Below are 57261 nucleotides of genomic sequence, written 5' to 3'. Positions count from 1 at the left end.
GTTACGGAACGCAATCGGATCGCGTTGTTGCTCATATGTTCCCCCACCAGCACCTGCTCCTTCGCCCGTTGGCTCGTTGGTGCCTCCACGAAACCGCGGATGCCCCTGGTGACGCAGTACGGCCGGAACGAGACCTGGGGTAGGGCCAGGCCTACCCCCGTTACGGACACTGGACCGATGGCACCGACCGATGCGGCCCCTTACGGTCATGCACATGCACCCTCGGAACGTGTGGCAGGCCATGTCCCGGCCGGGCTTCCTGCTGTCGCCCTGGCCCTGGCGCTCCGCCGGGTATCTGCTCACCGGCGCGGCGACCGGCGTCGCCAGCCTGGTGGGGATCGTGACGGTGGCAGCGGTCTGCGGTGCGCTTGCCATCGCCCTGGTGGGACTGCCCCTGCTCGTCCTGGTCGCCCTCAGCGGGATCCCGGTGGCCGGGGTGGAGCGGCGCCGGCTGCGCCTGATCGACCGCGATCCGGTGTCCGGCCCGCACCAGGTGCCGACCGCGCCGGGTCTGTGGGCCTGGCTGACCACCCGGCTGCGCGAGCAGGCGACCTGGCGGGAGCTCGGGTACGCGCTGCTGTTCGCCGGGCTGCTGTGGCCGGTCGACGCCCTGGCGATCACGGTCGCCCTGCTCTTCCCGCTGTCCATGGTCGCCACCCCGCTGCTGATGACCACCGTCGGCGACGGCCACGAGGCGAAGGTGCTCAAGCAGTGGACGGTCACCACTTGGCCGACCGCATTCGGAGTCGCCGTACTGGGCCTGCTCCTGATGTGCCTAGGCGCTTATGCGCTCGGTGCCACGGCGGGCGCCCGCGCCGAGCTGGCCCGGCTGCTGATCGCCTCCCGCGAGCGCGAGCTCGGCGCCAAGGTGGTCGAACTGGCCCACTCCCGTGCCCGGCTGGTGGATGCCTTCGAGGCCGAGCGGCGCCGTATCGAGCGCGATCTGCACGACGGCGCCCAACAGCGCCTTGTGGCACTGACGATGGCCCTCGGGTTGGCCCGCCTCGATGCCCCGCCCGGCCCGCTCGCCGACCAGCTCACCAAGGCCCAGGAGGAGGCGGGCAAGGCGCTCGTGGAGCTGCGCGAGCTCATTCACGGCATCTACCCCAAGGTACTCACGGACTACGGCCTTCAAGCCGCGGTCGCCGACGCCGCCGACCGCTGCGTGGTCCCCGTCGACGTCGACCTCGAACTGCCTGGCCGGCCGACCCAGGCGGTCGAGTCCGCAGCGTACTTCGTGGTCTGCGAGGCGCTGGCCAACGTTGCCAGACACAGCGGGGCCGACCGCGCGCAGGTGAGCGGCGGTCATCGCGACGGACGCCTGTTCCTCGAGGTGCGCGACGACGGCTGCGGCGGCGCGGACCCCTCGGCGGGCAGCGGCCTCACCGGTCTCGCGGACCGGGTGTCGGTCCTGGATGGCAGACTTTCCCTGACCAGTCCGCCGAGTGGACCGACTCTGTTGCGTGTGGAGTTTCCTTGCGAGTTGACCAAGGCGGCCGATCGCTCCGCGTAGTGCTGGCCGAAGACAGCGTGCTGCTGCGGGAAGGGCTCATCGGCCTGCTCAGCCGCTGCGGCCACGAGGTGGTGTCGGCCGTCGGAGACGCACAGGCACTGATCGCCGCGGTCGAGGAGCATGCCCCCGACATCGTGGTGACGGACGTACGCATGCCGCCCGGTTTCCAGGACGAGGGCCTGCACGCGGCAGTGCGGCTGCGCGAGAAGCGCCCCGCACTCCCGGTCCTGGTCCTCAGTCAGTACGTGCAACGGACGTACGCCGCCGAACTCCTGGACTCCGGCGACGGATCGGGCGTCGGTTATCTGCTCAAGGACCGGGTCGGCCAGGTCGAGGGTTTCGTGGAAGCCCTGCACAAGGTGACGGACGGCGGGACGGTGGTCGACCCCGAGGTGGTGCGCCAGTTGCTGCGCCGCCGCCGCGATCCGCTGGAGCGGCTCACCCCGCGCGAACGCGAGGTGCTGGCACTGATCGCCGAGGGAAGGTCCAACGGCGCGATCGCCAAGGAACTGGTGGTGTCCGAAGCCGCGATCGGCAAGCACATCGGTAACATCCTCACCAAACTGGACCTGCCTCCGACGGACAAGACCCACCGCAGGGTCCTGGCCGTCCTCACTTACCTGCGGGCCTGACCCCGACCGGCGCACCGGGCCGCGGTGCGGCGTTCATGTCCCTGCGTGCCGCGTCCGCTCATAGACGGCGCGGAATGGCCGGCTGGGCGACGATGCCGGACGTCCCGGTGTTCCGCGAATCCGACGTCCCGGTGCGCCGCGAATCCGACGCGCGGTGCTGCGTGAAGCCGACGTGACCGTTGTGCCGTGAAGCCGACGTCCCGGTGTGCCGCGAACGTGGCGGACAGTGTGCGCTGACAGCGGAACACACCCCCCTGTGCCGTCCCAGGGCCATCGGGCAGCATGGCTCCCATGTCCGTACTGACGCGCGACGAAGCGCAGACCCGAGCCCGGCTGATCGACGTACACCGCTACAGCATCGACCTCGATCTGACCACCGGCGAAGAGACCTTCGACTCCCGGACCGTGATCCGGTTCACGGCACGCGCGGCCGGGGACACCTTCGTCGAACTCAAGCCCGCCGAACTGCGTTGCCTCACCCTGGACGGACAGTCACTCGACCCCGCCGCGCTCGACGGCAACCGCTACCCGCTGACCGGCCTCACCGCCGGTGAACACGAGCTGCGCATCGACGCGAGCATGCGCTACTCCCGGACCGGCGAAGGCATGCACCGTTTCACCGATCCGACCGACGGCGAGGAGTACGTCTACACCCAGCTGTTCCTGGAGGACGTCCAGCGGGTCTTCGCCGCCTTCGACCAGCCCGATCTCAAGGCCGTCTTCGGCCTCACCGTCACCGCGCCGCAGGGCTGGACCGTCCTCGGCAACAGCATCGCGACCCACGACGGCAACGGCCGCTGGACCTGCGCCCCCACCCCGCTGCTGTCCACCTACCTCGTGGCCGTCGCCGCCGGCCCCTGGCACTCGGTCCGCACCGAGCACGCCGGGCTGCCCTTCGGCCTCCATGTGCGCCGCTCGCTCGGTGCCCACCTCGACGCCGACGCGGACGAACTGTTCGAGATCACCCGCCAGTGCTACGACCGGTACCACGAGAAGTTCGAGGAGCCGTACCCCTTCGACTCCTACGACCAGGCCTTCGTGCCCGAGTTCAACGCCGGCGCCATGGAGAACCCCGGACTCGTCACCTTCCGTGACGAATTCGTCTACCGCTCCGCCGTCACCGACACCCAGCGCCAGACCCGCGCCATGGTCATCGCCCACGAGATGGCCCACATGTGGTTCGGCGACCTCGTCACCCTCAAGTGGTGGGACGACATCTGGCTCAACGAGTCGTTCGCCGAGTACATGGGCTACCAGACGCTCACCGAGGCCACTCGCTTCACCGACACCTGGGTCGACTTCGGCATCACTCGCAAGGCGTGGGGCTACGACGCCGACCAGCGGCCCTCCACCCACCCCGTCGCCCCCGACCCGGACGCCGTGCCCGACACCGCGTCCGCGATGCTCAACTTCGACGGCATCTCCTACGCCAAGGGCGCATCCGCCCTGCGCCAGCTCGTGACCTGGCTGGGGGAGAAGGACTTCCTCGCCGGCATCAACATCCACTTCGCCCGGCACAAGTTCTCCAACGCCACCCTCGCCGACTTCATCGACTCCCTCGCCGAGGCCACCGACCGGGACGTGCACACCTGGGCGGCCCAATGGCTGCGCACCACCGGCGTCGACACCCTCACCCCGAACGTCACCGAGACCGCCGGCGGCTGGACGCTCGGCATCGAGCACGACGGCAGCCGCCCCCACCGCATCGCCGTCGGCGCCTTCGACACCGACCCGATCGAACCGGGCCGGCTGGTCCTGCGCGACCGCATCGACGTGGACGTGCCGCGCACCGAGCACGACATCCACCCCGGCCGCCGCCCCGCGCTCATCGTCCTCAACGACGGCGACACCACCTACGCCAAGGTCCGCCTCGACACCGAGTCCTGGGCCACCGCACTCGGCTCCCTCTCCGGCATCCCCGACCCGCTCACCCGCGCCGTGGTGTGGAACGCGGCCCGCGACATGGTCCGCGACGGCGAACTGGCCCCCACCGCCTACCTCCAGGCCGCCCGCGCGCACGTGCCCCGGGAGACCGACCTCGCCGTCGTCCAGGGAGTCCTCGCCTTCGCGTCCGGACAGATCGCCGACTGCTACCTGCCCGCGGAGCAGCGCCCCGCCGCGCTCGCCACACTCACCGACACCTGCCGCGCCGTGCTGCGCCACACGGAGGACGGCAGCGACCCCGGCCTGCGGCTGACGGCGGTCCGCCACTTCATCGACGCGGCGTCCCAGCCCGCGTCCATCCAGGAGTGGCTCGCCGACGACAGCGTCCCCGGCGGGCCCGAACTCGACCCCGAGCTGCGCTGGCGCATCCTCACGCGCCTCGCCGTCCTCGGCGCGGTCGGCGAGAAGGAGATCGCGGCCGAACTCGACCGCGACCCGAGCGCGACCGGCCAGGAGGGCGCGGCCCGCTGCCGCGCCGCCCTGCCGACACCGGAGGCCAAGGCGGCGGCCTGGTCCCGGCTCTTCGAGACGGACGACCTGTCCAACTACCTCTTCACGGCGACGGCCCAGGGCTTCTGGCAGCCCGAACAGGCAGCGCTGGTATGGGAGTACGTCCCCCGCTACTACCCCGACGCGGTCGCGGTCGCCGCCCGCCGCGGCCCGGCGATCGCCGAGGCCGCGGGCAGGTACGCCTTCCCGCTCCACGCGGTCGACGCGGAGTCGCTGCGCCTGGGTGAGGACTGCCTGCGCGAGTCCTCACCGATCCCGGCCCTGCGCCGCAAGCTGGTGGACCAGCTGGACGACCTCCGAAGGGCCCTGCACATCCGCGGCGCCTGACACACCCGAGGCGGGTGTGCCCACGCCCCCGCCGGGGCCCGCCCTGAGCCCCCGCGCCCGGAGGTGCCGGGCGGGTCCGGCTGGGCGCCGGCGGGGCCGGAATGCCGGCGTGCCTGGAGGTGCGGGCCTGGCTGTGCGCCGGCGGGCCGGTACCCGGCGGGATGGCTGTGGCCTGTGAGGCTGATGGCCCCGGCGGGGCTGACGTGTCCCGGTTGGGCGCCGGCGGGGACCGTGTGCCGACGTCTCCGTCGGTCTCCGCGCCGAGCCCCCTGCGCCTCAGTCGCCGGCGGGTGGGGAGGTGCCGGCCGGGCTGGATGGGGTTCCGGAGCGGGCTGGCTGTGCGCCGGCGGGCGGGTACGGGGCGGGGTCGGGTGTGGCCCGCAGGGCTGTTGGCCCCCGGCGGGCGGTGGATGTACTCCTGTTGGGGGCCGGCGGGGCTCGTGTGCCGACGTCTCCGTCGGTCTCCGCGCCGAGCCCCCGACGGGCTGACTGGCTCCCGGCCGGTCAGCCTGTGCCCCGGCGGGGCCGGGTGTGGCCCGCAGGGCTGGCCCCGCCGGGGCTGATGTTTCCCAGTCGGACGCTAGGGCCCGGTGCGCCCACGCCCCCGGTGCGCCCACGCCCCCGTCGGGGCTCCGCCACGAGCCGGCGTTCCGCGCAGCGGCGAACCAGCCCGTCCGGCGCTTGAGGACACTCCTGCCACGCGAGGCAACCCCGGCCTCCCGCCCGTACCGGGGTCCGGGCTTGCCCCGGTTTCGGGAAGGGGCGGGCAGAGGAAAACACCTCGCCCCACAGCCCGCCCCCCACCCAATACCCCTTCCCGTCCGGATCGTTGAGCCTGCCGGGCGCACCCCGCCCACCGCCGCGATCCGTCACGAAGGACTCCGCATGCCCACGCCGCCGCCACCGCCCCTCGCCGGCGGCCTCGCCGGCCCCGACGACCTGCGGCCGCTGCTGCGCGTCGTGCTCGGCGCTCTCCGGGAAGGCGCCGAGGCGCGCGGCGGCCCTCTGCCCGGCGGCGGACCCGACGCCGTCACCACGCGGCTGCGCGACGCCCTCGGCGACGCCCTCCCCGACGAGGGCCGCGGCCCCGAAGAGGCCCTCCACACCCTCGTCCGCGCCGTCGCCCACGGCTCGGCCGACCCCGCCGACCCCCTGTGCGCGGCCCACCTCCACACCCCGCCCCTCGCACTTGCCGTCGCCGCCGACCTCGCCGCCTCCGCGCTCAACCCGTCGATGGACTCCTGGGACCAGGCCCCGGCCGCCTCCGCGCTCGAAGCAGCCCTCACCCGGGCCGTGGCCGCCGAGGTCTACCCGCGCGCTCCCGCCCCCGCCGCCCTCGTCACCACCGGCGGCACCGAGTCCAACCAGCTCGCCCTCCTCCTCGCCCGCGAACGCCACAGCACCGCGGTGAAGGTCGTCTGCGCCGACTCCGCACACCACTCCGTACGCCGCGCCGCCTGGCTGTTGGGGCTGCCCGGCCCCGTCACCGTCCCGGTCCACGACATCGCCGCCCTGAACGACGCCCTCACCAAGCTGCCCGGCCCCGTGCTCGTCGTCGCCACCGCGGGCACCACCGACACCGGCCGCATCGACCCGCTCGCGGCGATCGCCGAGGTCGCCGGGCACCACGGCGCCGAGCTCCACATCGACGCCGCGTACGGCGGCCCGCTGCTCTTCAGCCGCTCACGAAGAAGCCTCCTCGCGGGCCTGGACCGCGCCCACTCCGTCACCCTCGACCTGCACAAACTCGGCTGGCAGCCCGTCGCGGCCGGACTCCTCGCCGTAGCCGACACGGCCCGCCTCACGCCCCTCGCACACACCGCCGAGTACCTCAACGCCGAGGACGACACCGACGCCGGACTGCCCGACCTCCTCGGCCGCTCCCTGCGCACCACCCGCCGCCCCGACGTCCTCAAGATCGCCACCACCCTCAGGGCCCTCGGGCGCACCGGACTCGGCGCACTCGTGGACCAGGTCTGCGCCGCCGCACAGGACCTCGCCGACCTCATCGACAAGCACCCCGGCCTGGAGCTGTACGAACGGCCCACCCTGTCGACCGTCCTGTTCCGCCCCACCGGCGCCACCGACGAGCAGACCGCCGGCATCCGCCGCACCCTCCTCACCGGCGGCCGCGCCGTCCTCGGCCGGGCCCGCGCCGACGGCCGCATCTGGCTCAAGGCGACCCTGCTCAACCCGCACACCACCCCCGCCCATCTGCACGCCCTGATCGCACTCGTGGAAGGCAGCACCCCCCGATGACCGCCACGCCCGCTACCGAGGCCGCCCCGGCGGCGGCCACCCTCGACCGCCCCCACGACCTGGTGGGCATCGGTATCGGCCCGTTCAACCTCTCCCTCGCCGCGCTCGCCCACGGCGTACCCGGCGGCCTCACGACCGCGTTCTACGAGCAGCGGTCCGCCTTCCACTGGCACCCCGGTCTGCTCATCGAGGGCACCACCCTCCAGGTCCCGTTCCTCGCCGACCTCGTCACCCTCACCGACCCCGCGAGCCCCTGGTCGTTCCTCAACTACCTGCGCTCACGGGAGCGGCTCTACCCCTTCTACTTCGCCGAGAGGTTCCACATCCAGCGCGCCGAGTACGACGCGTACTGCCGCTGGGTCGGCGAGAACCTCCCCGGACTCCACTTCGGCCACCAGGTCGACGCCGTCCGCTGGAACCCCGAACGCGACCTGTTCGAAGTCGACTTCACCCAACTCGACACCGACGGCGAGGCCGAAGCCCTCGGCCGCGCATACACCCGCAGCATCGCCCTCGGCATCGGCACCGAACCGTACGTCCCCGAACCGCTGCGCCCCCTCGCCGACGCGCCGGGCGTACCCGTCATCCACTCCGCCGACTACCTCGACCACCGCGACGCCCTGCTCGCCGCCGAGCACGTCACCGTCATCGGCTCCGGCCAGTCCGGCGCCGAGGTCTTCCTCGACCTGCTGCGCGCCAGACCGGCCGGAGCCGAGAGGATCCACTGGCTGGCCCGGACCGGGTCATTCGCGCCGATGGAGTACTCCAAGCTCGGCCTCGAACACTTCACGCCCGACTACACACGCTACTTCCACGCCCTGCCCGAACCGGTGCGCAACGACCTCCTGCCCCGGCAGTGGCAGCTCCACAAAGGCATCGACGCCGACACCATCGCCGCCATCCACCAGGAGCTCTACCGCCGCACCCTCCACGGCGGCTGGCCCGACGCCGTCCTCACCCCCGGCGTCACCGTCCGCACCGCCGGACGCGTCGCCACCACCAAGGTCGAACTGCACCTGGAACACAGCCAGCAGGGCACCCGCTCCCGGCTCACGACCGAAGCCGTCATCCTCGCCACCGGCTACCGCGAACGCCCCCTCGGCCACCTGCTCGCCGGCATCGACCCGTACATGCGCCGCGACAGCCAAGGCCGACCCGTCGTCGACGAACAGTTCCGGCTGAAGCTCGACCCCAGCGTCACCGGCACCGTCTACGTACAGAACGCCGAACGCCACACCCACGGCGTCGGCGCTCCCGACCTCGGCCTCGCCGCCTGGCGCAGCGCCTCCATCCTCAACTCGCTCACCGGCAAGGAGCCCTACCCCCTGCCCCGCCGCACCGCCTTCACCAGCTTCGGCCTCGAACGGCGCGAGGCACCCGCCATCCCCGGGCAGCAGCCGAAGCCGACCCCCCTGACCCAGCAACGCTGAGCGCCTCGCGCACCCCGCCTCTAGAAGACCGGCGTGCCCTCACGCGTCAGCTTCCAGCTCACCGAGGCGAACGACGCCGGGTCGACCGTGCCCTTCGCCTGCACCCAGGAGATGATCGTGTTCCTGATCTCCTCCGAATTCGCCCACAGCTGCTGGGCACGCGCGATGTGCGGGAAGTTGCCGCCACCGCTCGCCCGGTAGTTGTTCACGGCCAGCACGAACCGCGCCGCCGGATCGATCGCCCTGCCCTCGAAGGACAGGTTCACGATCCGCGAACCGGCCGGCCTCGCGATGTCGATCTCGTACGACACGCCCGACACGGCGTCATAGTTGTAGTCGGGAATGCCGTCCGCGTTCGTCAGCCTCGACGTGTCCACCGGAGCCCCCACGGGCGTCTGCACGTAGTAGCGCGCCGAGAACTCCAGATACTCCTTCAGCTGCATACCCGTCACCAGCCGAGCCTCCAGCGTGTTCTCGAACGGATACAGCCCCGCGGCGTCCCTGATCGTCACCTCGCCGGCCGGAATCGCGGCCGTACGGGAGAAACACGAGGCCTGCGAGAGCACCGGCAGCGCCGCCCACTGGCCCCCCGCCAGTGCCGCCTTCACCGTCTCCGCCTGCACCACGTTGATCAGGTCGATGATCGGCTCGTCCTTCCACGGCGCGTCGGCCGTGGACATCGTGGCCGTGGACGTGCCGATGACCTGGTTGACGTACGCGACCACCTTCTTGTGCTCGTCACCGAGCAGCCGGGTGATCTCCTCGTCCTCGGCAACCGTGTTCGAATTCAGGACCTGCGCCGCGACCTTCTCGACACTCCAACGGCCCCTCTCCCACACCAGGTCGAAGTCGAACAGAGTCAGCCGCTGACCCCACTTCAGCGGCTCCGACAGCACAACCCGCTGCCCGGTCTCCTTGTTCGTGACGAAATACTCCGCGATCTCCGTATGCGCATGACCGACCAGGATCGCGTCGATGCCCGGCACCTGCTCGGCGACCAGACCCGCGGCGTTCTCGATGTACGGCAGCTGATCCCCGTACGAAGAAGTGCCGCTGGACCCCGAGTGCGCCGACACGACAACGACATCCGCACCCATCGACCGCAGCCTCGGCACCCACTTGGCCGCCTGCTCCTCCAGGCCCGGGAACACCATCCTCCCGCTGACGTTCTGCCTGTCCCAGATGGCGATGCCCGGGTTCGTCAGACCGAGCACCGCGACACGCACATCGCGGCCGTACGGCGTGCGCAGCCGGTGCATGCTGTACGGGGCGAACGCCGGACACAGCGTCCGCGCATCCAGCGCGTTCGCACCCAGCAGCGGGAAGTCGCACTGCTCCTCGAACTTCCGCAGTACCGGAATGCCGTAGTTGAACTCGTGATTGCCCAGCGCCGCCGCGTCGTAGCCGATGGCGTTCATCGCCTGCGCCATCGGGTGGACCGGACCGCGCTCGGCGGTGATCGGGTCGACCTTCGCGTAGTAGTACGACAGCTGGGTGCCCTGGATCGTGTCACCCGCGTCTATCAGGAGCGTGTTGCGGCGCCCCTTCTCCTCGCGGACGCGGTTCACCAGCGTCGAGATCTTCGCCAGGCCCACATCGTTGTGCGCCCTGTCGTCGAACTCCCTGTCGGTGAAGTAGTCCCAGTTGAAGACATTGCCGTGCAGATCGGTCGTCCCCATGACGGTGAACGCATACCGCTTCGGCGGACGTCCATGGCCGTGTCCCCCCTCCGGCTCCGCGGCCGCGGCGGGCGCCACCGCGCCGCCGGCGATCGCCACACCGGCCCCGGCGGCGGCCGACCGCTCCAGGAACGTCCTACGGTTCAGCGGCATTTCGTCTCCCTCGATCATGTGCACAACGCGCGTAGATTCTGGCGTAGGACAGCCCCGTGCGAAAGGCTTCGACCACAACAGTGAGGGAGAGCGCATGACCGGCGACACCGCAGTCCCGTACGGAACACCCGAGGCACCCAGAGTCGCCGTGCGCGGCCAGGCCCAACTCGAATTCGACCCCGAGATCGCCAGGATCGGCATCCAGGTCAGCGCACGCGGCAAGGACCGGCGCACAGCCCTCGAAGACCTCACCCGGCGCAACAACGCCGTACTGGACCTCATCAAGTCCTACGGAGACGCCGTGGAGAAACTCGCCACCGGCGCCTTCTCCATCAGCCCCGAACTCACCCAGCACAGCCGCGGCGAACGCGTCCGCGCCTACCACGGCGGCGTGTACATCACCGCCGAACTCACCGACTTCACCGCCCTCGGCGAACTCACCACCCGCCTCGCCGACCTCGAACTCACCCGCGTCAGCGGCCCCTGGTGGTCACTGCGCCCCGACTCACCCGCCCACGGCGAAGCCCGCCGCGAAGCAGTACGGGACGCCGTACGGCGCGCCCGCGAATACGCCGAGGCACTCGGCAGCCGGCTCACGGCACTCCTGGAACTCGCCGACATCGGCGCGGAGAACACCGCACCCTACGGAATACCGACCGCGCCCGGCGGAATGCGGGCCGCCGCATTCGGCACCGAACAGACCGAAATGGCACCCCCGCTGGACCTGGAACCACAACGCCAGACGGTGACCGCACAGGTGAACGCACGTTTCACGATGACGCCGCCCGAGCTCCAGCCGCACACGCCTTCATGAAATGACGAGCGCTCATCAGAGCACCCCTGCGCACAATTCAACACTTGTCAATAACCCTTCACGCAAAGGTTGTTGAGTAGACATGCCCAGCCAATTCTCTACCGATCGGTAAGCCCTAGGCTCGAACCATGCGCCGAGCAAAGATCGTCTGCACCCTGGGACCCGCCACCGACACATACGACCAGATCAAAGCCCTGGTCCAAGCCGGAATGGACGTCGCCCGCTTCAACCTCAGCCACGGCACCTACACCGACCACGAAGAGCGCTACCGACACGTACGCAAGGCCGCCGACGAAACCGGACGCAGCGTCGGCGTCCTCGCCGACCTTCAAGGCCCGAAGATCCGCCTCGGACGCTTCCACGAAGGACCCGTACTGCTCGAACGCGGCGACGAATTCACCATCACCGTCGACGACATCGAAGGCGACCGCCACATCTGCGGCACCACCTACAAAGGACTGACCGCAGATGTCAGCCGAGGCGAGCGCATCCTCGTCGACGACGGCAAAGTCGCCCTCGAAGTCACCGAAGTCGAAGGCACCCGGGTACACACCATCGTCGCCGAAGGCGGCATGGTCTCCGACCACAAAGGCCTCAACCTGCCTGGCGTCGCAGTCTCCGTCCCCGCACTCTCCGAGAAGGACATCGAAGACCTCCGCTGGGCCCTGCGCATCGGCGCGGACGTCATCGCCCTCTCCTTCGTCCGCACCGGCCGCGACATCGAAGACGTCCACCGCGTCATGGCGGGAGAGGGCCGACGCCTGCCCGTCATCGCCAAGGTCGAAAAACCCCAGGCCGTCGAGAACATCGACGACATCGTCGCCGCCTTCGACGGCATCATGGTCGCCCGCGGCGACCTCGGCGTCGAAATGCCACTGGAGCAGGTGCCCATCGTCCAGAAGCGGGCCGTCAAGCTCGCCAAACGCAACGCCAAGCCGGTCATCGTCGCCACCCAGATGCTCGACTCCATGATCGACAACAGCCGCCCCACCCGCGCCGAGGCGTCCGACGTCGCCAACGCCGTCATCGACGGCACCGACGCCGTGATGCTCTCCGGCGAGACCAGCGTCGGCAAATACCCCGTCGAGACCGTCAAGACCATGAGCCGCATCGTCGAAGCGGCCGAGGAAGACGTCCTCGCCAAGGGCCTGCCACCCCTGACCGACCGCAACAAGCCCCGCACCCAGGGCGGCGCGGTCGCCCGCGCGGCCGCCGAAATGGGCGACTTCCTCGGCGCCAAGTTCCTCGTCGCCTTCACCCAGTCCGGCGACACCGTCCGCCGCCTCTCCCGCTACCGCTCCCCGATCCCCCTCCTCGCCTTCACCCCGGACGCGGCCACCCGCTCCCAGCTCAGTCTCACCTGGGGCGTGGAGACCTTCCTCGGCCCGCACGTGGAGTCCACGGACGCGATGGTGGCCCAGGTGGACGAGGAACTGCTGAAGATCGGCCGCTGCGAAAGGGGCGACATCGTGGTGATCACGGCTGGCTCCCCGCCGGGAGTAGCCGGCTCGACGAACCTGGTCCGGGCACACCGCATCGGCGAGAGCCTCGCGTAAGGCATCAGTGCTTCGGCCCGACGTGCGCGTCCATGAGCGCGACGGAGGCGCGCCGGGCGACGGAGATGTTCTGCGCGCCGCCGGGGCGCCTGGCGGACTTCCACTCGACACCGACTTGATCGAGCGTGCCCGTGAAGAGCTGAATAATGTCGGGAGACTTGTTGGTGAAGAAATATCGGGGGTAGTCGTACCGTTTGACTACTCCACTGACAAGCCGTGTCGTCCAGTTGGTGATTCGGCAACCGTCCGAGTGGATCAGTCCGCGTATGAACTCCCACGGGTGGGCATTTACGATCTCCTGCTGCCAGGACTCCAAGGCGATCTTGCGCTCGTGCTTCCTGCCAGGGCCGTGCTGAGGAAACAGGCATGGCCAGTGCTTGCTGTGGGCCGTCACGTACTGGCAGCCCACGCTGCGGACACGGAACACCTTGTTATCAGGTCTGGAAGCCCGGATGGCCGCGGCACAGGCGTCGATGAGGCCGGGCCAGGCGTCGGCGCAGGCGATGCGGAGGAAGTAGACGCCTCGACGTAGAGGGCTGATGCAGCCATCGCCGAGGTAGAGCCCGAGGAGGTAGGAGTACGCGGGCATGTCGGCGGGCAATCTCGGGACGTCGCAGCAGCGAGGGCAGGGCGTGCTGCTGTTGAGCGGCATGAGGCGTAGCTGCCAGGAGCGGATGGATGCGCGGGAAATTCCGGTCTCTTTGCTGACCGAGTTGAGACTGCGCCCCTCAGCTACGAGGGCGAGCACTTGTTTGCGCGTACCAATGTCGTACATGCCGCCAACATTGCCTGGCGATCAACAGCGCTCATGGAAAGTCGAACCTAGATGGCACAATCGAGTGAATTTCCGAGAGGCGGATCTGCCTCGAATCGCAGGGAGAGTGCCCCAGGTGGGATTCGAACCCACACTGTCCGCTGTTTGAGAGCGGCCTCTCTAACCAATTGGAGTACTGGGGCCTTGCATTGTTCGGACCGACCGGTCCCGATGGCCATCACCTTACCGCAGCTAGGTAGGCTCATGGGGAGCACCCTGCCTTGGAACGAGGAGTCCCGTGACCGCCCCCGAGTCGCCCCAGCCCATCTCCGCCGACGACGACAAGTCACACGTGCCACCGCTGACGACCCGTGTCGTCATCGCCGAGGACGAGGCCCTCATCCGGCTCGACCTCAAAGAGATGCTCGAGGAAGAGGGCTACGCGGTCGTCGGCGAGGCCGGCGACGGACAGCGGGCCGTCGAGCTGGCCCGGGAGCACCGGCCCGACCTGGTCATCCTCGATGTGAAGATGCCCGTCCTGGACGGGATCTCCGCTGCCGAGAAGATCGCCGAGGAGTCCATCGCCCCGGTCCTGATGCTCACCGCGTTCTCGCAGCGTGATCTCGTCGAGCGGGCGCGTGACGCCGGTGCGATGGCGTATCTGGTGAAGCCGTTCAGCAAGAGCGACGTCGTGCCTGCGATCGAGATGGCCGTCTCCCGTTTCACCGAGCTGAAGGCCCTGGAGAAGGAGGTCGCCGACCTCTCTCAGCGGCTGGAGACGCGCAAGCTGGTCGACCGGGCCAAGAGCATCCTGCAGACGCAGTACGGGCTCACGGAGCCGGCCGCGTTCCGGTGGATCCAGAAGACGTCGATGGACCGGCGGCTGTCGATGCAGCAGGTCGCCGAGGCGGTCATCGAGGATGCCGAGGAGAAGAAGGCGGCGAAGGGGGAGTAGTCCCCGCCGGGATCGAGGAAGGACATGTGGGAAGGGCCCGCACCCCGAAGGCCGAAGGGTGCGGGCCCTTGTCACGTCTGCCGGGGTCAGTCCTCGCCGAGGTAGGCCTTGCGGACGGACTCGTCGTGGAGCAGGTCCTGGCCGGTGCCGGAGAGGACGATGTTGCCGACCTCCATGACATATGCACGGTCGGCCAGGGAGAGGGCGGCTTGGGCGTTCTGTTCGACGAGGAGGATCGTCGTGCCCTGGGCCTTCAGCTCCGAGATGGTCGCCATGATCTTCTGCATCATGATCGGCGAGAGTCCCATGGAGGGTTCGTCGAGCATGAGCAGTTTCGGCTGCGACATCAGTGCGCGTCCCATGGCGAGCATCTGCTGTTCGCCGCCGGAGAGGGTTCCGGCTGCCTGCTTGCGGCGCTCACCGAGGATGGGGAAGAGGTCGTAGGCACGTTGGATGTCCCTTTCGATCCCTTCCTTGTCGCTGCGCAGGAACGCTCCGAGGTGGAGGTTCTCGGCGATGGTGAGGCGCGGGAAGATGTGCCGGCCTTCGGGGGAGTGGGCCAGGCCCAGCGACACGATCTTGTGCGCGGGGATGCCGCTGAGCGGCTTGCCCTCGAACGTGATCTTTCCTCCGGACGGCTTGAGCAGTCCGGACAGGGTGCGCAGGGTGGTGGTCTTGCCGGCGCCGTTGGTGCCGATGAGGGTGACGACCTGGCCGGCCTCGACGGAGAAGGAGATGCCCTTGACGGCCTCGATCTTGCCGTAGGCGACCCTGAGGTCCTCGACTTCGAGGAGTGCGGTCACTTCGCGTCTCCTTCCGTGCCGGTGGTGCGTGTGTCGTCGTTCGCGTCCGCTTCTGCGGCCGCTACTTCTGCGGCTTCTGCTTCGCCCGGCTCGCCCTCGAAGGGCGTACCGAGATACGCCGCGACGACGCGCTCGTCGCCCTGGACGACCGCTGGTGTGCCTTCGATGAGCTTTTCGCCCTGGACGAGGCAGGCGACGCGGTCGCAGAGGTTGAAGATGAAGCGCATGTCGTGCTCGATGACGAGTACGGCGATGCCCATGTCCCGGATGGCGAAGATGAGTTCTTCGGCGGCCCGGGTTTCCTGCGGGTTCATTCCGGCGGTGGGCTCGTCGAGGAGCAGCAGGCCGGGGTCGCTCGCGAGTGCTCGGGCGATTTCGAGCTTGCGCTGTTCGCCGTAGGGCAGGTTGCGGGAGAGGTGGTCGGCCTTGTGGTCCAGGCCGATGAACTCGAGGAGTTCCATGGCCCGTGCGTGGGATGCGGCTTCGGCCTTCTTGAAGCCGGGTCCGCGCAGCAGGGCCGACCAGAGGCCTTCCTTGGTGCGGGTGTGCCGGCCGACGAGGACGTTTTCCAGGACGGTCATGTTGGCGAAGAGCCGGATGTTCTGGAAGGTGCGGGCGATGCCGGCTTTGGTCACGAGGTGCGGCTTGGGCGGCAGCACGGTGCCCTTGTAGGAGACGGTGCCTTCGGTGGGGATGTACAGCCCGGTGAGGCAGTTGAAGAAGGTCGTCTTGCCGGCGCCGTTGGGGCCGATGAGGCCGACGATTTCGCCGGAGTGGACGGTGAGGTCCACGGCCTTGACGGCGGTGAGGCCGCCGAAGCGCATGGTGACGCCGCTGGCTTCGAGGACGGTCTGGGTCTGGGTGTCGGTTGTGGTCGTCATGTCTTTCACGCCCCAGCCTTCGCGACGCCGACGCCGGAGTCGGGGAGTCCGTTTTCGGGGACGTCGAGTTGATCGGTCTCGTGGTACTCGAGCTGGGCGCGCCGGTTGGCGATGAGGCCTTCGGGGCGGAAGCGCATGAGCAGGATGAGGGCGATGCCGAAGCCGAGGAGCTGGTAGTCCTGAAGGAACTGCAGCTTGGCGGGGATCATGTAGAGGAGCGTGGCGCCGATCAGCGGTCCGCTGATGGTGCCCATGCCGCCGAGGATGACGGCCGCTAGGAGGAAGGCGGAGTTGGGCGGTACGGGACCGGCGAACTGGTACATCTCGGGGACCACGGTGTGCTGGACGTGTGCCTGCACGGTGCCGGCGAGGCCGGCGAGTGTGGCGCCGAGGGCGAAGGCGATGAGCTTGACGCGGAAGCCGTTGATGCCCATGGCGGTGGCGGCGGTCTCGTCCTCGCGGATGGCGACCCAGGCGCGGCCGATGCGTGAGTTGCCGGCGCGGCTGAAGACGAGGACGACGAGGACCGTCACGAGGAGCATGAGCATGTAGTAGTTGGCGTAGGCGCCGAGCTCGATGCCGAATACGGTGTGGGCCTGCCCGAAGTTGAACCCGAGGAACTCGAGGTCGGGGATGTTCGGGATGCCGTTGGGGCCGTTGGTGATCTGCGGTCCGGAGACGCCGTCGAGGTTGCCCATGGCGATGCGGAAGATCTCTCCGAAGCCGAGGGTGACGATGGCGAGGTAGTCGCCGCGCAGTCGCAGGGTGGGGGCGCCGATGATGACGCCGAAGAGCAGCGACACGAGGGCGCCGGTGAGGACCGCGGCCCAGAAGGGGAAGTGCACGTCGAAGGCGGAGGCCGTCGATCCGGAGACGAGGGCGGCGGTGTAGGCGCCGACGCCGAGGAAGGCGACGTATCCGAGGTCGAGGAGGCCGGCGAGGCCGACGACGACGTTCAGGCCCAGCGCGACGGTCGCGAAGATGAGGATGTTGACCGCGACGAGGGTGTACTGGTCGGTGCTCTGGGTGAAGGGGAAGGCCGCGGCGGCGACGAAGGCGGCGATGACCGTGACCTGGCGGTTCTTGGCCGTGACGGCGGAGAGCCGTGCGATGAGGCCGGCTTTGAAGAGCGCGGCGACGGCGAAGCCGACGGTGATCATGTAGCCGGTGAAGAGTTCGGCGTACTCGGTGCCGATGCCGTAGGTGATCACGAAGAGACCGACGGCGAACGCGGCGACGATGATGAGGATCTCGGCCCAGGAGGGGAGTTCCTTGGGGCGGGTGGCCTTGCGGGTGTCGTCGGGCAGCAGGAATGCGGTGACGACGGGGATAACGGAGGCCACTGCGGCCACGTAGCCGCCGGGTTCGAGGTTCCTGAGGCCGCCGAGTTCGATGGCGATGGCGATGACGGTGAACCACGTGGTGGCGGCGGTTCCGATCGCGAGGAGCTTCAGGGCTTTGGTGCTGCCGGTGGGTACCAGCCAGCCGAGTCCCTTGATGCCGAGCGACGCGAGTGCGAAGAGGACGATGAGGATGCCGGCGGTGAGGGTGAGGACCTGGAGGCCGCCGGGGTATCCGGTGACGGTGAGGTTGCCGGGGAACGCGTCGGTCCATGTCCAGGCCAGGAAGGTGCTGGCGATGGTGGCGGCGCCGCCGGCAGCGGTGAGCCAGCGGAGGGCGGCGGCACGGGAGGCGTCCGGTGCGGCACCGGCCGTCTTGGTGGTGTCGGTGGTCATCGTTCTCACGCCCGATCCGCGACGCGCTCACCGAGCAGGCCCTGGGGCCTGACGAGGAGCACGACGATGAGGAGTACGAAAGCCCAGACGTTGGACCAGGCGCCACCGCCGAGCTGCTGCATGCCGGGGATTTCCTCGATGTAGGCGATCGACAGGGCCTCGGCGAGGCCGAGGACGACGCCGCCGACCATGGCGCCGTAGATGTTGCCGATGCCGCCGAGCACTGCGGCGGTGAACGCCTTGAGGCCGAGGATGAAGCCCATCTCGAAGTTGATCTGGCCCTTGTCGAGGCCGTAGGCGACCGCGGCGACCGCGGCGAACGCGGCGCCGATGGCGAAGGCCATCACGATGATGCGGTCGGTGTTGATGCCCATCAGCTTCGCCGTGTCGGGGTCCTGGGCGGTTGCCTGCATGGCGCGGCCGCTGCGGCTCTTGGAGACGAAGAGGCCGAGGGCGAGCATGCAGAGCGGGGCGAGGACGAGCACGAAGGCGTCGGCGCGCTGGATGGCGAGGTTGTCGAAGATCTTGAAGGATTCTCCGGTGAACTCGGGGAAGCTGCGCGCTGCCTTGGCTTCGGGGTAGAAGCCCCAGATGAGCTGCTGGAGGGCGATGGACAGGCCGATCGCCGTGATGAGCGGGGCGAGCCGTGGCGCGGAGCGCAGTGGCCGGTAGGCGAAGCGCTCCGCGGCCGTGGCGACGGCGACGGAGGCAATTGCGCCGCCGATGATCATGAGGGGAATCGCCACCAGGAGACTGGTTCCGCTGGGGAGCCAGATGTAGGTGGTGAGGGCGCCGAAGCCCCCGATCATGAAGATCTCGCCATGGGCGAAGTTGATGAGCTGGACGATGCCGTAGACCATGGTGTACCCGATGGCGATGAGACCATAAAGGGCGCCGAGGGCAAGGCCGTTGGCCAGCTGTTGCGGCAGTTCGTTCACCGCAGGGCCTCCGATGAGCGTGTCGGATTATGAGTCCGCGCGAGGGCGCTGTTTGCGCCCTCGCGCGGCGGTGTTCATTTCGGTGGGTGCCGGCGGAGTGGACCGGTGGCCGGTCCGTCCGCGATCAGTCCTCGAAGGTCGCGGACTTGACGTCCTTCCAGTCGGCGCCCTTCACCGCGTAGACGGTGAGCTGCTTGTTGGTGGTGTCGCCGAACTCGTCGAAGGAGACCTTGCCGGTCACACCGTCGAACGAGACCTTGGACATGGCGTCGACGACCTTCTTGCGGGCGTCGGCGGGAACCTTGCCGTCGTTGGCCGCGACGACCGCCTTGACGGCCTGGATGATGCTCCAGGCGGCGTCGTAGGAGTAGCCACCGTAGGCCGCGTACGCGTCCTTGTAGCCGCCGGCCTTGTAGTCGTCGATGAACTTCTTGGCGGTCGGCAGCTTCTCGACCGGGTAGCCGACGGAGGTGGCGAGGTCGCCGTCGTTGGCCACACCGGAGGCCTTGATGAACGCGGGGTCGTAGATGCCGTCGCCACCCATGGTGGGGATCTTCGCTCCGGCCTTCTTGACCTGGTCGGAGAGCAGGCCGCCCTCGGGGTACTGGCCGCCGAAGTAGACGGAGTCCGCGCCGGAGGCCTTGACCTTGTCGGCGGTGGAGGAGAAGTCGGTCTCCTTCACGGTGACGTGGTCGGTGCCGACGATCTTGCCACCGAGGCGCTTGAACTCGTCGGAGAAGATCGCGGCGAGGCCGGCGCCGTAGGTCTGCTTGTCGTCGACGACGAAGACCTTCCGCTTCTTGGCGTCGTTGTAGAGGTACTGGGCGGCGAACTTGCCCTGGATGACGTCCGTGGTGGCGGTACGGAAGTAGGTGGCGAACGTCCGCTTCTTGTCACCCTTGCCCCAGTTGTCGCCCTGGGTGAGCGCCGGGTTGGTGTTGGCCGGGGAGACCTGGGTGAGGTTGGCGGTGTTGAAGACACCCTGCATCGACTGGGCCACGCCGGAGTTCAGCGGGCCGACAACGCCGAGAACGTCCTTGTTACCCACCAGTTTGGTGGCATTGGCCTGGCCGGAGGCGGGCACGGCCTGGTCGTCGAGAGCTTCGATCTTGAACTCGACGCCGGGGACCTCGTTGTTTTTGTTGGCGGTCTTTACCGCCAGGTCCACCGAGTTCTTGATGCCCTGACCGAGAGCGGAGAGGGAACCGGTCAGCGGCGCGTCGACACCGATGACAACGGTGGTCTTGCCGCCACTCGCGCTGCCGCTCTGGTTGTCGTCGCGCGAGCCGCAGGCGGAGAGGGTGAGCGCTCCTGTGGTGACCATGGTGGTGAGGATGAGCAAGGAACGGTGGCGCACGATTAATCCTTTCCTGGCGCGGCCCCCTCTGCTGAGGTGCCGTTTCTTCGCCGGGCCGTACTGGGGAGATACACGGCCTGCTGAAGGTGCGCCCTTCGGCGCGGTGACTGGCGGTGACTCTAGGCGGAGGTGGCGGGCCTAGGGAGTCGGGCAGTCAGGATGTGACGCTCTTGTTATGCCGAGGCCAAAGATGTGTGGGGGGAGTATGGACAGATCGGGCTTTTGCCTACGGTACAGAATGCCCACATGTTGAGAATCTGCAGTTCCGCTAAGGGGCTTGGGTAGATCTTGGTACTGACACCCGATCGGAGTTTGCTCGGGTTACGAGGGGATCGGAGCCGCGGGCAACCGTGAGCGGGAAACCGCATTCCGGACACGATCTTCGTCACTCAGAGTGACGAATTTGGGGATGTTGATCGTGTTGCGGCGTCGTGACGGCGAGGTGAATCGGCCGCGGATGGAAGCGCTGCGTAATCGGCCACCGTCCGATTTTCGGACTCCTCGTCAGGGAATGCGGCGCGTCGGGTCAGCTCGGCGGTCGCCAGTTCTCGGAGCTGCCGGTCGCACCCTTGCGCTGCGTGCACTTCTGTTCCGCCTGGCGGTCGATCAACTCAAGTGCTTTTCGACGGCCTTGGCGCCTCTCCTCGGTATGTGCTGCGGCGACGATTTCCTCGTGCAGCGCGTACTGATCATTGGAGAGGCCCTTCTGTTCCCAGTCGATCCCCGACCATTTGCTGCCCTTGAGTGTCTCTTTGGCCCAGTACGACACGATACTTGTGCATATCTGTGCGAGGGAGGTGTTCTGTGGCACCGGAGTTGACGGCCCTGAGGAGCCGGGGGAGGGGGCGGTCGCACAGGCGGGCGCGGCGAGCGAGAACAGGAGTACCCCGGCGGCGTACGTGGCCGGACCATGCGGCTTCATACCCATGGGGGAAACGCTAGGCCGTCACCATCGGTGACACAACGGTCCGGAACGGCGATGCTCCCGCGAAGCATGCCCCGGCCCCGCAAAGCGGCGCAGGCGGGAAATGGGGCCAGGTCCGGCGTGGTGCGGCGGGTGACCTGGGCTGGGCACCGGGGTGGGTGTCTTGAGTGGGGTGCCGGCGGTGGGGCGCGGGGCCTGGCCCGCGTGGCGCGGAAGGTGACGGAGGCCTGGGGCCGTGCGAGGCGGGCGGCGTACGCGGTGCCCAGAGCTGGGATGCCGGCCGGGGCGCGGGGGCGGAGACGGGGTGCCCGGCGGTTGCGCGGCGCCGTAGGGGGTGGGGCCGGTGCGAGGCGGGCGGCGGACGCAGGGCTGGGCGACCGGGCCGGTCTCGAGTCAGGTGGCACCGGGCCAGAGGCCCGGTCCGGCGGGGTGCCGGAGGGAACGTGGGGGCCTGGGTGCCGCGACGCGGGCCGGTGGCGGGCCCGGGGCGGGTTGCCCGGGTCCCGAGAAGGTGGCCGGCGGGGCGCGGGGCAGGAGCCCCGAGTGAGGCGCGGCGGCCCGGTGGGCGGCCGCCGCGCCGGTGGCTCAGCCCTGGGCGTCACGCAGGAGGCAGGTCAGCCGTGCCGTGCAGACCCGCCTGTCCTGCTCATCGCTGATCACGATCTCGTACGTGGCAGTGGAGCGCCCACGGTGCACCGGAGTCGCCACGCCGGTGACCTGACCCGAACGCACACCGCGGTGGTGCGTGCAGTTGAGGTCCACGCCGACGGCGATCTTGGAGGAGCCGCCGTGCAGCATCGAGCCCACCGACCCCAGGGTCTCTGCCAGCACCGCGGAGGCGCCGCCGTGCAGCAGCCCGTAGGGCTGGGTGTTGCCCTCCACGGGCATCGTGCCCACGACCCGCTCCGCCGAGGCCTCGACGATCTGCACGCCCATGCGGTCGCCCAGGGTCCCGGCGGAGAAGAGTGCGGGCAGGTCTATGCCGAGCTCCGCGTACTCGTCGATGACCTCTTGCGGGAACTTCACGGTGGTCTGCTCGCCCATGGGGCCGGCTCCGATCGTCGTACGGCGTTTCCCTGACTGCCTGAGCAAACGCTTAGGTGGTCGGAGATTGTTCCAGACGCACGATCACGGACTTGCTGGCGGGGGTGTTGCTCGTGTCCGCCGTGGAGTCCAGCGGCACCAGCACGTTCGTCTCCGGGTAGTACGCCGCGGCGCAGCCACGCGCCGTGGGGTAGTGGACGACCCGGAAGCCCGGGGCGCGGCGCTCCACGCCGTCCTTCCACTCGCTGACCAGGTCGGTGTACGCACCGTCCGCCAGGCCCAGCGCCCGCGCGTCCTCGGGGTGTACGAGCACCACGCGCCGGCCGCCCTTGATGCCGCGGTAGCGGTCGTCGAGACCGTAGATCGTGGTGTTGTACTGGTCGTGCGAGCGCAGGGTCTGCAGGAGCAGCCGGCCCTCGGGCACCTCGGGGTACTCGACCGGGGCCGCGGTGAAGTTGGCCTTGCCCGTCGCCGTCGGGAAGCGCCGCTCGTCGCGCGGGCCATGCGGCAGGGTGAAACCGCCGGGCCGGGCGATCTTCTCGTTGAAGCCCTCGAAGCCGGGAACGACTCGGGCGATCCGCTCGCGGATCCTCCCGTAGTCCTTCTCGAACTCCTCCCACGGTGTCGTCGACGCCGGCCCCAGCACAGCACGCGCCATGCGGGCGACGATGGCCGGCTCGGAGAGCAGATGCGGGCTCGCGGGCGGCAGGTTTCCACGGGAGGCGTGGACCATGCCCATCGAATCCTCGACGGTGACCACCTGACGACCGCCCGCCTGGACGTCCTTGTCGGTGCGCCCCAGGGTCGGCAGGATCAGCGCACGCCGGCCTGTGACGGCGTGCGAGCGGTTCAGCTTGGTCGACACGTGCACCGTCAGCCGGGCCTTGCGCACCGCCGCCTCGGTGACCTCCGTGTCCGGGGTGGCCCCCACGAAGTTGCCGCCCATCGCGAAGAACACCTTGGCCCGGCCGTCGCGCAGCGCCTCGATCGAACGGACGACGTCGAAGCCGTGGTGGCGCGGCGGCGCGAAGCCGAACTCCCGCTCCAGCGCGTCCAGGAACGCCTGCGAGGGACGCTCGAAGATGCCCATCGTGCGGTCGCCCTGCACGTTGGAATGGCCGCGCACCGGGCAGACCCCCGCCCCGGGACGGCCGATGTTGCCGCGCAGCAGCAGGAAGTTGACCACCTCGCGGATGGTCGCCACGGAGTGCTTGTGCTGGGTCAGGCCCATCGCCCAGCACACGATGATGCGCTGGGACTCCAGCACCATGGTGAGCGCGCGCTCGATCTCCTTGCGCCCCAGCCCGGTCGCGGCGAGTGTGTCGTCCCAGTCGGCCGCCCGCGCGGCGGCGGCGAACTCCTCGAACCCATGGGTGTGTTCCCGCACGAAGTCCGAGTCGACCGCACCGTCGGTCTCCAGGACCAGCTTGTTCAGCAGGCGGAAGAGTGCCTGGTCGCCGCCGATGCGGATCTGGAGGAAGAGATCGGTCAGCGGGACGCCCTTGATCATGCCGCGCGGCGTCTGCGGATTCTTGAACCGCTCCAGGCCCGCCTCGGGCAGCGGATTCACCGAGACGATCCGCGCGCCCGAGGCCTTGGCCTTCTCCAGGGCGGAGAGCATGCGGGGGTGGTTGGTGCCGGGATTCTGCCCCGCCACGATGATCAGATCGGCCTGGTGCAGGTCCTCCAGCGAGACGCTGCCCTTGCCGATGCCGATCGTCTCGGTCAGCGCGGAGCCGGAGGACTCGTGGCACATGTTGGAACAGTCGGGCAGATTGTTCGTCCCGAACTCGCGGGCGAACAGCTGCAGCAGGAACGCCGCCTCGTTGCTCGTGCGCCCCGACGTGTAGAACAGGGCCTCGTCCGGGGAGGAGAGTGCGCCCAGCTCCTCGGCGATGATCGCGAACGCTCGCTCCCAGGTCACCGCCTCGTACCTCTCGGCGCCCTCGGCGAGATACATGGGCTGGGTGATACGGCCCTGCTGGCCCAGCCAGTAATCACTGCGGCGCGCCAGGTCGGCGAGCGTGTGCGCGGCGAAGAAGTCCGGCGTGACACGGCGCAGCGTCGCCTCCTCGGCGACGGCCTTCGCCCCGTTCTCGCAGAACTCCGCGACATGGCGCTTGTCGCCCTCGGGCCAGGCGCAGCCGGGACAGTCGAAGCCGTCCTTCTGATTGACCTGCAGCAGCGTCTGCGCCGTGCGGCGCACGCCCATCTGCTGGCGGGCCGTGCGCAGCGTGTGCCCGATCGCGGCCAGGCCGGCTGCCGCATGCTGCGGCTCCGCGACCTGGGGCGCGTCCTGGACCGGATCACCTGCGGGCGGCTTGCTGGCCATCGCGCTCTCCTTCGAGCGTCGTTTCCTGCTATAACGGCTCCGATCCTTTCACGTACCACCGACAGTGGCCCAGGCTCCGAGGAACCGGGCAGCCTGCGGAGGTGATCGGGCCGGGGCCGCCCCGGGCACAGCTCACCCATCACCGGCAGTGGCCGGGCTGCGGCCGTACCGGGCGCTGGCCGCGTGCCCCCGGCGTACGGCCCGGGTCCGGGCCCTACGGGGAACCGCTCACGCGCCCCCGGCGGCGGCCGGGCTCAGGCCGGACCGGGTGCCGCAGACCGTGGGTCGGGAATGTCAGTGGTCCGTGGCAGGATCGGGTCCGTGGCTGAGACGGCATCGAAGAAGACGGCAGACAACCGACCGCGCCTGCTCCTCATGGACGGGCACTCCCTGGCGTACCGGGCGTTCTTCGCGCTGCCCGCGGAGAATTTCACGACCGCGAGCGGTCAGACGACGAATGCGATCTACGGCTTCGCGTCGATGCTGGCGAACACGCTGCGCGACGAGGCGCCCACGCATTTCGCCGTGGCGTTCGACGTGTCCCGCAAGACCTGGCGCTCGGCGGACTTCCCCGAGTACAAGGCGAACCGCTCGACGACCCCGGACGAGTTCAAGGGGCAGGTCGAGCTGATCGGCGAGCTGCTGGACACGATGAACGCGGTGCGGTTCGCCGTCGAGGGCTTCGAGGCCGACGACGTCATCGCCACCCTGGCCACGCAGGCCGAGGCCGCCGGGTTCGAGGTGCTGATCGTCACCGGTGACCGGGACTCGTTCCAACTGGTCAGCGAGCACACGACCGTGCTGTACCCGACCAAGGGCGTCTCCGAGCTGACCCGGTTCACCCCGGCCAAGGTCGAGGAGAAGTACGGCCTCACCCCCCAGCAGTACCCGGACTTCGCCGCCCTGCGCGGCGATCCGTCGGACAACCTGCCGGGCATCCCCGGCGTCGGCGAGAAGACCGCCACGAAGTGGATCAACCAGTTCGGCTCGTTCTCCGAGCTGGTCGAGCGCGCCGACGAGGTCAAGGGCAAGGTCGGTCAGGCGCTGCGCGACCACCTGGAGTCGGTCAAGCTCAACCGCCACCTCACCGAGCTGGTGCGCGACGTGGAGCTGCCCAAGTCGGTCACCGACCTCGAGCGCGCTCCCTACGACCGCACCGCGCTCAAGGGCTTTCTGGAGGTCCTGGAGATCCGTAACCCGAGCCTGCGCGAGCGGCTCCTGTCGGTCGACCCGGGCGCCGAGGCGGAGGAGGCTCCGGCGCCCGCCGCCGGCGTCGAGCTCGACGGCAGCGTGCTGGGCTCCGGCGAGCTGGCGTACTGGCTGGAGCAGCACGGCAAGCAGCCGCTCGGCGTGGCCACCGTCCACAGCTGGGCGCTCGGCGTCGGCAATGTCAGCGAAGTCGCGCTGGCCGCCGCTGGGGGCAAGGCGGCCTGGTTCGACACGACGCAGCTCGACGAGTCCGACGAGAAGGCGTTCGCCGCCTGGCTCGCCGACCCGTCCCACCCCAAGATCATGCACAACGCGAAGGAGGCCCTGCGGGTCTTTCCCGAGCACGGCTGGGAGATCGCCGGCGTCACGATGGACACCGCGCTGGCCGCGTATCTCGTGAAGCCCGGACGGCGGTCATTCGCGCTGGACGCCCTCTCGGTCGAGTACCTGCACCGCGAGCTCGCGCCGGCCGCGGCCGACGGTCAGCTGGCCTTCGGAGCCGACGAGCAGGCCGAGGCCGACGCGCTCATGTCACAGGCCCGGGCGGTCCTCGATCTGGGTGAGGCATTCACCGGGAAGTTGACGGAGGTCGGCGCGACCGACCTGCTCCACGACGTGGAGCTGCCCACCTCCCTGCTCCTCGCACGGATGGAGCGGCACGGCATCGCCGCCGACCGAGCCCATCTGGAGGCCATGGAGCAGCAGTTCGCGGTCGCCGTGCAGCAGGCGGTGAAAGAAGCGCACGCGGCCGTCGGCCACGAGTTCAACCTCGGCTCGCCCAAGCAGCTGCAGGAGGTGTTCTTCGGCGAGCTGAATCTGCCCAAGACGAAGAAGACCAAGACCGGCTACACCACGGACGCGGACGCGCTGGCCTGGCTCGCGGCCCAGACCGACCATGAACTGCCGGTCATCATGCTGCGCCACCGCGAGCAGGCCCGGCTGAGGTCGACGGTCGAGGGCCTGATCAAGACCATCGCGGCCGACGGCCGCATCCACACCACCTTCAGCCAGACCGTCGCCGCGACGGGTCGCCTGTCCTCGACCGACCCGAACCTGCAGAACGTGCCGGTGCGGACGGACGAGGGCCGCGCGATCCGCCGCGGGTTCGTGGTCGGCGAGGGCTTCGAGTCCCTGATGACCGCCGACTACAGCCAGATCGAGCTGCGCGTGATGGCGCACCTGTCGGAGGACGAGGGCCTCATCGAGGCGTTCACCTCCGGCGAGGACCTGCACACCACGGTCGCCTCCCAGGTGTTCGCCGTGGAGCGGTCCGCCGTGGACGCCGAGATGCGCCGGAAGATCAAGGCCATGTCGTACGGGCTCGCCTACGGACTCTCGGCGTTCGGCCTCTCCCAGCAGCTGAACATCGAGCCGGCCGAGGCGCGTGTCCTGATGGACACCTACTTCGAGCGCTTCGGCGATGTCCGCGACTATCTGCGCCGCGTCGTGGACGAGGCGCGGGCGACGGGCTACACGGCGACGATGCTGGGGCGCCGCCGCTATCTGCCCGACCTGAACAGCGACAACAGGCAGCGCCGGGAGGCGGCCGAGCGGATGGCTCTGAACGCGCCGATCCAGGGCACCGCGGCGGACATCGTCAAGGTGGCCATGCTCAATGTGGACCGCGCACTGACGGAGGCGAAGCTCTCCTCCCGTCTGCTGCTCCAGGTCCACGACGAAATCGTGCTGGAGGTGTCTCCGGGCGAGCGCGAGCAGGTCGAGACGCTGGTCCGCCGGGAGATGTCCTCGGCAGTGTCCCTGCGGGCGCCGCTGGACGTCTCGGTGGGCGTGGGCCCGGACTGGGAGTCAGCGGCCCACTGAGCTCGCCCCGCGTGTGACGCCCCGGGGCCCTGTGCTCCGGGGCGTCACACGCGGGTGCGGACGCGTACCGCCGCCCCACACAGCAGCAGGCCTGTGACCAGCCCCGCCCCCGCGCCGAAGCACGCCGTCGGGATCAGGTCGAGCGGGGTGTCGACGCGGCCCCAGTACAGGTACCAGCGCACACAGCGGTGTACGACGCCCGCGGCCACGCACACCGCCAACACCGCACCGGCCGCGAGGCGCTCACGCCGGCCGAGCGCCGGCAGACCGGCACCGGACGGAGCTTCCGGCTCCGCGCGGCGCAGGGCCGACACCCAGAACCACGTCAGCGCGACAAACGCGAGCGCCGAACTCCCGTACTGCGTATACGTGTAGAGCGGCAGTCCCGCGACCGCCTCGCTCAGCACGGGCATCATCCGCACACCCCACCGGTCGAAGTGGGTGAACGCGTCCCACACCACATGCGTCGTCGCCCCGATCACCGCCGAGGCGTAGAACCAGAACGCGGCGGTCAGCGGCGGGCGCTCATGCCACGCGCGGCCCCGCAGTACCGCGTGCACCCTGGCCTGCCATCCGTCCGGAAGCAGTGCGACCAGCGGGTCCCGCACCAGCAACCACAGCGCGAGCAGCACCACGGTGATGGCGACGTCCACCGTGAGCACACCCGCGGGGCCGTGTGTCACCTCACCCAATTCCATCGCACCCGGCACGAAACTCGCCGCGAAGTACGTCATGTCCGGCGCGAACGAGCCCAGGACGAGCCCCGACGCGAACAACGGCCCGCGTGCCGTCCCGTTCGTCCGGATGCCCGGCAGCACCGCCGCGGCGTGGCTCAAGGTGAACGGCATGGTGTCAGTCCCCTGTGACGACGCTGATCAATGCTGCCCAGTATGCGTGACCGCTCTGTGCGCAGCAGGTCGGGAATGCGTTAGTGCCGTCAGGTGGCGAACCGGTGAATACCGGTCAGGGACCGGTTCTGCGAGGCCCGCAGGTGCACTAGGGTCACGAGAGACTTCGCGCGGGGGAGCGCGAGGAGCCGCCGACGGGGAGGGGACCAGACGTATGGCAGCGCAATTCGGCCGCCGACTGCGCAGGGGAGCTACGACGACCGCCGTTGCCGCGGCCGCTGTGGCCGCACTCTCCGCCTCCCAGGCGCCGGGCATCGCGCCCGCCACGTCGGGGGGAAGCCAGGGGGCCACCGACGTCACCCCTCCGCCCGGCACGCCCGTCACCGGCAACTCCCCGTACTACACCGACCTTCCTCCGCTCAACACCCCGGATGACCCTGGCACTTCGGGCGATGTGCCGGTGACCGGTCCAGGAGAGGCGGGCATACCCGCGACCGTCCTCGCGGCCTACAAGCGGGCCGAGCAGAGCCTCGCCGAGACGGATGCGGCGTGCCGTCTGCCGTGGCAGCTGCTCGCGGCCATCGGCAAGGTGGAGTCCGGTCAGGCGCGCGGTGGCCGGGTGAACGCGAACGGTACGACGCTGACCCCGATCCTGGGTCCGGTGCTCAACGGCGTCGGCTTCGCGAACATCTCCGACACCGACAACGGTGCCTACGACGGCGACACCGTCCACGACCGGGCCGTCGGCCCTATGCAGTTCATCCCCTCCACCTGGGCCACCTGGGGGCAGGACGGCAACGGCGACGGCCGCAAGGACCCCAACAACATCTACGACGCCGCGCTCGCCGCCGGCCGCTACCTGTGCGCGGGCGGCCGGGACCTGACGGTCCAGGACGACCTGGACAAGGCGATCCTCGGCTACAACCACTCGCGGGAGTACCTGCGCACGGTGATGTCGTGGTTCGAGTACTACAAGCGCGGCACCCACGAGGTCCCCGACGGCACCGGTGTGCTGCCCGTGGACGATGCCCCCGACAGCGCCGGTCCCCAGCCGACTCCGGATCCCAAGCCGAAGCCCAAGCCCAAGCCCAAGCCCAAGCCGAAGCCGAAGCCGAGCCCGTCCCAGCCGGGGACGCCTCCAAGCCCCGCACCTTCCCAGCCCGGTGAGGGCCCCGGCGCAACGCCGGCGCCCACCCCGGTGCCCGTCTCGCGGATCGAGGATGCGGGTACCGGGCGGATGACCGCGACGGCCGGGCAGGACTTCACCGTCCGCGCCAAGGCCCGGGTGGAGAACTCCCGGGGCGAAGCCGTGCCGCGGCAGGCCGTGCGGTTCACCGTCATCGGCGACACCGACACCCGCTTCCCGGACGGCGCGACCAGCGTGCTCCTCCTCACCGGAGCGGACGGCACGGCCACGGCCCCCGCCCTCCGCGCGGGCGAGAGGACGGGCACCTTCACCGTGCGCGCCACCGTCGAAGGGCGCACCCTCGCCCCCGTCGACTTCATCGCCACCGTGACCCAGCGGGTCGCGGACACGATCGTGCGGATCGGCAGCGACGCCCAGACGGCCGAGCCCGGTGGCGAGTTCGCCGACGCCATCCAGGTCAAGGCGACCTGCCGCGGTGCAGCGGCCCCCGGTGTCGAGATGACCGCCACCATGATCACATCCGACGAGAGCGCGGCCGTGAACAGCAAGGGCCCCTACTTCGGGAAGGACGCCGACGGCAACCCCATCCGCACCCTCACCGGCCTCAAGACCGACGCCAACGGCCTGGTGACGCTCCCGAAGATCTACGCGGACGACAATCAGGGCACCTTCCGCCTGCGTCTGACCACCCCCGGCGGGGGGAGCCTGGACATCGACCTGCAGGTCGTCGTCCCGGCCGAGCCTTCGCCCGACCCGTCCCCGTCGTCCACCGGCTGACCGCACGGACGGACCTCACCGCACTCCACCGCACCGCCCCTCCGCCCCCCGGGCCGAGGGGCGGTCGCGTACGTTCCTCCCGTTCGGCTCGCACCGGCTGTTCTCATCTCACCGTCGCATTGCTACGGTGCCCTCTACCTGACGCTGCATCAGATGTGAGTCCCGGGAGGCCAGCATGCGTGCCCTCGCCGCCGCCGTCATCGGACTGGCCGCCGCGTTCGCCCTGGTCCTCACCGCGACGGCGATCGGCGCACCTGTCGGCGAGACCTCGCCGAAGCCGCTGCTGACCACCGTCCCCGGTCCCAAGAAGTAGGGAGACGGCTATGCACCGCAGCGCCGGCCTCGTACTCCTCGCCCTCGCCGTCTTCTTCGCCGCCCTCGCCCCCCTGCTGCGCTGGTACGCCTTCCCCCGGCTTGCCAAGATCCCCGCCGGGCAGTACCAGGAGATGGTGCTCGAGGCGAAGCCCGCGACGCTCCTCGACTACGGCACCCTCACGGCCCGGGAGGTCGGCAAGGTCACCATCGTCCAGACCTTGAGGGGCAACGTCGAGGAGTCCGATCGCATCGAGCGCAGCGCCGGCCGTGACGTGGTCGTCTGGGACACGCTCTCCTACGTCCAGGGCCCCGACGGCAAGATGGTCTCCCAGATCCCCGAGCGCTACATCTTCGACGCCCACAGTCAGGAACCCGTCCATGCCACCGGCGAGTCGGTCGACGGCGACGCCGTGCGGCGTGAAGGCATCGAGTTCAAGTGGCCCTTCCTCACCGAGAAGCGGGACTACGCCTACTTCGACGCCCAGACCCGCACCTCCGCCCCCATCCACTACAAGGGCACTCGTACCTTCCGCGGCCTTCAGGTCTACTACTTCGAGCAGACCGTCCCGTGGACCAAGGTGCCCTACCCGAAGAAGATGCCCGTCCCCGGCGTGGACGCCACCACCCTGGAGAAGCAGACGGGGACCACCCGCTGGTACACCACCAAGCGCATGTTCTGGGTGGAGCCGGTGACGGGCGCCCCCGTCAACGGTGAGGAGATCCACAGGGAAGAACTGCGCGGCGGAACCCTTCTCGGCGGCCGGGACAAGGTCACGGCGTTCGCCGGTCATGTGAAGATGCGCGAGGACTACATCGACTACACGGTCGGTCTCGTGAGCTCCCAGCGACGGCTCGTGCTCCTGATGACCTCCTTCCTTCCGTGGGGATTTCTGACCCTGGGCGGCGGCCTGCTGACACTTGCGCTCATCCTCGAAGCACGGGGCCGCCGACCGCAGGGCCCCGCCCCGGCGCACATGGCACCCGGCCCCGAACCTGCCCGGACCTCCTGACCGCTTCCGCCTCAGCGCGACCGCGTCAGGGTCGCCCCCGCCTGTACCCTCTGACCGGCTCGGCCGACCATCGCCAAGACCGGTCCCCCGCCCCCGTTCGGTCTCGCCCCGGATCCGCCTTCCGCCCCTAGGGCGAGGACCGCGCGGCTCTGGCCTTCGTGTGGCGGGTGGGCTCGGCTGTCGCCGGGTCCTGCGGCCAGGGGTGCTTGGGATAGCGCCCGCGCAGCTCAGCCCGCACGGAGCGGTAGCCCTCCCGCCAGAACGAGGCCAGATCCGCCGTGACCGCGGCAGGCCGCCCTGCCGGGGAGAGCAGATGCACCACCACGGGCACTCCCGCGATCGTCGGCGTCTCCCGCAGGCCGAACATCTCCTGGAGTTTCACCGACAGCACCGGCTGCTCCCCGCCGTACTCCACCCGTATCCGTGATCCGCTCGGCACCTCGATCCGCTCCGGTGCCAACTCCGCCAGCCGCGCCGCGTCCCCCGTCGCCCATGGCAGGAGACGCTGCAGTGCCTCGCCGGCCCGGATACGGCCGAGATCGGCCCGCCGCGCCGCCCGGGACAGCTCGGGCTCCAGCCAGTCCCCGGCCCGCTCCAGCAGCGCGGCATCCGACACGTCCGGCCACGGCGCCCCCAGCACCCGGTGCAGGAAAGCGAGCCGCTCCCGCAGCCCGTGCGCCTCACGTGTCCAGTGCAGCAGCCCGAGACCTTCCCGGCTCAGCCCGTCCAGTAGCGCCTGCCGCACCAGACCCGGCTCGGCACTCCCCAGCGGTCGCACCGACAGCTCCACCGCGCCGAGACGCTCCACCCACCGGGCGACCACGTCCCCGTCCTCCCAGTGCACCTCCTCCTGCTCGGACAGCAGATGCGACGCGGCGGCGCGCGCCGCCTCCTCGTCGACGACGGCCGCCAGTCGCACCCGTGCGGAGGCCGCATGAGCGGGCCGGTCGGCCACCGCGACGGCGAGCCATGGAGCCTGCCGCAGGCGGGAGCCCTCACCGACCTCGGCCCCGGTGCCGGACACCATCAGGAACGACTGCTCCCCGCGCCCCCGCGCCACCCGCTCGGGGAAGGCGAGGGCCGCCACGAGCCCTGCGGCGGCGTCCTGTCCCATGGCGGCGGTCCGGGGACCGCCTCCGGCCGTGTCGAGGCCGGCGAACCCCCGCCCGGACGCCGCCGTGCCCGCCTTGCTGCCGGCGCCGCTCGTCGCCTGCCCGGCCTGCCCGGCCTGCCCGGCCTGCCTGGCGTCCCCGGCCTCCGTCCGGTCCGCAGCGGACAACGACGACAGCAGACGGCCCGCCTCCGCCCGCCACCGCGCGCCGTATGCGTCGCCGCCGCGCCGTGCCGTGCGCCATGCCCCCGCCAGGTCGTCGCCGTACTCGCGCGGCGATTCCTCGCTCAGCAGCGCCACGATCTCCGCCGCGCGCCGGGCACCCACCTCCGGTGCACCGTCGAGCAGAGCGCGGGCCAGCCTCGGGTGCACGCCGAGCCGCGCCATCCGTATCCCGCGGTCGGTTGCCCGGCCGCTGTCGTCGACGGCGCCGATGGCACTCAGCACGGAACGTGCGGCAGCCATCGCGCCTGTGGAAGGTGCGTCCAGGAGGGCCAGGCCCCCCGCGTCCGGATCTCCCCAGCAGGCCGTCCGCAGCGCGAAGGAGGCAAGGTCGGCGATCCTGATCTCCGGGGAGGGGTGGCGCGGCCGCCGGACGTCGTCCGCTTCCGACCAGCAGCGGTACACCGTGCCGAACGCCTCCCGGCCCGCCCGGCCCAGCCGCTGCGTCGCGCCCGCCGCGGACACGGGCACCGTCGCCAGTGAGCCCAGCCCCCGGGCATGGTCGACTCGTGGCTCCCGGGCCAGGCCCGAGTCGACGACGACCCGCACCCCAGGCACCGTCAGGCTGGACTCGGCGACGGATGTCGCCAGCACGACCCGACGCCGGTCACCTCCACGCAGCACCGCCTCCTGCACTGCCGCCGGCGCCCGCCCATGCAACTGCAACACTTCGGCGGCCACCCCGTCGAGCATCCCTGCAGTGCGCGCGATCTCGCCCGTGCCCGGCAGGAAGCAGAGGACGTCCCCTTCGTGACGGTCGAGTGCCAGGCGCACGGTCGCCGCCACATGCCGCAGGAGCTGCGGATCGACCCAGGTGCCGTGCGCCGGGCGGATGCCGGCGGGCGGCGGCGCGAAGTGGACCTCCGCTCCGTACCCCTGGCCCTCGCTGCGGACGACGGGTGCGGGGCCCGAGCCGTCGAGCCGGGTCAGCAGATCGGACCACGCTTCGGCGTCGCTGGTAGCCGATGCCGCGATCAGCCGCAGCTCCGGACGCAGCGTCGCCCGCACGTCCACCAGGAAGGCGAGGGCGGTGTCGGCATCGAGATGCCGTTCGTGGCACTCGTCGAGCAGGACCACGTCCACGCCGGGCAGCTCGGGGTCGCGCTGCAACCTCTGGAGCAGCACGCCCGTCGTGACCACCTCGACGCGTGTGCGGGGGCCGGACCTCCTCTCACCGCGCACGGAGAACCCGACACCGTCGCCCACGTCCTGGCCCAGCAGCCAGGCCATCCGGCGCGCGGCGGCCCGCACGGCCATCCTGCGTGGCTCGGCGACCAGCACCCGCCGCCGCGGGCCGTCCCCTATGAGCCCGGCGAGCGCCAGCGGCACCAGCGTCGTCTTGCCGGTGCCGGGCGGGGCGTGCAGGACGGCCGTGCCGCGCTCGTCGAGCGCGGCCAGCAGCTCGGGCACTGAGTGGCGGACGGGAAGGCGGTCGATTGCGTCGGTTCGGATCACGTCATCAGTTTCGTACGGACCGCCGATGCGTCGTTCAGGGTTGTCCACAGAGGACCAGCACTCATGAGGTCATATGACTTACTGGTGGTGTCGGGCCCTGACCGCAGGAGCCGGTTCACGCCCTGATCCGTGACAGCCGGCCGCGGTACCCGCCGGACCTCGGCGACGCTCGGACCCGTCGGTCGTGGGGACGCCGGTGACCGCTCAGTCCCGTCGGTCCCACTGGACCTCGGCGACGGTTGCAGGCCCGCTGGACCTCGGCGGCCGTTCGGTCCGCCGGCCGCGCCGCACGCCGGCGACGCTCGGTCCCGTCCGTCCTTCAGTCCCGTTCGCAGACGAAGATCGCCGTTCCCGGAATCAGATGCCCCCGCAGCGGCGACCAGCCGCCCCACTCCTGGCCGTTCCACGCCGGCCACTCCGGCTCGACCAGGTCCACCAGCCGGAAGCCGCCCGCCACCACGTCCCGCACCCGGTCGCCCAGGGTGCGGTGGTGCTCGACGTAGACGGCGCGCCCCTGCTCGTCCTGCTCGACATACGGCGTGCGATCGAAGTACGAGGACGCCACGGACAGCCCCTCCGGCCCGGGCTCGTCCGGGAAGGCCCACCGGATCGGGTGCGTGACCGAGAAGACCCACCGCCCGCCCGATCGCAGCACCCGCCTGACCTCGCGGAACACCCGTACCGGATCCCCCACGAACGGCACCGCGCCATAGGCGGAACAGGCCAGGTCGAAAGAGCCGTCCCGAAAGGGGAGCGTCGCCGCGTCCGCCTCTACGAGCGGCACGTCCCCGCCGATGCGCAGCGCGTGCTGCAGCTGGCGGTGGGAGAGGTCGAGGGCCACGGGCCGCGCGCCCTGTGCCGCCAGCCAGCGCGAGCACTGCGCCGCCCCGGCACCGATCTCCAGGACATTCAGGCCCTTGAGGGAGCCGGCCGGGCCGAGCAGTCCGGCCTCGGCCTCGTCGAGCCCCTCCGGGCCCCAGATGAAGCGGTCGTCGCCGAGAAACGCGCCGTGGTCCTGCTGGTACTCGTCGGCGTTCCGGTCCCACCAGCCACGGTTTGCCCGGGTGCTCTCCGCGTCCCCGGCGTCACGGCGGGTCGCTTCCGGTTCGAATTCTTGGCTCATCGTCACCGTCGTTGTAGTTTGCGTATCGCGCCATTGGTGGGCGACAACGAGGCCATTGTGGCCTCGGCAAACATTAGTTGTGCCGGGAATGCGGTCTTCTGCCCCGGGTGTGCGGCTTCGCGCATTGACCGTGTCCGGCTGCCCCCGTATGCTACAAGTTGCGCTGCGGGCCTGCGCGCCTCAGACGGAGCAGGCCGCGCTCGCATCTGTATGTATGTCCCCTCGGTTCACGAGGCGCCCCCCAGAATCCTGGATCGGCGCTTCCTAAGCTGTCCGGTCTTCTGCAGCTGCGATACGGGCTCTCGGCGTAGCAGTACCTACGACTTCAATGTCCGTACCGGAGCCCTTTCCCACATGACGAGCAGCACCGAGACCACCGCCACCACCCCGCAGGTTGCGGTCAACGACATCGGTAACGAGGAAGCCTTCCTCGCCGCGATCGACGAGACGATCAAGTACTTCAACGACGGCGACATCGTCGACGGCGTCATCGTGAAGGTCGACCGGGACGAGGTCCTGCTCGACATCGGTTACAAGACCGAAGGTGTCATCCCGAGCCGCGAGCTCTCGATCAAGCACGACGTCGACCCGAACGAGGTCGTCAAGGTCGGCGACGAGATCGAGGCCCTTGTCCTTCAGAAGGAGGACAAGGAAGGCCGCCTGATCCTCTCGAAGAAGCGCGCCCAGTACGAGCGTGCCTGGGGCACCATCGAGAAGATCAAGGAAGAGGACGGCATCGTCACCGGTACCGTCATCGAGGTCGTCAAGGGTGGTCTCATCCTCGACATCGGCCTCCGTGGCTTCCTGCCGGCCTCCCTCGTCGAGATGCGCCGTGTCCGCGACCTCCAGCCCTACGTGGGCAAGGAGCTCGAGGCCAAGATCATCGAGCTGGACAAGAACCGCAACAACGTGGTCCTGTCCCGCCGCGCCTGGCTCGAGCAGACCCAGTCCGAGGTCCGCCAGACGTTCCTCACCACCCTGCAGAAGGGTCAGGTCCGCTCCGGCGTCGTTTCCTCGATCGTCAACTTCGGTGCCTTCGTGGACCTGGGTGGCGTCGACGGTCTCGTCCACGTCTCCGAGCTGTCCTGGAAGCACATCGACCACCCGTCCGAGGTTGTCGAGGTCGGCCAGGAGGTCACCGTCGAGGTTCTCGACGTGGACATGGACCGCGAGCGTGTCTCCCTGTCGCTGAAGGCGACGCAGGAGGACCCGTGGCAGCAGTTCGCCCGGACCCACCAGATCGGTCAGGTCGTCCCGGGTAAGGTCACCAAGCTCGTTCCCTTCGGTGCGTTCGTCCGCGTCGACGAGGGCATCGAGGGTCTGGTCCACATCTCCGAGCTGGCCGAGCGCCACGTGGAGATCCCGGAGCAGGTCGTCCAGGTCAACGACGAGATCTTCGTCAAGGTCATCGACATCGACCTCGAGCGCCGTCGCATCAGCCTCTCGCTGAAGCAGGCCAACGAGTCCTTCGGTGCCGACCCGGCCTCGGTCGAGTTCGACCCGACCCTGTACGGCATGGCCGCGTCCTACGACGACCAGGGCAACTACATCTACCCCGAGGGCTTCGACCCGGAGACCAACGACTGGCTGCCGGGCTACGAGGCCCAGCGCGAGGCGTGGGAGACCCAGTACGCCGAGGCGCAGCAGCGCTTCGAGCAGCACCAGGCTCAGGTCATCAAGTCCCGCGAGGCCGACGAGGCCGCTGCTGCCGAGGGTGGCGCCGCCGCTCCGGCTGGCGCCCCGGCGGGTGCCTCCGGCGGCTCGTACTCCTCGGAGTCGGACGACAACTCCGGCGCCCTGGCGTCGGACGAGGCGCTGGCCGCCCTGCGCGAGAAGCTGGCCGGCGGCCAGAGCTGAGGCTCTGACCCCGGGCTGGTGAACAGCTGACGTGAGGCCCGCTCCCTTTGGGGAGCGGGCCTCACCGCGTTTCCGGACCGTCGCGGCCCTCCGGGGCCGACCGGGCGGTGCGGTATCAGGGGTGACGGCGATGTCCGTCGGTCCCCTGCCGCCGGTGACGGTGATGCCCCTGATCGTCCAGTAGGAGGCGCCGTTGAGGTGCAGTCCGTAGCCGCCGCCGGCCTTCTGTGGCACTGGACGAGCCGGTCAGGGTGGTCCGGGCGCCGGCGGAGCCGTCCACAGTGGTCTTGAAGTCACCCGTGTAGGTGCCGTCCGCCGGCTGGATCGTGTCGCCGAGGTGAGCGGGCCTCGGGGCGGCAATTGAGTTCGGACGTCGTGTCCACATCGATGACCGTGGCCGCCCCGGCAGGCTCGGCGAGCAGGGGCAGGCCCTGGTGGCGGAGGCGGAGGCCACCAGGACGGAGAGCAGTTTTCGGGCGCGTATGGGGGTGCCGTCCCGTAGGGTTCGAGGTCCCGGGTGTTCTCATAGATGGACAATGGATGCATGTATGAACAGGCATGCCCGCAGGCGCTAGAGACGGCCCCAACGGATGTCAGGGTCTGTCTGTACCAGAAGCGGGCGAACCCGTACCGGCCTGCGAACTGACGGCCGGCCGCAGCTCGTTCACCGGCGGAACGGGAATGACCGCGCGTCATCAGGCGTTCTTCCCGACGGACACGAGGAGGAGCGGTAATCGTGCTTGATCCGCAGGGTTTGTACGAATGGGAGCCGAAGGGCCTGGCGGTCGTCGACATGGCGCTCGCGCAGGAGTCGGCGGGCCTGGTCATGCTGTATCACTTCGACGGCTACATCGACGCGGGTGAGACCGGCGAGCAGATCGTCGACAGCCTGCTGGACTCGCTTCCCCACCAGGTGGTGGCGCGTTTCGACCACGACCGGCTGGTGGACTACCGTGCCCGCCGCCCGCTGCTGACGTTCCGCCGCGACCGCTGGAGCGCCTATGAGACCCCGTCGCTGGAGGTACGGCTCGTCCAGGACGCCACGGGCACCCCGTTCCTGCTGCTGTCCGGCCCGGAGCCGGATGTCGAGTGGGAGCGCTTCGCGGCAGCCGTGGGCCAGATCGTCGAACGGCTCGGCGTACGCCTGGCGGTCAATTTCCACGGCATCCCCATGGGCGTGCCGCACACCCGCCCGGTCGGCCTCACCCCCCACGGCAACCGCACCGACCTCATGCCCGGCCACCGCAGCCCCTTCGACGAGGCCCAGGTGCCCGGCAGTGCCGAGTCGCTCGTCGAGTACCGCCTGATGGAGGCGGGCCATGATGTGCTCGGTGTCGCGGCCCACGTTCCGCACTACGTCGCACGCTCCGTCTACCCGGACGCGGCGCTCACCGCTCTGGAGGCGATCACCGCCGCCACGGGGCTGGTCCTTCCAGGAGTCGCGCACACGCTGCGCACGGAGGCCCACCGCACACAGACGGAGATCGAGCGGCAGATCCGCGAAGGCGATGAGGAACTCGTGGCACTCGTTCAGGGTCTTGAGCACCAGTACGACGCGATGGCCGGCGCCGAGACCAGGGGCAGCCTGGTCGCCGAGCCCGTCGACCTGCCATCCGCGGACGAGATCGGCCGCGACTTCGAGCGCTTCCTCGCGGAGCGGGAAGGCGACGCGTAGCCGGCCGGGGGCAGGGCAGGGACACACGGCGCTCACGTAGGCTGCGCGCATGCTGAAAGTGGGCCTCACCGGTGGAATCGGCGCCGGGAAGAGCGAAGTGTCCCGGCTTCTCGCTTCGTACGGCGCGGTGCTCATCGACGCCGACCGGATCGCGCGTGAGGTGGTCGAGCCCGGCACCGAGGGACTCGCAGCTGTCGTCGACGCCTTCGGACCGGACATCCTGACGTCCGAGGGCACGCTGGACCGGCCAAGGCTCGGGGCGATCGTCTTCAACGACCCCGACCGGCTCGCCACGCTCAATGCGATCGTGCACCCGCTGGTGGGCGCGCGCTCACGTGAGCTTGAGGCGGCCGCGGGTCCGGATGCCGTGGTGATCCACGACGTACCGCTGCTCACCGAGAACGGCCTGGCGTCGCTGTACGACCTGGTGGTCGTCGTGGACGCCACGCCCGAGACACAGCTCGACCGGCTGGTACGGCTGCGGGGCATGAGCGAGGCCGACGCCCGGGCGCGGATGGCGGCGCAGGCCACACGTGAGCAGCGGCTGGAGATCGCCGACCTCGTCATCGACAACGACGGGCCGCTCGCGGAGCTGGAACCGCAGGTCCGCAAGGTGTGGGACGAACTGACCCGCAGGGCCTCCGCCGGGCGGTAGCCACGCCTCCGGCCCGTCGGTGTGTACGCGCCTGGCGGGAACGGTCCGTCGCGGGTCCGTTTGGCCGGAATACCGCTGCGGCAGGCGGTGTTGAAACAGCGACGTGAGGGGAAGGATCGCAGCGTGCCCAACAGCAACCCGGAGACGCACGTCATCGACTACCGCGCGGCCGAGCAGTTGCTCGCCGCGCGTGATCCGCGTGGCGCCGTGAAGCTGCTCGACTCAGTGATCGCCGCCCACCCGGAGAACACCGCCGCGCGGCTGCTGCGTGCGCGGGCCTTTTTCGCCGCGGCGCAACTGCGCCCTGCCGAGCTCGAATTCGAGCTGGTCCTGGAGCGGGAGCCGGACAACGCCTTCGCCCACTTCGCGCTGGCCCGCACCTTCGAGCGCTCCGGTCGGCCCGAGCAGGCGAAGCGGCACTTCCGTCTGGCGGCAGCGCTGGATCCCAATCCGGAGTACCTGCGGGCAGCCCGCTTCGACGGCGAGTCCTGAGGTCGCCTGACCCGAGGCTGGTCTCGTCCCCGATACGCGGCGGGCACCGCTGACGGTTCGGGCCCAGCGCGTCAGCCGTGATCCGGCTCGTAGGGAGGGACGTCCCGGCCGGGCTGATAGTGCGGTCCCTGGCGCATGTGCCGGATGACCATGACCACGTCCACGGCGACGACCAGGAACAACGCGCCGAAGGCGGCTGCCCAGCCCGGGCGTCCGACCCACGCGAACGCAGCCGTGCCCGCCGTGGTCCAGATCAGACCCCAGACACCGAGCCAAAGCCGCAGCCGCAGGGGACTGCGGGCGGTGATCGGTTCGTTTCCGGTACGCATAGCCGTCACATCTCCATCTTTCTCCCCCTGTGTACCCGCGCGGCGAAGACCTACGTGTCCCTGGCTCTGGGTAGAGCGGCAGAAATAGGCGGACCGCCGGGAACGACGGATCCCTACGGTCCGCAAGAGCGGAGAGGACGGCCCGACGAGCGATGAGTCCGGGGCGTGGCCACGGTCAGAACCGGTGACGGAGATGCACCGCTCACCGAGGAGAACACGATGTCCGCGACGACCACCGCCACGACGACCACTGCCCTCCCCCCGACAACCGGACGCCGGACGGACATCGCGGTACGCCTACTCCAGATCGTCCTCGCTCTGTTCTTCGCCCTCGCGAGCGCGGCCCCGAAGCTCGTCGCCCACTCCTCCGCCACCGAAGGCTTCGACAGGATCGGGTACGGCGACTGGTACATGTACCTGGTCGGTGATCTGGAACTCGCCGGTGCCGTCGCTCTCGTGATCCCGATCCTCGCCGGTGCCTCCGCAATCGCCCTGATGGGGCTGATGATCGGCGCGTTCGTCACCCAGATCACCGTCTTCGACGGCGAGTACGCGATCACCCCCGTGATCTTCTTCGTCCTCCTGGCGATCGTGGCACGCGTCCGCCGCGGCCGGACCGCGTCTCTCGTCGCCATGGTGCTGCGCGGGCCGACGACCAGCACTCGTGGATGAGGGCTCGTCCTTGGGGCATAACGGTCATACCGTGGTAGTGCAATCTGCGGCCCGACAACAGGGGGTGCCCCCATGGTCGAGGAGCTGGTGGTGGCCGGCGTCGCCGCCCTGACGGGAGGCATCGCCTATGCGATGGCGGCCGCCCGCGTGGTCAGGCAGTACGAGCGGGGCGTTGTCCTCCGACTCGGCCGCCTGCGCCGTGAGGTCCGTGCGCCCGGATTCACCATGATCATTCCGATCGTCGACCGGATGCACAAGGTGAACATGCAGATCGTCACCATGCCGGTGCCGGCCCAGGAAGGCATCACCCGTGACAACGTGACGGTGCGCGTCGACGCGGTCGTGTACTTCCGGGTCGTCGACGCCGCAAACGCCATTGTCGAGGTCGAGGACTACCGCTTCGCGGTGTCGCAGATGGCACAGACGTCGCTGCGTTCGATCATCGGCAAGAGCGACCTGGACGACCTGCTCTCCAACCGCGAGAAGCTCAACCAAGGCCTTGAGTTGATGATCGACAGCCCCGCCGTCGGCTGGGGGGTCCAGATCGACCGCGTGGAGATCAAGGACGTCTCGCTGCCCGAGGCCATGAAGCGCTCGATGGCGCGGCAGGCCGAGGCGGACCGCGAGCGCCGGGCGCGAGTCATCAACGCCGACGCCGAACTGCAGGCATCGAAGAAGCTGGCGGAGGCCGCCGGGGAGATGTCGAAGCAGCCCGCCGCCCTGCAGCTGCGACTGCTCCAGACCGTGGTCGCCGTCGCCGCCGAGAAGAACTCCACACTGGTCCTGCCCTTCCCCGTCGAGCTGCTGCGCTTCCTGGAGCGTGCTCAGCAGCCCGGTGCCCAGCCCGGTGCCGTGGGCCAGCCCGCCCCGCAGCAGCAGGTGGCGGGCGGCGGGACCGCACACGAGCCGGCACCGATCGCGCCCGGGGCCCCTGATGCCGGCCAGGCGCCGATCGCGCCCGGGGCCCCCGATGCCGGCCAGGCACCGCTTGCGCCGGAAGTCCCCGATGCGGGCCAGGCACCGATCACTCCGGAGGGGGAGGTTCAGGAGCAGCGGGGCGCTCCGTCGGCCGACGGGCCGTCCGGCCACCCAGCCGCACCGTCCACGACATCCACTCCTGCCGCGTGAGCGTGCGCCACTGGTCCGATCGCCAGGGTCCTGGGGCTCGCCAGAGTACTGGGCAGACATCGTCGTCCTGAGCCGGTGGTGTGCACCGGCTGCCCGAGTCCGCGCTCCGCCGCGCCTGGCGAACGGCGGCCGGGCCATCGACCGCAGACGCGGGACCGGTCCGGCAAGGCTCGCGTCCGGGCCTCCCGGCGTCGTAGGCGAACGTGCAGGTCAACAGGGTGCCGGGGGCGATTGTCAGACCCCGCCCGTAAGGTCGTGGATCCAGTGACTCGTACGTCGCCGGCGACCTGCGGGAGGAGGTGACCTCATGGCCCCGGATCTTGCGTTCTCCACCGAGACGCGTGCTGACCAGGCGCGTCCGCTGCGGCAGTGTGCGGCCGTCTTCCTGCCCGGAGCCCTGCCCCGTCAGGGGCGGATCGCTTTCTGGGGCCCGGACGGGGACGAGGTGACGGGTGCAGACGGCGAACTCACCGTCGTCGGGGCGCACGGCGCGGGCGTGCGGAGCCGTACCGTTCCCGCCCGGATCCTGTCCGTTGCCGATGCGGCCCCGCTGCTCATGCAGGCCCGCCACGACCCCTTCGCCCACCCTGCGGCCGCCTGCTGGGGCGCCGCCGTGCTGCATGCTCTGCACCTTGTCGCACGGGGCCGTCTGATGCCGGGCCTGACCGCGACCGATCACGACGCCTGGCGGGCCGGTCCGCTCGACGCGGACGACATCGCCCAGCTGCGCGCCATCGCGGCCGCCATGCCGTACGAGGCGTACGCCGCTCCAGTTCCGGGCCTCCGGCCGCTGTCCCTGCCCGAGCCCGATGCCCTCGTGCGGCAGTTCTTCGACGCGGTCGCCGACACCCTGCCGCGCACACCGGCGGCCGCACACGCCGCGGGCGCGCCGTTCGCGGCTTCCGCTGCGCAGCATCTGCCCGGAGCGCGCGAGTGGGCCGCCGAGGCCGCCGCAGGGATGGACGCGGGTGTACGGGTCTCCCTGCGTCTGGACCTCTCCGCGTTCGAGCTCTTCGACCAGGCCGAGGAGGACGGGGCGCAGCGCAGCGCCGGAGCCGCTCTCGTGCAGGTGCACAGCCTCGCCGACCCGACACTGGTCATGGACGCGGCCCCGCTGTGGGCCGGAGCCGGTGACGAGCAGTTCGGGCCGCGGGCGCGGATCGACGCGTTGCTGGCACTGCGCCGCGCGGCACGCGTCTGGTCACCGCTCACCCGGTTGCTGGAGATGGACGTGCCGGACGTCCTGCCGCTGACCGAGGCAGAGCTGTACGAGCTGTTGGGGCCCGGGGCCGCCCGACTGGACACGGCGGGCGTGGCGGTGCACTGGCCGAAGGAGCTCGCGCGGTCGCTCACCGCGGCCGCCGTCGTGCGGCCCGCGCCGGGCTCGGCCACCGACGGCACACCCTTCTTCGACAGCGAGGAACTGCTCAGGTTCAACTGGCAGCTGGCATTGGACGGCGACCCGCTGACCGAGGGCGAGATGGACGCGCTCGCCGAGTCCCACCGGCCTGTCGTGCGGCTGCGCGACCGGTGGGTGGTGGTCGACCCCGACCTCGTACGCAAGGCGCGCAAGCGCGAGTTGGGCCTGCTGGAGCCTGTGGACGCGCTGGCCGTGGCGCTGACCGGCACGGTAGAGGTGGACGGGGAGACGGTCGAAGCGGTGCCGACGGGGGCTCTCGCCGCACTGCGCGACCGGCTCACCGCGGCGTCGGAGCCCGTGAGCCCGCCCGAGGGACTCGTCGCCACCCTGCGCGACTACCAGTTGCGCGGTCTGGCCTGGCTGGACCTGATGACCTCGCTCGGCCTCGGCGGCTGCCTCGCCGACGACATGGGTCTCGGCAAGACGGTCACCGTCATCGCCCTGCACCTGCGAAGGGCGCGCCGCGAGCCCACCCTGGTCGTCTGCCCGGCCTCCCTCCTCGGCAACTGGCAGCGGGAGATCGCGCGCTTTGCGCCCGGCGTCCCCGTGCGCCGCTTCCACGGAGCCGACCGCACACTGCCGGCTTCCGACGGCGGCTTCGTCCTGACCACGTACGGCACGATGCGCACCAGCGCGGAGCTGCTGGCGGGCCACCGCTGGGGCATGGTCGTCGCCGACGAGGCCCAGCACGTGAAGAACCCCTTCTCCGCCACCGCCAAAGCCTTGCGGACGATCCCCGCACCCGCGCGCGTGGCCCTCACCGGCACCCCCGTGGAGAACAACCTCTCCGAGCTGTGGGCGCTGCTGGACTGGACGACGCCCGGCCTGCTCGGGCCGATGAAGGCGTTCCGCGCCCGGCACGCCCGCATCGTGGAGAGCGGCGAGGACGACGAGGCTGCCGAGCGCCTCGCCCGCCTGGTGCGGCCGTTCCTGCTGCGCCGCCGCAAGTCCGACCCGGGCATCGTGCCGGAGCTGCCGCCGAAGACCGAGACCGACCATCCGGTCCCGCTCACCCGCGAACAGGCGGCGCTGTACGAGGCGGTCGTGCGCGAGACCATGGCGGCGATCGAGGGCGCGGAGGGCATCGCACGCCGCGGCCTGGTGATGAAGCTGCTCACCGCGCTGAAGCAGATCTGCAACCACCCCGCTCAGTTCCTCAAGGAACACGGCTCGGGATACGGGCGGGCTGCGGGCCCTGCCGGGCTGTCGGGCCGCGGCTCGGGGTACGGACGGGGCGCCGGCCCGGCCAGGCTGTCGGGTCGCTCCGGCAAGCTGGCGCTCCTCGACGAACTGCTCGAGACCATCCTGTCCGAGGACGGCTCCGTCCTGGTGTTCACCCAGTACGTGGCCATGGCCCGGCTGCTCTCGGACCACCTCGCGTCCAGGGCGATCCCGAGCCAGATGCTGCACGGCGGCACCCCGGTGGCGGAGCGGGAGCGCATGGTCGACCGCTTCCAGTCGGGCGAGGTCCCGGTGTTCGTCCTCTCCCTGAAGGCCGCGGGCACGGGGCTCAACCTCACGAGGGCCGGCCATGTCGTCCACTTCGACCGCTGGTGGAACCCGGCGGTCGAGGAACAGGCCACCGACCGGGCCTACCGCATCGGCCAGACACAGCCCGTGCAGGTCCACCGGCTCATCGCCGAGGGCACGGTCGAGGACCGGATCGCCGAGATGCTCGCCGCCAAGCGGGCGTTGGCCGACGCGGTGCTCGGTTCCGGCGAAGCCGCGCTCACCGAGCTGACCGACCGCGAGCTCGCCGATCTCGTCTCGCTCAGGAGGCCGTCATGAGCCCGTCCATGCGGCCGCGTCACGGCAACAGGCCGACTGCGCGCACCGACCCCCGTCACGACGACCTGCGCCGCACCTTCCCTGCCCTCGACCCCTGCGAGGGCGAGGAGATCGCCTCGACCTGGTGGGGAAACGCCTGGGTGGAGGCGCTGGAGGCCGCCGCCCTCGACCGGGCCCGCCTCGAGCGCGGCCGCGTCTACGCCGGCCGGGGCAGTGTCGCGTCGATCACCGTCACACCCGGCCGGGTCACCGCGTACGTCCACGGCAGCAGACCCCGCCCCTACCGCACCGAGATCCGCCTGCGCACCCTCGGCGAAGACGACTGGGACGAATTCCTCGCCGCCGCATCGGCCCGCCCCGACCACATCGCCGCGCTGCTCGACAAGGACGTCCCGCATGCTCTGGCGGACGCCGCCGACCTGCTGCCGACGCCTGGTGACCTGATCCCGGACTGCTCCTGCCCCGACGACGGTTACCCCTGCAAGCACGCGGCCGCGCTGTGCTACCAGACGGCCAGGCTGCTCGATGAAGACCCGTTCGTGCTGTTCCTCATGCGGGGTCGGGGCGAACGGGGCATCCTATCCGCCCTGTCCCGGCGCAACGCGACCCGATCCGCCGCCGAGCGTGCCGCGGCAGCGGCCGAGGCACCCGTGGCGACCGTGCACGCCCGCGAGGCCGTCGCGGTGAGGGAACTGCCCACGCTGCCCCCGCCATTCCCGCTGCCCGCGCGGCCGGGCCGTCCGCCCGCCTATCCGCACGCGCCCGGCGCACCAGACCCGCTCGCCCTCGACCTCCTCGCCGGTGAGGCGGCAGCACGCGCCCACACGCTCCTCACCACCGGCAAGGACCTCGTCGCCCGGCTCACTCCCTGGCAGGACGCGGTCCGCCTGGCCGCAGCCCACCCCGGCTCAGGCCTGACCGCCTCCACCCGCGCGCTCTACCGCGACCTCGCCGCAGCGGCCGACCGCACACCCACCGACCTGGCCCGGGCCGTCGCCGCCTGGCGCCAGGGCGGACTTGCCGCACTGCGCGTCCTGGAAGAGCCCTGGGACCCGCCCGCCGGGCCCTTCGACCGGGCGAGGCCGGCCCTCGCCGCGGCCGACTTCCCGCACTTCCGGCCCTGGCGCAACCAGCTCTCCTCGCGCTCCTTCCAGCTCCGCCTCGGCCGCGACGGCCTCTGGTACGGCTACGAGTCGGATCCGGGCCGTGAGGACTGGTGGCCTCGTGGCACACCCGACACGGACCCCGTCGGAGCTCTCACCGCACTGGTGGGCGGATGACCCCTGCCACTGGAGGGCGGCGGTCGCCCGCCGATTCAGAAGTCGGCGAAGGTCGCTTCGTCGAGCCGCGCCACCGAATCCTGCGCGTACGCCCTCACATACGCCTCGCGGACCGCTTGGATCAGCGGATCGCGCTGACGCGCCTCGGTGGCCGGGTAGAGCAGGATCAATTCGTACGAACGTTCCCGCTCGATCGTTCCGTTGGAGTCGCGCCATTGGCCGCGACCTTCCTGGATCGTCAGCCCGTCGGGGAAGTGCGGCGACACATGGCGGTCGATGAAGGACATGAACTGCGCGTCCGTCACGTCCGGGCCTCCGCCGGGACGCTCCGTCCCGAAGAACAGCCGCGTCTCGACATAGCGTTCGCCGCGTTGCGGCTCGGTGGTGGCGGACGAGGCGATGGTCACGGTCCGCTCGCTGTCGAGGCCGGCCTGGGCGGTGGGCGTCGCGACCGCCAGTACGGCGATGGCGGCGCCCACGGCGGCGAACAGCGTCCGGTGCTTGACGGAGCGGCTGTGGGGGCGTGATGGGTGCGGGAAGGACAACGGAGGATCCCTTCGTTCGGTTGGTTCCATTCGGTTCGGTCCGGAAGCGCCGCCACGGCGCCGCACGCCACGGCACGGGTGGGCGCCGCACCGGCCTGCCGGCGGACGGCCTTCACTGTGGCAATCGCACCCAGGTCACGACCGTCGGAACGCCGACGACGTTCGGAAACCACCCGCTTGAGCGCAAGTCCCCCTCGACGGCACGGGGATGACGCCAGATGAGTGCGTCGCTCGCCCAGACCGGTGCCGACCCGCTGGCGTTCGGCGTACCGACGGGCGCTGCCATGGTGCTCGGCGGCCTCGTTCTCTACCGCCGCTTCCGCCCCGCATGGCGGGTCTGACGAGCCGCACGGCCGTTCACCGCACCGGGCGGTCCTTCTCCTGAGGAGGTCTGCCACGACGCCAGAACGGCATCGATCTCCGCGGCCACCCGGGCCCGTGCCTCGTGGCGGGCGACCCCCGCCGTGAGCAGGGCGTCGTAGCCGGTGTCGAGATGCCGCACCGACGCCCGTACCGCGGCCGTGACCGCTCCTTCCTCCAGGGACCGGCCGGCCGCGGTCCTGCCCACCCGGCCGCTGCCCCGCACCGACGCGTGCGCCGCTATGCCGGCGGCCCGCCCGGCGGGACAGCGGGGGAACAGCCGCACGATCTCCGCCGCCAGGGCCGCCGTGAACCGCACGTCCTCAGCCGCCCGGCGCACGGCGTCCCGGGCACGGCGCCGGGCCCGCGCCTCCGCGTCGGCCAGGCAGGCCGACTCGGCGCGGGCGAGTGCGTCCTCCTCGACCAGCAACCCCTGGCGCTCGTAACGGCTGTGGCGGCGGTTGAGGCGGACCACAACCGCGAACAGTGAACTCCCCTCGCGTGCCCGGCGCGTGAGCGCAGCGCTTCCCCGCTGCAGGTACACCAGGTGCCCGAGGTCGGCGCAGTCCAGGCAGACGGGGACTCCGGACTCCAGCACGTGCATCTCCAGCGGCCCTTGGCGGCACTCCGCGCAGTGTCTGCCCTTGAGCGGCTGGATCACCACCAGACCCATATCGGCAGCGTACCCAGCGGGTACGCTCCGCTCTCATGACACTGCACTGTGCCGTGCTCGACGACTACCAGGACGTCGCGCTCACCCTTGCCGACTGGTCCTCGCTCGCCGACACCGTCGAAGTCCGCTCTCTTCAGCAGCACTTCACCTCCGAGGAGGCTGTTGCCGCCGAGGTCGGCGACTGCGAGATCCTCGTGGTGATGCGCGAGCGGACTCCCGTCACCGCCTCGCTGCTCGCCCGCCTGCCGCGGCTGAGGCTCCTCATCACCTCGGGCATGCGCAACGCCTCCATAGACCTCGATGCGGCCGCACGCCACGGCGTCACCGTCTGCGGAACGGCCAGCAATTCCGAGCCGCCTGCCGAGCTGACCTGGGCGCTCATTCTGGGGCTCGCACGTCATGTGACGACGGAGAGCGCGGCGTTGCGCGGCGGCGGACCGTGGCAGTCCACCCTCGGCACGGACCTGCGCAGCAGCCGGCTGGCCCTGATGGGCCTCGGCAAGATCGGCGCCCAGGTCGCCCGGGTCGGTCATGCCTTCGGCATGGATGTCATGGCATGGAGCCGAAACCTGACCGACGAACGGGCCGCCGAGCACGGCGTCGTACGGGCGGCGTCGCTCGAAGAGCTCCTGGAAGCGGGCGACTTCGTCTCGGTGCATCTGCAGCTCTCCGACCGCACGCGCGGACTGGTCGGGGCCGCCGAACTCAAGCGGATGCGCCGCACCGCCTACCTCGTCAACACCTCACGGGCCGCCATCGTCGACCAGACCGCGTTGGTGCAGGCCCTGCGGGAGGGGTGGATCGCGGGTGCGGGCTCCGATGTCTTCGCCCACGAGCCGCTGCCCGCCGACGACCCGTTGCGCACCGCACCGAACTTCCTGGGCCTGCCCCACCTCGGATATGTCACGCGGCGCAATTACGAGGGGTACTTCCGGGAGGCGGTGGAGGACATCGCCGCGTACCTCGCGGGCAGCCCCCTCCGCACGCTCGTCGCCCCGCCCAAGGCCTGAGCGACCGCCGCTGATCGGGGCAGCGCTGCACTGCCCCTAACGCACGCCGGGCGCCGCGGCGCCGATGAACTCCGACAGCGTCTCGCGTGCCTGCTCGGAGCGCTGCGCGCGGTCCGACTCGTCCGGCGCCTCGTGCATGCAGTTGGTGACCTCGAAGGCGGCCGCGGCCAGTTCCAGCGCCTGCGGGTCGTCGCAGACCAACTGCACGCGGATCAGCGCCTGATGCGCGCTGGAGCGCAGCCGGTACGAGTCGATGCGGGCCTCCTCGGCCGCGGCGCTGCCCGGAGCCTCCAGCGCCCGGTGCCAGCGGTCGTTCTGCCCGCGCCGGTAGTCGACGAGCGCGCCCGCGAAGGCGCTGTACGCCGAGATCCGCTCCTGGCGCAGTTGCTCGGCGCGGGTGAGGGCGGCGCTGCGTTCGGCAGTCTGGCGCTGGAACAGGTGGGTGGCCACCGATCCGAGCAGAGTGCCGATGACCGCGATGACGGCTGTCCCCATGTGCGCGCTCCTGAGCTGCGGTGAATCGTGTGGGCGGCCGGTGGCCGCCGGCTTCACCCTGTGGCGGAACCCATCAGATCATCGCAGTGGAGAACGGCGTCAAGAGCGAGGTTCGTCCGTCGCGAAGAAGTGGCCGTCACCGGCCGTGCGGCGCGCCTCTGCGTCAGGCCCCGGAGCCGGATCACTCGCCGGTGGCGGCCACGCCGAATGTCGCGCACGACGTCAACGACGACGTCGCCGCGCAGCCGGCCGAGACGACCGCGCCCGACTCGGAGCGCGCGACTGCCGCCCCGACCGGTACGCAGCAGCGGATCACCCGGGTACCGGTCGCCGCGGACGTGGGCGAACGTCTCGGCCGCGTCCATATCTTGATGTGCGGGCCCGGTGCGAACCGCCTGCCGCTCATGGCAGGGTCGTGTCCATGGGGAACGAGGAGGCCGCCCGACTGTGGGCGCAGTTGTCACCGGCGGCGCGGGAACGCGTCGACGCGGAAGTCGTCGGGCGCCGGAGGCTGCATGCGGTGCTCGCGCTGCGTGAGGCGTTCCGGGAGGCGGGCAGCCGGCCGCCCGGTCTGTACGCCTGCCAGGCCGTGGTCGCGGCACGCGGCGAGGACCTCGCCGACCGGCTGGAGCCGCTGCCGCCGCCGGACGACGTGCCCACGCTCCTGGCCAGGGCGGCGGACCTGCCCGGCGTGCCCTTCGCCTTCGAGGCCGAGTGGGACGGGGACACCCAGGGCTGGATCGCCGATCTGTACGCGGTCCTGCCGGAGCCGGCAGGCCGGGTGCGCATCGGCTCCTTCCGCGACGGCGGCGGTGACCGGGGCGATGACAGCGGCGATCTGTACGGCCGGGCCGCCGAGGCCGGTCGTGCGCTCGGCGCGCGATTCGCGGTGCCCTTCCGCTTCTGTGCCGGCGACGGCCCCGGACCGGCGACGGCCCCCGACCGGCCGGGTGATGACCCGGCCGGTGATGACGGGGTCGGGTGATGATGGGGCCGTGCGACTCGAGGCGATCACCTGGGAGCGGCTGGCCGAGGGCGTGGCCGAGCGGGCGCTGCGGACCATCGCCGAGGACGGCAGCCCCTGGCTGCGCATCGGCATCGACGGAGCGCCCGCCGCACGCCCCGGCGAGCCCGCGCAGCGCATCGGCGACGCACTGCGGCTGCGCGGGCGCAGCGTTCTCGTGGTCGGCACGGGCGGGTTTCTGCGGCCCGCCTCGCTGCGCTACGAGTACGGGCGGGAGGACCCCGACTCGTATTACGGCTCCTGGTTCGACACGGGTGCCTTGTGGCGGGAGGTCTTCGGGCCCCTGGAACCGGGTGGTTCCGGGCGGGTGCTGCCGGATCTGTGGGATCCGGCGACGGATCGCGCGACGCGTTCTCCGCGTGTCGAACTCCCGCCGGGCGGGGTGCTGTTGCTGCACGGGCCGTTTCTGCTGGGCCACTGGTTCCCGTTCGATCTGACCGTGCATCTTCGGCTCTCCCCGGGCGCGCTGGAGCGCCGCACCGACAGGCAGGAGCGCTGGACGCTGCCGGCGTACGCGCGCTACGAGGAGGAGGTCCGGCCCGGGGAATCGGCCGACGTGCTCGTACACGCCGACGATCCCCGCCACCCCGCCTGGGGCGGACCGCCGTGACAGGCCGCGCGTGCCCCTCGGGTTCGCGCCGCCCGGCCTGGGGACGGACCGCCTGCCGTGACAGGCGCCGCCCGCCTGGGGCGGACCGCCGTGACAGACCGCCCGCCCACGACCGAGCCCCCGTGTGTTTCACGGTCGGCCGCCGACCAGCGTCACCGCCCTGGCCCCGGCCCGGCAGCCCTCCGTCGCGGCCGTGCGGGCGTCCGCGCCCGCCAGGCGGGCGGCGAGGAACGCGCCCGTGAACGCGTCGCCCGCGCCCGTCGTATCCACCGCCTCGGCCGGTTCCGCCGGGACGCGTGCCGTGACCCTGCCGGACTCGGCGAGCAGCGCGCCCTTTTCGCCCAGCGCACCACCGTGAGGGGCACGACGAGGCTGAGCTTCGCGGCGGCGTCGGCGGCGTCGGGCAGTCCGGTGAGCAGACGTGCCTCATCCGCGTTGGGGAACAGGATGTCCGCGCCGTGGAGGGCCGAGAGCATGCGCTCGACGCCCAGTCCGGCGATGAAGCCGGCCGAGGCCGGGTCCACGCTCACCGGAATGCCCCTCTCCCGTGCCGACCGCATCGCCAGCCCGGCGGCCTCCCCGCTCGCAGGGGAGAACAGGAGATAGCCCGAGAGGTGCAGATGGCCGACCCCGTCCAGCAGGGCCGGTGACCAGTCGCCGGGGCTCAGCCGGAGCACCGCCCCGCTGTCGGTGAGGAAGGTGCGCTCGGCTCCCTCGTCGACCAGGGCCACGACGGTGGCGGTCGGGGCCTGCGCGTCGGGCACCAGGTGCGCACGCACTCCCGCGGTCGTCAGCCGCTCGGCGTGCCACGCCATGTCCTCCTTGCCCGCGCGGGCGAGGAGCCGTACGTCGGCGCAGCCCCAACGGGCCGCCCAGCAGGCGGCATTGGCCCCGGCGCCGCCCGGCAGGATGCGGATGCGGGCGGCCGTGTCCGTGCCCCGCGCGAGCGGTGTGCGGTGACGTGCCACGACGTCGGTGACGACGTCGCCGACGACGAGCAGCCCGGGCGAGTGGGTCCGCCTGCCGCCGCCCGTCACGCGTAGGCCGCCGCGATGCGCGCCGCCAGACGTACGTTGCCCCGCACCGCCGCCAGGTTGGCCTCCAGTGACGCACCTTCCGAGTAGCGCATCAGCCGTTCCAGCAGGAACGGAGTGACGGCCTGCCCGGTGACTCCCTGCTCCTGCGCCTCGTGGAGCGCCCGCGCGAGCACCCGGTCGTGCAGCTCGGGGTCGAGCTGGTCCTCGGGCGGGACCGGGTTCGCCACGATCAGGGCCGAGTACGGCTCGGCCAGCAGGTCCTTGGCGTGCATGACCGCCGCGACCTCCTGGGGGGTGCGGACGGTCCAGTCGACCGGTTCGCCCGACGACGTCAGATAGAAGCCGGGAAAGCGGTCGGTCCCGTAGCCGACGACCCCCACACCGAGCGTCTCCAAGCGCTGCAGCGTGGCCGGCACGTCCAAGATCGATTTGACGCCCGCGCAGACCACGGTGAGGCCGACCTGCGCGAGCAGCCGCAGATCGGCCGACTCGTCCTGCGTCTGCGTCCACCCGCGGTGCACACCGCCGAGCCCGCCGGTCGCGAAGACGGCGATGCCCGCTCTGTCGGCGAGGAACGCCGTGGCGGACACGGTGGTCGCCCCGCTCGCGCCGGTCGCGAGGGCAGGAGCCAGGTCGCGATGGCCCAGCTTGCGCATGCCCGGGTCGGCGGCGACACGCTCCAACTCGGCCTTGCCCAGGCCGATGTGCGCCCGCCCGTCGAGCACGGCGATCGTGGCAGGCACGGCTCCCTCGGCCCGTACCAGCTCCTCCAGCTCCTCGGCCACGGCCAGATTGCGGGGGCGGGGCAACCCGTGCGCGATGATCGTCGACTCCAGGGCGACGACGGGCGCGTCGGCGTCGAGCGCCTCCCGTACTTCTTCGGACACCGTTATCGCGGTCTTCAGCATGTCCCATCCCTGGCACGGCGGCGGGTCGCCCAAACGTCGCCAGACAGCCGTGCGCGGCCCGGCGGGGGTGGGCCGGCTACGCGCTCTCCGCCTTCTCCCGCCTCGGACGGCTGATCGCCGGCGGCGCGACGGGCGGCATCGCCGCGGCACTGGCCGCCGACCGCATCGGCAAGGGCATCCGCACGGAGCCCCGGGACGCGCTGATCACCCTCAGCGGCCCGCCCGACGCACTCGGCCGGGCCGTCGGCGTCCACCGCGCGATGGACACGACCGGCGCACTGCTCGGACCGCTCGCCGCGTTCGCCCTGCTGTGGGCGACGGCCGACGCCTACCATGCCGTCTTCGTCGGCAGCTTCTGCACCGGCTGCCCGGGTGGTGCTGCTCGTCGTGCTCGTCCCCGACAGGACGGCCCCGAGGCACCCCGAGCCCCGCCACAGCCCCGCCCGACCGGACCACTCTGCGCGCATCGGTCGTCCAGCCCCTGCGCAACCCCGTCTTCCGCAGCATCCCGGTCGCCGCCGCCCTGCTGGGCGGCTGCGACCACCGGAGACGCATTCGTGCACCTGCTGCTCCAGCGCAGGGCTGGACATCGGCGGCAACTGGTTCCCCCTGCTGCCGCTCGGCGCAGGTGCCGTCTACCTGCTGCTCGCCGTGCCCGCGGGCCGCGTCGCGGACCGGGTCGGACGCCGGCTGCCCTTCCTGAGCGGGCACGGCGCGCTGCCCGCCGCGTACCTGCTGCTGCTCGCGCAGGCCGGCGAGGCCCTGCTGCTGGTTCCCGTCCTGATCCTGCTCGGCGTCTTCCACGCGGCGACGGACGGAGTGCTCATGGCCATGGCCGGCCCCCTGCTCCCGGCCACCCGCAGGGCTGGCGCTGATGCGGACCGGTCAGGCCGTCGCACGGCTGTTCGCGGCGGCCGGATTCGGGGCGGCGTGGACGATCTGGGGACCGGGGACCGCACTGGTCCTGGCAGCCGGCGCGATGGGCGCGGCGCTGTCGGTTGCGTGGGCCGTACTGCCGGCATCCATGGATGCGCCGCTTACCGAACGGAGCGCGTGATGAACCTGTCCCGGCTCACCGTCCGGGCCCGCGCCGGGGTGCTCGCACTCGCGGCCCTCGCCCTTGCGGGTGTGGCCGTCGGCTACACCGTTCGCGTGGCGGAGCGCCACCCCGAACCGGCGACGGCCGAGACCTCGTTCACCCTCCAGCGCCCCCGGCTCTACTTCCGCAGCACGGCATCCGCTGGTGACGGGAACGGCGGCCGCGTCGCCCACCGCCCCGTGGACGGCTCCGCCTCCCGCGCGCACGGTCGGCGGCGGCCCGGCGTGCGAACGGTTCCACCCGGCGGGCGGCACCGGCCTGTGCCTGCAGCGACGGCCCGGGGTGCCGCCGGACACGTAGCCGTCGTCTTCGACCGGCGCGTGCGCGAGGTACGCAGGATCGCGGTGCCCGGCATCCCCCACCGGGCCCTGGTATCGGCCTCTGGGCGGATGCCGGCGTGGAAGAACTTCGCCGTCGGCGACTCGTACGCCTCTTCGTCCTTCTCCACGCGCACGTCGATCGTCGACCTGCGCACGGGCTTTCTGGTCAAGAACATGGAGCAGATCCCGCTGACGATCTACGGACGCCGCCACCACGCTCCGGACGTCAACTGCTCCGGACGTCAACTACTGGGGCGTGACGTTCGCCCGCGACGACAACCGCTTCTACGCGACCGGCTCGACACAGGGCCGCAGGTCTCTCGTGGAAGGCGACATGGGCGCATGGTCGGCGCGGGCGCTGCGGGGAGAACGTCGAATGCCTCTCCCTGTCTCAGGAGGGCAGCCCGCGTCGGCGCCGGTGACTCACTTCCTGGCACCGGCCAGGTCGTGCAGGCCGGCCCGCGTCCGCGCCGGCGCACTTCCTGGCACCGGCCCGGTCGCCTGGCACCGGCCCGGCTCATGCCCGCGTCCGCGCGCGCCACACCGCCAGCGCGGCCATCGGGAGCAGCAGCACCGCGCCGATCGCGTTCAGCCAGCCGTAGCCCGCCTGGGCCACCACCAGGCCCGCCGCCGCCCCGCCCAGGCCGGCCGCTGTGTTCATCGTCAGGTCCGACAGGCCCTGGACCGCCGCCCGGGCGGGCTGGGGCACAGAGTCCGTCAGGAGCGTGGATCCGGCCACCAGGCCCGCCGACCAGCCGAGGCCCAGCAGGAACAGGCCGGCCGCCGTCCGGCCGTGGCTCGGGCCCGCCGTACCGGCCAGCAGCGCCGCTGTGCTGAGCAGGCCCGCCGCCAGGCCGATCACGGCCAGCCGGCCGATACGGTCGGCCAGCCAGCCCATCACCGGCGAGAACGCGTACATGCCCGCGATATGGCCGCTGATCACCAGGCCGATCAGCTGGATCCCGGCACCGTGGTGGCTCAGCGCGACCGGGGTCATCGACATGATCGACACCATCGCGGTGTGTGACACGGCGACCGTCACGAGCGCCAGCTGTGCCATCGGGGAGTCGCGTACCGCCCGTACCCCCGCACGCAGCGAACGGCCCTCGGGGGAGCGGTCGCCCGGGGACAGCGCGCGGGCTGCCAGCAGCGGGTCGGGCCGCAGCAGGACCAGCACGAGCACCGCCGAGACCAGGAAGACGCCCGCCGCCCAGAGGAACGGACCAGCGGCCGCCGGAATGCCGATGCCGGACACACTGCGTCCGGCGGGTGAGGCGATGTTCGGGCCGAGCACCGCCCCGATCGTCGTCGCCCACACCACCGTGGAGATCGCCCGCCCGCGCCGCTCCGGTTCGGCCAGGTCGGCCGCGGCGAACCGGGCCTGGAGATTCGCCGACGAGGCCGCGCCGAAGCCCGCCATGCCGAGCAGCAGGAGCGGGAAGTTGTCGACGACGGCGGCCACCACGACCACGCCCGCACCCAGTGCCCCGATGAGATACGCGAGGACCAGACCCGGCCGCCGTCCTCGGGCGGTCATCAGGGCGGCCAGCGGCACCGAGAGCAGTGCGGTCCCGGCCACGGTCGCGGTCGGCGCGAGCCCGGAAAAGGCCTCTGTGCCGCTGACCTGCTGCGCCAGTACCGCGGCCAGCGCGATACCGGTGGCGAGGCCCAGGCCGCCCAGGATCTGGCTCGCGATCAGCACGGCGTTGATGCGGCGCCGCAGCGCCGGGAGCTCGGCGGCCCCGATGACAGCGGCCTTGGATATGTCAGGAGCGTCAGGGCTGATGGTCACTTGGCGCAGTCTGCCAGCGGCCACGCCCGGACGAAACCGCGTATGCCAAGGGCGCCCGCGCCGGAGTGCCTCGTGCGGACGTCCATCCCGAGCGACCGCGCGGCCGTGCCGGCTGGGCGACCGCGCCTCGGTGCCCGGTGCGGACGACGACCCCGAGCGATCGTGCGGGCGTGCCGGCTGCGGACCGTGTCAGAGACCGTGTCAGAACAGCGGCTCCGGCAGCACGCCCTCCAGCGCGAGCAGCCTGCGCTTCGTTTCCAGGCCCCCGCCGAAGCCGCCGAGACCTCCGTCCGTCTCCACCACCCGGTGGCACGGCACCACGACCGGCAGCGGATTGGAGCCCATCGCCGCCCCGACCGCCTGGGCAGCAGCCGGCCGGCCGGCTCGCGCCGCGAGGTCTCCGTAGCCGACGACCGCCCCGTACGGCGCGGCGGCCAGCAGCTCGCGCAGCACCTGGCGGTTGAAACCCGCCGACAGCGACCAGTCCAGCGGCAGGTCGAACTCCCGCAGGC

Annotated in this window: 46 protein-coding genes, 1 tRNA gene and 1 pseudogene (2 of these 48 running past the window's edge); 25 read left to right on the top strand and 23 right to left on the bottom strand. The window is 70.9% G+C overall.

The genetic code is table 11. The features are described 5' to 3' along the window. Window positions 1–35 carry the start of an ABC transporter ATP-binding protein gene (locus ACH5AF_RS14675; RefSeq protein WP_398902277.1) on the bottom strand. The gene continues 703 nt to the left of window position 1, outside the view, so the window shows 35 of its 738 coding nt (coding positions 1–35); it begins with the start codon at window positions 33–35; its stop codon lies off the left edge, out of view. A gap of 206 nt (window positions 36–241) precedes the next feature. Here ACH5AF_RS14675 and ACH5AF_RS14670 point away from each other — a divergent pair, with 206 nt between their 5' ends. The 5 genes from ACH5AF_RS14670 (at window position 242) to ACH5AF_RS14650 (ending at window position 8615) form a co-directional block, all read left to right on the top strand. Then, window positions 242–1513: a sensor histidine kinase gene (locus tag ACH5AF_RS14670; protein ID WP_398902276.1), complete on the top strand. Its 1272-nt coding sequence runs from the start codon at window positions 242–244 to the stop codon at window positions 1511–1513. Continuing rightward, window positions 1513–2145 carry a response regulator gene (locus ACH5AF_RS14665; protein WP_398902020.1) on the top strand — a complete coding sequence of 211 codons (633 nt, stop codon included), beginning with the start codon at window positions 1513–1515 and terminating at the stop codon, window positions 2143–2145. The genes ACH5AF_RS14670 and ACH5AF_RS14665 overlap by 1 nt, the downstream gene beginning before the upstream one ends. Before the next feature lie 291 nt (window positions 2146–2436). Continuing rightward, window positions 2437–4926: an aminopeptidase N gene (gene pepN, locus ACH5AF_RS14660; protein ID WP_398902019.1), complete on the top strand. Its 2490-nt coding sequence runs from the start codon at window positions 2437–2439 to the stop codon at window positions 4924–4926. A gap of 885 nt (window positions 4927–5811) precedes the next feature. After that, window positions 5812–7185, top strand: coding sequence for a pyridoxal phosphate-dependent decarboxylase family protein (locus ACH5AF_RS14655; protein WP_398902018.1), 1374 nt, complete (start codon window positions 5812–5814; stop codon window positions 7183–7185). Continuing rightward, window positions 7182–8615 carry a lysine N(6)-hydroxylase/L-ornithine N(5)-oxygenase family protein gene (locus ACH5AF_RS14650; protein WP_398902017.1) on the top strand — a complete coding sequence of 478 codons (1434 nt, stop codon included), beginning with the start codon at window positions 7182–7184 and terminating at the stop codon, window positions 8613–8615. Before ACH5AF_RS14655 ends, ACH5AF_RS14650 begins: the two co-directional genes overlap by 4 nt. 20 nt (window positions 8616–8635) lie before the next feature. Here the strand turns inward: ACH5AF_RS14650 and ACH5AF_RS14645 are convergent, their stop codons facing one another. Beyond that, entirely contained in the window at window positions 8636–10447 is a 1812-nt protein-coding gene (locus ACH5AF_RS14645) for a bifunctional metallophosphatase/5'-nucleotidase (protein WP_398902016.1), read from the bottom strand. A 94-nt stretch (window positions 10448–10541) separates the two neighbouring features. Between ACH5AF_RS14645 and ACH5AF_RS14640 the strand changes: the two genes are divergently transcribed. Both ACH5AF_RS14640 and pyk read left to right on the top strand, forming a co-directional pair. Then, on the top strand, window positions 10542–11261 hold the full coding sequence (locus tag ACH5AF_RS14640; protein ID WP_398902015.1) for an SIMPL domain-containing protein: 720 nt from the start codon (window positions 10542–10544) through the stop codon (window positions 11259–11261). 128 nt (window positions 11262–11389) lie between these two features. After that, window positions 11390–12817 carry a pyruvate kinase gene (gene pyk / locus ACH5AF_RS14635; RefSeq protein WP_398902014.1) on the top strand — a complete coding sequence of 476 codons (1428 nt, stop codon included), beginning with the start codon at window positions 11390–11392 and terminating at the stop codon, window positions 12815–12817. Between the two features lie 4 nt (window positions 12818–12821). Here pyk and ACH5AF_RS14630 read toward each other — a convergent pair whose 3' ends face one another. Together ACH5AF_RS14630 and ACH5AF_RS14625 are read right to left on the bottom strand one after the other, a co-directional pair. After that, window positions 12822–13592: a transcriptional regulator gene (locus ACH5AF_RS14630; protein ID WP_398902013.1), complete on the bottom strand. Its 771-nt coding sequence runs from the start codon at window positions 13590–13592 to the stop codon at window positions 12822–12824. Window positions 13593–13699: 107 nt separating this feature from the next. Beyond that, a tRNA-Leu gene (locus ACH5AF_RS14625) sits at window positions 13700–13774 on the bottom strand. A gap of 95 nt (window positions 13775–13869) precedes the next feature. Between ACH5AF_RS14625 and ACH5AF_RS14620 the strand changes: the two genes are divergently transcribed. Further along, the gene (locus tag ACH5AF_RS14620) at window positions 13870–14526 is read left to right on the top strand and encodes an ANTAR domain-containing response regulator (RefSeq protein ID WP_398902012.1); all 657 of its coding nucleotides are present in this window, start codon (window positions 13870–13872) and stop codon (window positions 14524–14526) included. An 86-nt stretch (window positions 14527–14612) separates the two neighbouring features. On the opposite strand, the gene ACH5AF_RS14615 is transcribed toward ACH5AF_RS14620, so the two are convergent. The 8 genes from ACH5AF_RS14615 to ACH5AF_RS14580 all read right to left on the bottom strand — a co-directional run bounded on the left by ACH5AF_RS14615 (window position 14613) and on the right by ACH5AF_RS14580 (window position 24542). Then, window positions 14613–15329 (bottom strand): ABC transporter ATP-binding protein, encoded by a 717-nt coding sequence (locus tag ACH5AF_RS14615; RefSeq protein ID WP_398902011.1) that lies wholly within the window; start codon window positions 15327–15329, stop codon window positions 14613–14615. Further along, window positions 15326–16219 (bottom strand): ABC transporter ATP-binding protein, encoded by an 894-nt coding sequence (locus ACH5AF_RS14610; protein ID WP_398902010.1) that lies wholly within the window; start codon window positions 16217–16219, stop codon window positions 15326–15328. Before ACH5AF_RS14610 ends, ACH5AF_RS14615 begins: the two co-directional genes overlap by 4 nt. Then, on the bottom strand, window positions 16216–17946 hold the full coding sequence (locus ACH5AF_RS14605) for a branched-chain amino acid ABC transporter permease (protein WP_398902275.1): 1731 nt from the start codon (window positions 17944–17946) through the stop codon (window positions 16216–16218). Before ACH5AF_RS14605 ends, ACH5AF_RS14610 begins: the two co-directional genes overlap by 4 nt. A 5-nt stretch (window positions 17947–17951) precedes the next feature. Next, window positions 17952–18884, bottom strand: a complete 933-nt coding sequence (locus tag ACH5AF_RS14600) for a branched-chain amino acid ABC transporter permease (protein ID WP_215181177.1) — start codon at window positions 18882–18884, stop codon at window positions 17952–17954. 124 nt (window positions 18885–19008) lie between these two features. After that, window positions 19009–20241: a branched-chain amino acid ABC transporter substrate-binding protein gene (locus ACH5AF_RS14595; protein WP_398902009.1), complete on the bottom strand. Its 1233-nt coding sequence runs from the start codon at window positions 20239–20241 to the stop codon at window positions 19009–19011. A 526-nt stretch (window positions 20242–20767) separates the two neighbouring features. Then, on the bottom strand, window positions 20768–21169 hold the full coding sequence (locus tag ACH5AF_RS14590; protein WP_398902008.1) for a hypothetical protein: 402 nt from the start codon (window positions 21167–21169) through the stop codon (window positions 20768–20770). A gap of 582 nt (window positions 21170–21751) precedes the next feature. Next, window positions 21752–22210 (bottom strand): PaaI family thioesterase, encoded by a 459-nt coding sequence (locus tag ACH5AF_RS14585; protein WP_215181182.1) that lies wholly within the window; start codon window positions 22208–22210, stop codon window positions 21752–21754. 52 nt (window positions 22211–22262) lie between these two features. Beyond that, entirely contained in the window at window positions 22263–24542 is a 2280-nt protein-coding gene (locus ACH5AF_RS14580) for an FdhF/YdeP family oxidoreductase (RefSeq protein ID WP_398902007.1), read from the bottom strand. Window positions 24543–24863: 321 nt separating this feature from the next. Here ACH5AF_RS14580 and polA point away from each other — a divergent pair, with 321 nt between their 5' ends. Then, on the top strand, window positions 24864–27572 hold the full coding sequence (gene polA, locus ACH5AF_RS14575; RefSeq protein ID WP_398902006.1) for a DNA polymerase I: 2709 nt from the start codon (window positions 24864–24866) through the stop codon (window positions 27570–27572). A gap of 44 nt (window positions 27573–27616) precedes the next feature. Here polA and ACH5AF_RS14570 read toward each other — a convergent pair whose 3' ends face one another. Further along, complete coding sequence (locus tag ACH5AF_RS14570; RefSeq protein ID WP_398902005.1) at window positions 27617–28420, bottom strand: DUF4184 family protein; 804 nt, start codon at window positions 28418–28420, stop codon at window positions 27617–27619. Between the two features lie 214 nt (window positions 28421–28634). Between ACH5AF_RS14570 and ACH5AF_RS14565 the strand changes: the two genes are divergently transcribed. From ACH5AF_RS14565 to ACH5AF_RS14555, 3 genes are all read left to right on the top strand, one after another. Next, on the top strand, window positions 28635–30344 hold the full coding sequence (locus tag ACH5AF_RS14565; RefSeq protein ID WP_398902004.1) for a lytic murein transglycosylase: 1710 nt from the start codon (window positions 28635–28637) through the stop codon (window positions 30342–30344). 175 nt (window positions 30345–30519) lie between these two features. Continuing rightward, window positions 30520–30657, top strand: a complete 138-nt coding sequence (locus tag ACH5AF_RS14560; RefSeq protein ID WP_398902003.1) for an SPW_0924 family protein — start codon at window positions 30520–30522, stop codon at window positions 30655–30657. A 10-nt stretch (window positions 30658–30667) separates the two neighbouring features. Beyond that, window positions 30668–31669, top strand: coding sequence for a DUF3068 domain-containing protein (locus tag ACH5AF_RS14555; protein WP_398902002.1), 1002 nt, complete (start codon window positions 30668–30670; stop codon window positions 31667–31669). 127 nt (window positions 31670–31796) lie between these two features. On the opposite strand, the gene ACH5AF_RS14550 is transcribed toward ACH5AF_RS14555, so the two are convergent. Both ACH5AF_RS14550 and ACH5AF_RS14545 read right to left on the bottom strand, forming a co-directional pair. Next, window positions 31797–34457 (bottom strand): ATP-dependent RNA helicase, encoded by a 2661-nt coding sequence (locus tag ACH5AF_RS14550; RefSeq protein ID WP_398902001.1) that lies wholly within the window; start codon window positions 34455–34457, stop codon window positions 31797–31799. A gap of 319 nt (window positions 34458–34776) precedes the next feature. Then, window positions 34777–35580 (bottom strand): class I SAM-dependent methyltransferase, encoded by an 804-nt coding sequence (locus tag ACH5AF_RS14545; RefSeq protein WP_398902000.1) that lies wholly within the window; start codon window positions 35578–35580, stop codon window positions 34777–34779. 354 nt (window positions 35581–35934) lie between these two features. Here ACH5AF_RS14545 and rpsA point away from each other — a divergent pair, with 354 nt between their 5' ends. The 4 genes from rpsA (at window position 35935) to ACH5AF_RS14525 (ending at window position 40259) form a co-directional block, all read left to right on the top strand. Continuing rightward, a complete protein-coding gene (rpsA, locus tag ACH5AF_RS14540) occupies window positions 35935–37437 on the top strand; it encodes a 30S ribosomal protein S1 (RefSeq protein ID WP_392714135.1) in 1503 nt (500 codons plus the stop codon). Between the two features lie 736 nt (window positions 37438–38173). Beyond that, entirely contained in the window at window positions 38174–39112 is a 939-nt protein-coding gene (locus tag ACH5AF_RS14535; RefSeq protein ID WP_398901999.1) for a PAC2 family protein, read from the top strand. Between the two features lie 49 nt (window positions 39113–39161). Next, window positions 39162–39767 carry a dephospho-CoA kinase gene (gene coaE, locus ACH5AF_RS14530; protein ID WP_398901998.1) on the top strand — a complete coding sequence of 202 codons (606 nt, stop codon included), beginning with the start codon at window positions 39162–39164 and terminating at the stop codon, window positions 39765–39767. A gap of 123 nt (window positions 39768–39890) precedes the next feature. Further along, window positions 39891–40259, top strand: a complete 369-nt coding sequence (locus ACH5AF_RS14525; protein WP_215181204.1) for a tetratricopeptide repeat protein — start codon at window positions 39891–39893, stop codon at window positions 40257–40259. Window positions 40260–40330: 71 nt separating this feature from the next. Here ACH5AF_RS14525 and ACH5AF_RS14520 read toward each other — a convergent pair whose 3' ends face one another. Next, a complete protein-coding gene (locus ACH5AF_RS14520) occupies window positions 40331–40588 on the bottom strand; it encodes a DUF6343 family protein (RefSeq protein WP_398901997.1) in 258 nt (85 codons plus the stop codon). Window positions 40589–40753: 165 nt separating this feature from the next. On the opposite strand from ACH5AF_RS14520, the gene ACH5AF_RS14515 reads away from it, so the two are divergent. The 4 genes from ACH5AF_RS14515 to ACH5AF_RS14500 all read left to right on the top strand — a co-directional run bounded on the left by ACH5AF_RS14515 (window position 40754) and on the right by ACH5AF_RS14500 (window position 46876). Beyond that, a complete protein-coding gene (locus tag ACH5AF_RS14515; protein WP_398901996.1) occupies window positions 40754–41260 on the top strand; it encodes a DoxX family protein in 507 nt (168 codons plus the stop codon). Between the two features lie 72 nt (window positions 41261–41332). After that, window positions 41333–42388 carry an SPFH domain-containing protein gene (locus ACH5AF_RS14510; RefSeq protein WP_398901995.1) on the top strand — a complete coding sequence of 352 codons (1056 nt, stop codon included), beginning with the start codon at window positions 41333–41335 and terminating at the stop codon, window positions 42386–42388. A 307-nt stretch (window positions 42389–42695) separates the two neighbouring features. Next, a complete protein-coding gene (locus ACH5AF_RS14505; protein WP_398901994.1) occupies window positions 42696–45596 on the top strand; it encodes a DEAD/DEAH box helicase in 2901 nt (966 codons plus the stop codon). Beyond that, on the top strand, window positions 45593–46876 hold the full coding sequence (locus ACH5AF_RS14500; protein WP_398901993.1) for an SWIM zinc finger family protein: 1284 nt from the start codon (window positions 45593–45595) through the stop codon (window positions 46874–46876). The genes ACH5AF_RS14505 and ACH5AF_RS14500 overlap by 4 nt, the downstream gene beginning before the upstream one ends. 35 nt (window positions 46877–46911) lie before the next feature. Here the strand turns inward: ACH5AF_RS14500 and ACH5AF_RS14495 are convergent, their stop codons facing one another. Further along, on the bottom strand, window positions 46912–47451 hold the full coding sequence (locus ACH5AF_RS14495; protein ID WP_398901992.1) for a DUF3574 domain-containing protein: 540 nt from the start codon (window positions 47449–47451) through the stop codon (window positions 46912–46914). A gap of 188 nt (window positions 47452–47639) precedes the next feature. Here ACH5AF_RS14495 and ACH5AF_RS14490 point away from each other — a divergent pair, with 188 nt between their 5' ends. Beyond that, entirely contained in the window at window positions 47640–47762 is a 123-nt protein-coding gene (locus ACH5AF_RS14490; RefSeq protein WP_398901991.1) for an LPXTG cell wall anchor domain-containing protein, read from the top strand. On the opposite strand, the gene ACH5AF_RS14485 is transcribed toward ACH5AF_RS14490, so the two are convergent. Further along, on the bottom strand, window positions 47729–48454 hold the full coding sequence (locus ACH5AF_RS14485; RefSeq protein WP_398901990.1) for a DUF2293 domain-containing protein: 726 nt from the start codon (window positions 48452–48454) through the stop codon (window positions 47729–47731). The two genes, ACH5AF_RS14490 and ACH5AF_RS14485, sit on opposite strands and share 34 nt — an antisense overlap. 35 nt (window positions 48455–48489) lie before the next feature. Between ACH5AF_RS14485 and ACH5AF_RS14480 the strand changes: the two genes are divergently transcribed. Beyond that, window positions 48490–49464 carry a D-2-hydroxyacid dehydrogenase family protein gene (locus ACH5AF_RS14480; protein WP_398901989.1) on the top strand — a complete coding sequence of 325 codons (975 nt, stop codon included), beginning with the start codon at window positions 48490–48492 and terminating at the stop codon, window positions 49462–49464. A gap of 36 nt (window positions 49465–49500) precedes the next feature. Here ACH5AF_RS14480 and ACH5AF_RS14475 read toward each other — a convergent pair whose 3' ends face one another. Further along, window positions 49501–49959 carry a hypothetical protein gene (locus ACH5AF_RS14475; protein ID WP_398901988.1) on the bottom strand — a complete coding sequence of 153 codons (459 nt, stop codon included), beginning with the start codon at window positions 49957–49959 and terminating at the stop codon, window positions 49501–49503. 421 nt (window positions 49960–50380) lie between these two features. Here ACH5AF_RS14475 and ACH5AF_RS14470 point away from each other — a divergent pair, with 421 nt between their 5' ends. Both ACH5AF_RS14470 and ACH5AF_RS14465 read left to right on the top strand, forming a co-directional pair. Next, window positions 50381–50944 carry a hypothetical protein gene (locus tag ACH5AF_RS14470; protein WP_398901987.1) on the top strand — a complete coding sequence of 188 codons (564 nt, stop codon included), beginning with the start codon at window positions 50381–50383 and terminating at the stop codon, window positions 50942–50944. A gap of 10 nt (window positions 50945–50954) precedes the next feature. Next, window positions 50955–51593 carry a uridine kinase gene (locus ACH5AF_RS14465; RefSeq protein WP_398901986.1) on the top strand — a complete coding sequence of 213 codons (639 nt, stop codon included), beginning with the start codon at window positions 50955–50957 and terminating at the stop codon, window positions 51591–51593. A gap of 129 nt (window positions 51594–51722) precedes the next feature. On the opposite strand, the pseudogene ACH5AF_RS14460 reads toward ACH5AF_RS14465, so the two are convergent. Beyond that, a pseudogene (locus ACH5AF_RS14460) lies at window positions 51723–52630 on the bottom strand (carbohydrate kinase family protein). Beyond that, window positions 52627–53538 carry a pseudouridine-5'-phosphate glycosidase gene (locus tag ACH5AF_RS14455; RefSeq protein ID WP_398901985.1) on the bottom strand — a complete coding sequence of 304 codons (912 nt, stop codon included), beginning with the start codon at window positions 53536–53538 and terminating at the stop codon, window positions 52627–52629. The pseudogene ACH5AF_RS14460 and the gene ACH5AF_RS14455 overlap by 4 nt, the downstream one beginning before the upstream one ends. 874 nt (window positions 53539–54412) lie before the next feature. Here ACH5AF_RS14455 and ACH5AF_RS14450 point away from each other — a divergent pair. Next, window positions 54413–54595 carry a hypothetical protein gene (locus ACH5AF_RS14450; RefSeq protein WP_398901984.1) on the top strand — a complete coding sequence of 61 codons (183 nt, stop codon included), beginning with the start codon at window positions 54413–54415 and terminating at the stop codon, window positions 54593–54595. A gap of 879 nt (window positions 54596–55474) precedes the next feature. Here the strand turns inward: ACH5AF_RS14450 and ACH5AF_RS14445 are convergent. Further along, a complete protein-coding gene (locus tag ACH5AF_RS14445) occupies window positions 55475–56749 on the bottom strand; it encodes an MFS transporter (RefSeq protein WP_398901983.1) in 1275 nt (424 codons plus the stop codon). A gap of 201 nt (window positions 56750–56950) precedes the next feature. Further along, window positions 56951–57261 carry the 3' portion of a methylated-DNA--[protein]-cysteine S-methyltransferase gene (locus tag ACH5AF_RS14440; protein WP_398901982.1) on the bottom strand. It continues 235 nt past the right edge of the window, so only the last 311 of its 546 coding nucleotides appear in the window; its start codon lies off the right edge, out of view; it ends in the stop codon at window positions 56951–56953.

Source organism: Streptomyces sp. NPDC018833 (assembly GCF_044390825.1).
GTDB lineage: Bacteria > Actinomycetota > Actinomycetes > Streptomycetales > Streptomycetaceae > Streptomyces.
This window is presented reverse-complemented; position numbering and strand designations above follow the sequence as displayed.

What these genes read in the sequence shown, in the direction of transcription:
- ACH5AF_RS14455 (WP_398901985.1), bottom strand. Translation starts at nt 53,538, where the DNA reads ATGCTGAAGACCGCGATAACGGTGTCCGAAGAAGTACGGGAGGCGCTC.
- ACH5AF_RS14590 (WP_398902008.1), bottom strand. Translation starts at nt 21,169, where the DNA reads ATGGGTATGAAGCCGCATGGTCCGGCCACGTACGCCGCCGGGGTACTC.
- rpsA (WP_392714135.1), top strand. Translation starts at nt 35,935, where the DNA reads ATGACGAGCAGCACCGAGACCACCGCCACCACCCCGCAGGTTGCGGTC.
- ACH5AF_RS14490 (WP_398901991.1), top strand. Translation starts at nt 47,640, where the DNA reads ATGAGTGCGTCGCTCGCCCAGACCGGTGCCGACCCGCTGGCGTTCGGC.
- ACH5AF_RS14655 (WP_398902018.1), top strand. Translation starts at nt 5,812, where the DNA reads ATGCCCACGCCGCCGCCACCGCCCCTCGCCGGCGGCCTCGCCGGCCCC.
- ACH5AF_RS14520 (WP_398901997.1), bottom strand. Translation starts at nt 40,588, where the DNA reads ATGCGTACCGGAAACGAACCGATCACCGCCCGCAGTCCCCTGCGGCTG.
- ACH5AF_RS14605 (WP_398902275.1), bottom strand. Translation starts at nt 17,946, where the DNA reads ATGACCACCGACACCACCAAGACGGCCGGTGCCGCACCGGACGCCTCC.
- ACH5AF_RS14570 (WP_398902005.1), bottom strand. Translation starts at nt 28,420, where the DNA reads ATGCCGTTCACCTTGAGCCACGCCGCGGCGGTGCTGCCGGGCATCCGG.
- ACH5AF_RS14475 (WP_398901988.1), bottom strand. Translation starts at nt 49,959, where the DNA reads ATGGGGACAGCCGTCATCGCGGTCATCGGCACTCTGCTCGGATCGGTG.
- ACH5AF_RS14565 (WP_398902004.1), top strand. Translation starts at nt 28,635, where the DNA reads ATGGCAGCGCAATTCGGCCGCCGACTGCGCAGGGGAGCTACGACGACC.
- ACH5AF_RS14495 (WP_398901992.1), bottom strand. Translation starts at nt 47,451, where the DNA reads ATGGAACCAACCGAACGAAGGGATCCTCCGTTGTCCTTCCCGCACCCA.
- ACH5AF_RS14580 (WP_398902007.1), bottom strand. Translation starts at nt 24,542, where the DNA reads ATGGCCAGCAAGCCGCCCGCAGGTGATCCGGTCCAGGACGCGCCCCAG.
- ACH5AF_RS14480 (WP_398901989.1), top strand. Translation starts at nt 48,490, where the DNA reads ATGACACTGCACTGTGCCGTGCTCGACGACTACCAGGACGTCGCGCTC.
- ACH5AF_RS14670 (WP_398902276.1), top strand. Translation starts at nt 242, where the DNA reads ATGTCCCGGCCGGGCTTCCTGCTGTCGCCCTGGCCCTGGCGCTCCGCC.
- ACH5AF_RS14585 (WP_215181182.1), bottom strand. Translation starts at nt 22,210, where the DNA reads ATGGGCGAGCAGACCACCGTGAAGTTCCCGCAAGAGGTCATCGACGAG.
- ACH5AF_RS14470 (WP_398901987.1), top strand. Translation starts at nt 50,381, where the DNA reads ATGGGGAACGAGGAGGCCGCCCGACTGTGGGCGCAGTTGTCACCGGCG.
- ACH5AF_RS14500 (WP_398901993.1), top strand. Translation starts at nt 45,593, where the DNA reads ATGAGCCCGTCCATGCGGCCGCGTCACGGCAACAGGCCGACTGCGCGC.
- ACH5AF_RS14510 (WP_398901995.1), top strand. Translation starts at nt 41,333, where the DNA reads ATGGTCGAGGAGCTGGTGGTGGCCGGCGTCGCCGCCCTGACGGGAGGC.
- coaE (WP_398901998.1), top strand. Translation starts at nt 39,162, where the DNA reads ATGCTGAAAGTGGGCCTCACCGGTGGAATCGGCGCCGGGAAGAGCGAA.
- ACH5AF_RS14505 (WP_398901994.1), top strand. Translation starts at nt 42,696, where the DNA reads ATGGCCCCGGATCTTGCGTTCTCCACCGAGACGCGTGCTGACCAGGCG.
- ACH5AF_RS14645 (WP_398902016.1), bottom strand. Translation starts at nt 10,447, where the DNA reads ATGCCGCTGAACCGTAGGACGTTCCTGGAGCGGTCGGCCGCCGCCGGG.
- ACH5AF_RS14630 (WP_398902013.1), bottom strand. Translation starts at nt 13,592, where the DNA reads ATGTACGACATTGGTACGCGCAAACAAGTGCTCGCCCTCGTAGCTGAG.
- ACH5AF_RS14545 (WP_398902000.1), bottom strand. Translation starts at nt 35,580, where the DNA reads ATGAGCCAAGAATTCGAACCGGAAGCGACCCGCCGTGACGCCGGGGAC.
- pepN (WP_398902019.1), top strand. Translation starts at nt 2,437, where the DNA reads ATGTCCGTACTGACGCGCGACGAAGCGCAGACCCGAGCCCGGCTGATC.
- ACH5AF_RS14450 (WP_398901984.1), top strand. Translation starts at nt 54,413, where the DNA reads ATGCGGACCGGTCAGGCCGTCGCACGGCTGTTCGCGGCGGCCGGATTC.
- ACH5AF_RS14650 (WP_398902017.1), top strand. Translation starts at nt 7,182, where the DNA reads ATGACCGCCACGCCCGCTACCGAGGCCGCCCCGGCGGCGGCCACCCTC.
- ACH5AF_RS14640 (WP_398902015.1), top strand. Translation starts at nt 10,542, where the DNA reads ATGACCGGCGACACCGCAGTCCCGTACGGAACACCCGAGGCACCCAGA.
- pyk (WP_398902014.1), top strand. Translation starts at nt 11,390, where the DNA reads ATGCGCCGAGCAAAGATCGTCTGCACCCTGGGACCCGCCACCGACACA.
- ACH5AF_RS14555 (WP_398902002.1), top strand. Translation starts at nt 30,668, where the DNA reads ATGCACCGCAGCGCCGGCCTCGTACTCCTCGCCCTCGCCGTCTTCTTC.
- ACH5AF_RS14560 (WP_398902003.1), top strand. Translation starts at nt 30,520, where the DNA reads ATGCGTGCCCTCGCCGCCGCCGTCATCGGACTGGCCGCCGCGTTCGCC.
- ACH5AF_RS14485 (WP_398901990.1), bottom strand. Translation starts at nt 48,454, where the DNA reads ATGGGTCTGGTGGTGATCCAGCCGCTCAAGGGCAGACACTGCGCGGAG.